At 70.2% G+C, this 47,997-nt stretch carries 45 protein-coding genes and 1 riboswitch; of the genes, 28 read left to right on the top strand and 17 right to left on the bottom strand.

Annotated features, from left to right (window positions below; translation table 11 throughout):
* Positions 1–606: 606 nt before the first annotated feature.
* A complete protein-coding gene (locus HOV91_RS24675) occupies positions 607–1,200 on the bottom strand; it encodes a TetR/AcrR family transcriptional regulator (RefSeq protein WP_174187780.1) in 594 nt (197 codons plus the stop codon).
* Between the two features lie 180 nt (positions 1,201–1,380).
* On the opposite strand from HOV91_RS24675, the gene HOV91_RS24670 reads away from it, so the two are divergent.
* The 7 genes from HOV91_RS24670 (at position 1,381) to HOV91_RS24640 (ending at position 14,598) form a co-directional block, all read left to right on the top strand.
* Positions 1,381–2,286 (top strand): ParB/RepB/Spo0J family partition protein, encoded by a 906-nt coding sequence (locus HOV91_RS24670; protein WP_217441103.1) that lies wholly within the window; start codon positions 1,381–1,383, stop codon positions 2,284–2,286.
* A gap of 50 nt (positions 2,287–2,336) precedes the next feature.
* Positions 2,337–4,553: an MMPL family transporter gene (locus HOV91_RS24665; protein WP_174187778.1), complete on the top strand. Its 2,217-nt coding sequence runs from the start codon at positions 2,337–2,339 to the stop codon at positions 4,551–4,553.
* A 15-nt stretch (positions 4,554–4,568) separates the two neighbouring features.
* Positions 4,569–5,714, top strand: a complete 1,146-nt coding sequence (locus tag HOV91_RS24660; protein WP_174187777.1) for an LLM class flavin-dependent oxidoreductase — start codon at positions 4,569–4,571, stop codon at positions 5,712–5,714.
* 128 nt (positions 5,715–5,842) lie between these two features.
* Positions 5,843–12,124 (top strand): type I polyketide synthase, encoded by a 6,282-nt coding sequence (locus tag HOV91_RS24655; protein ID WP_174187776.1) that lies wholly within the window; start codon positions 5,843–5,845, stop codon positions 12,122–12,124.
* 11 nt (positions 12,125–12,135) lie between these two features.
* On the top strand, positions 12,136–13,098 hold the full coding sequence (locus HOV91_RS24650) for an AvrD family protein (protein WP_174187775.1): 963 nt from the start codon (positions 12,136–12,138) through the stop codon (positions 13,096–13,098).
* Between the two features lie 36 nt (positions 13,099–13,134).
* Positions 13,135–13,911: an ATP/GTP-binding protein gene (locus HOV91_RS24645; RefSeq protein WP_174187774.1), complete on the top strand. Its 777-nt coding sequence runs from the start codon at positions 13,135–13,137 to the stop codon at positions 13,909–13,911.
* Positions 13,912–13,920: 9 nt separating this feature from the next.
* Entirely contained in the window at positions 13,921–14,598 is a 678-nt protein-coding gene (locus HOV91_RS24640; protein ID WP_174187773.1) for a class I SAM-dependent methyltransferase, read from the top strand.
* A gap of 13 nt (positions 14,599–14,611) precedes the next feature.
* Here the strand turns inward: HOV91_RS24640 and HOV91_RS24635 are convergent, their stop codons facing one another.
* A complete protein-coding gene (locus HOV91_RS24635; protein ID WP_174187772.1) occupies positions 14,612–17,167 on the bottom strand; it encodes an ATP-binding protein in 2,556 nt (851 codons plus the stop codon).
* 123 nt (positions 17,168–17,290) lie between these two features.
* On the opposite strand from HOV91_RS24635, the gene HOV91_RS24630 reads away from it, so the two are divergent.
* Entirely contained in the window at positions 17,291–18,493 is a 1,203-nt protein-coding gene (locus HOV91_RS24630; RefSeq protein ID WP_174187771.1) for a styrene monooxygenase/indole monooxygenase family protein, read from the top strand.
* Positions 18,494–18,509: 16 nt separating this feature from the next.
* Here HOV91_RS24630 and HOV91_RS24625 read toward each other — a convergent pair whose 3' ends face one another.
* Complete coding sequence (locus HOV91_RS24625; RefSeq protein WP_174187770.1) at positions 18,510–19,760, bottom strand: cytochrome P450 family protein; 1,251 nt, start codon at positions 19,758–19,760, stop codon at positions 18,510–18,512.
* Positions 19,761–20,278: 518 nt separating this feature from the next.
* Between HOV91_RS24625 and HOV91_RS24620 the strand changes: the two genes are divergently transcribed.
* The 5 genes from HOV91_RS24620 (at position 20,279) to HOV91_RS24600 (ending at position 24,259) form a co-directional block, all read left to right on the top strand.
* Positions 20,279–20,674 carry a hypothetical protein gene (locus HOV91_RS24620; protein ID WP_174187769.1) on the top strand — a complete coding sequence of 132 codons (396 nt, stop codon included), beginning with the start codon at positions 20,279–20,281 and terminating at the stop codon, positions 20,672–20,674.
* A gap of 71 nt (positions 20,675–20,745) precedes the next feature.
* A riboswitch (TPP riboswitch) is annotated at positions 20,746–20,860 on the top strand.
* Positions 20,857–22,224: a purine-cytosine permease family protein gene (locus HOV91_RS24615; protein ID WP_174187768.1), complete on the top strand. Its 1,368-nt coding sequence runs from the start codon at positions 20,857–20,859 to the stop codon at positions 22,222–22,224. (Overlaps the previous riboswitch by 4 nt.)
* Positions 22,225–22,245: 21 nt before the next feature.
* Positions 22,246–23,079: a DUF72 domain-containing protein gene (locus tag HOV91_RS24610; protein ID WP_174187767.1), complete on the top strand. Its 834-nt coding sequence runs from the start codon at positions 22,246–22,248 to the stop codon at positions 23,077–23,079.
* Between the two features lie 19 nt (positions 23,080–23,098).
* Entirely contained in the window at positions 23,099–23,587 is a 489-nt protein-coding gene (locus HOV91_RS24605) for an SLOG cluster 4 domain-containing protein (RefSeq protein WP_174187766.1), read from the top strand.
* A gap of 156 nt (positions 23,588–23,743) precedes the next feature.
* Complete coding sequence (locus HOV91_RS24600) at positions 23,744–24,259, top strand: hypothetical protein (protein WP_174187765.1); 516 nt, start codon at positions 23,744–23,746, stop codon at positions 24,257–24,259.
* A 119-nt stretch (positions 24,260–24,378) separates the two neighbouring features.
* Here HOV91_RS24600 and HOV91_RS24595 read toward each other — a convergent pair whose 3' ends face one another.
* The 6 genes from HOV91_RS24595 to HOV91_RS24570 form a co-directional block, all read right to left on the bottom strand.
* Positions 24,379–24,702, bottom strand: coding sequence for a ribbon-helix-helix domain-containing protein (locus HOV91_RS24595; protein ID WP_174187764.1), 324 nt, complete (start codon positions 24,700–24,702; stop codon positions 24,379–24,381).
* Positions 24,695–24,973, bottom strand: coding sequence for a hypothetical protein (locus tag HOV91_RS24590; RefSeq protein WP_043692499.1), 279 nt, complete (start codon positions 24,971–24,973; stop codon positions 24,695–24,697). Before HOV91_RS24590 ends, HOV91_RS24595 begins: the two co-directional genes overlap by 8 nt.
* A gap of 34 nt (positions 24,974–25,007) precedes the next feature.
* The gene (locus HOV91_RS24585; RefSeq protein ID WP_174187763.1) at positions 25,008–26,708 is read right to left on the bottom strand and encodes a DUF4153 domain-containing protein; all 1,701 of its coding nucleotides are present in this window, start codon (positions 26,706–26,708) and stop codon (positions 25,008–25,010) included.
* Between the two features lie 75 nt (positions 26,709–26,783).
* Entirely contained in the window at positions 26,784–27,716 is a 933-nt protein-coding gene (locus HOV91_RS24580) for a HAMP domain-containing sensor histidine kinase (protein ID WP_246350698.1), read from the bottom strand.
* 170 nt (positions 27,717–27,886) lie between these two features.
* Entirely contained in the window at positions 27,887–28,582 is a 696-nt protein-coding gene (locus HOV91_RS24575; protein ID WP_174187761.1) for a response regulator, read from the bottom strand.
* 233 nt (positions 28,583–28,815) lie between these two features.
* The gene (locus HOV91_RS24570) at positions 28,816–29,952 is read right to left on the bottom strand and encodes a lipase family protein (RefSeq protein ID WP_217441102.1); all 1,137 of its coding nucleotides are present in this window, start codon (positions 29,950–29,952) and stop codon (positions 28,816–28,818) included.
* A 186-nt stretch (positions 29,953–30,138) separates the two neighbouring features.
* Between HOV91_RS24570 and HOV91_RS24565 the strand changes: the two genes are divergently transcribed.
* From HOV91_RS24565 to HOV91_RS24545, 5 genes are all read left to right on the top strand, one after another.
* On the top strand, positions 30,139–30,852 hold the full coding sequence (locus HOV91_RS24565) for an endonuclease/exonuclease/phosphatase family protein (protein ID WP_174187760.1): 714 nt from the start codon (positions 30,139–30,141) through the stop codon (positions 30,850–30,852).
* Positions 30,752–31,258, top strand: coding sequence for a formylglycine-generating enzyme family protein (locus HOV91_RS24560; RefSeq protein ID WP_312884755.1), 507 nt, complete (start codon positions 30,752–30,754; stop codon positions 31,256–31,258). The genes HOV91_RS24565 and HOV91_RS24560 overlap by 101 nt, the downstream gene beginning before the upstream one ends.
* 9 nt (positions 31,259–31,267) lie before the next feature.
* A complete protein-coding gene (locus tag HOV91_RS24555) occupies positions 31,268–31,795 on the top strand; it encodes a hypothetical protein (RefSeq protein WP_174187759.1) in 528 nt (175 codons plus the stop codon).
* Positions 31,796–32,109: 314 nt separating this feature from the next.
* A complete protein-coding gene (locus HOV91_RS24550) occupies positions 32,110–32,661 on the top strand; it encodes a copper chaperone PCu(A)C (protein WP_174187758.1) in 552 nt (183 codons plus the stop codon).
* Entirely contained in the window at positions 32,654–33,865 is a 1,212-nt protein-coding gene (locus tag HOV91_RS24545; RefSeq protein WP_174187757.1) for a Dyp-type peroxidase, read from the top strand. The genes HOV91_RS24550 and HOV91_RS24545 overlap by 8 nt, the downstream gene beginning before the upstream one ends.
* Positions 33,866–33,908: 43 nt before the next feature.
* On the opposite strand, the gene HOV91_RS24540 is transcribed toward HOV91_RS24545, so the two are convergent.
* Positions 33,909–34,214, bottom strand: a complete 306-nt coding sequence (locus HOV91_RS24540; RefSeq protein ID WP_174187782.1) for a hypothetical protein — start codon at positions 34,212–34,214, stop codon at positions 33,909–33,911.
* Positions 34,215–34,418: 204 nt separating this feature from the next.
* On the opposite strand from HOV91_RS24540, the gene HOV91_RS24535 reads away from it, so the two are divergent.
* Both HOV91_RS24535 and HOV91_RS24530 read left to right on the top strand, forming a co-directional pair.
* Entirely contained in the window at positions 34,419–35,105 is a 687-nt protein-coding gene (locus HOV91_RS24535; RefSeq protein ID WP_174187756.1) for a HEAT repeat domain-containing protein, read from the top strand.
* On the top strand, positions 35,099–36,127 hold the full coding sequence (locus tag HOV91_RS24530) for a MerR family transcriptional regulator (RefSeq protein ID WP_174187755.1): 1,029 nt from the start codon (positions 35,099–35,101) through the stop codon (positions 36,125–36,127). Before HOV91_RS24535 ends, HOV91_RS24530 begins: the two co-directional genes overlap by 7 nt.
* Before the next feature lie 109 nt (positions 36,128–36,236).
* On the opposite strand, the gene HOV91_RS24525 is transcribed toward HOV91_RS24530, so the two are convergent.
* From HOV91_RS24525 to HOV91_RS24515, 3 genes are read right to left on the bottom strand one after another with little or no spacing between them, the layout of a single operon-like run.
* Positions 36,237–37,028, bottom strand: a complete 792-nt coding sequence (locus HOV91_RS24525; protein ID WP_174187754.1) for an SAM-dependent methyltransferase — start codon at positions 37,026–37,028, stop codon at positions 36,237–36,239.
* Between the two features lie 48 nt (positions 37,029–37,076).
* Entirely contained in the window at positions 37,077–37,427 is a 351-nt protein-coding gene (locus HOV91_RS24520; protein ID WP_174187753.1) for a DoxX family protein, read from the bottom strand.
* Positions 37,424–38,299, bottom strand: a complete 876-nt coding sequence (locus tag HOV91_RS24515) for a hypothetical protein (RefSeq protein ID WP_174187752.1) — start codon at positions 38,297–38,299, stop codon at positions 37,424–37,426. Before HOV91_RS24515 ends, HOV91_RS24520 begins: the two co-directional genes overlap by 4 nt.
* 91 nt (positions 38,300–38,390) lie before the next feature.
* On the opposite strand from HOV91_RS24515, the gene HOV91_RS24510 reads away from it, so the two are divergent.
* Entirely contained in the window at positions 38,391–39,059 is a 669-nt protein-coding gene (locus HOV91_RS24510; protein WP_174187751.1) for a TetR/AcrR family transcriptional regulator, read from the top strand.
* A gap of 101 nt (positions 39,060–39,160) precedes the next feature.
* Here the strand turns inward: HOV91_RS24510 and HOV91_RS24505 are convergent, their stop codons facing one another.
* The 4 genes from HOV91_RS24505 to HOV91_RS24490 form a co-directional block, all read right to left on the bottom strand.
* Positions 39,161–39,955, bottom strand: coding sequence for a PAS and ANTAR domain-containing protein (locus tag HOV91_RS24505; RefSeq protein WP_174187750.1), 795 nt, complete (start codon positions 39,953–39,955; stop codon positions 39,161–39,163).
* Between the two features lie 317 nt (positions 39,956–40,272).
* A complete protein-coding gene (locus HOV91_RS24500) occupies positions 40,273–40,533 on the bottom strand; it encodes a hypothetical protein (RefSeq protein WP_174187749.1) in 261 nt (86 codons plus the stop codon).
* A 34-nt stretch (positions 40,534–40,567) separates the two neighbouring features.
* Entirely contained in the window at positions 40,568–40,990 is a 423-nt protein-coding gene (locus HOV91_RS24495) for an Hsp20/alpha crystallin family protein (protein WP_174187748.1), read from the bottom strand.
* 126 nt (positions 40,991–41,116) lie between these two features.
* Positions 41,117–41,773, bottom strand: a complete 657-nt coding sequence (locus HOV91_RS24490; RefSeq protein WP_174187747.1) for a hypothetical protein — start codon at positions 41,771–41,773, stop codon at positions 41,117–41,119.
* 122 nt (positions 41,774–41,895) lie between these two features.
* On the opposite strand from HOV91_RS24490, the gene HOV91_RS24485 reads away from it, so the two are divergent.
* The 7 genes from HOV91_RS24485 to HOV91_RS24455 all read left to right on the top strand — a co-directional run bounded on the left by HOV91_RS24485 (position 41,896) and on the right by HOV91_RS24455 (position 47,876).
* Positions 41,896–42,924, top strand: a complete 1,029-nt coding sequence (locus tag HOV91_RS24485) for a GlxA family transcriptional regulator (protein WP_174187746.1) — start codon at positions 41,896–41,898, stop codon at positions 42,922–42,924.
* A gap of 111 nt (positions 42,925–43,035) precedes the next feature.
* Complete coding sequence (locus HOV91_RS40855) at positions 43,036–44,088, top strand: HD domain-containing protein (protein WP_174187745.1); 1,053 nt, start codon at positions 43,036–43,038, stop codon at positions 44,086–44,088.
* A 75-nt stretch (positions 44,089–44,163) separates the two neighbouring features.
* Positions 44,164–44,895: a DJ-1/PfpI family protein gene (locus tag HOV91_RS24475; protein WP_312884754.1), complete on the top strand. Its 732-nt coding sequence runs from the start codon at positions 44,164–44,166 to the stop codon at positions 44,893–44,895.
* Positions 44,892–46,205 (top strand): Dyp-type peroxidase, encoded by a 1,314-nt coding sequence (locus HOV91_RS24470; protein WP_174187744.1) that lies wholly within the window; start codon positions 44,892–44,894, stop codon positions 46,203–46,205. The genes HOV91_RS24475 and HOV91_RS24470 overlap by 4 nt, the downstream gene beginning before the upstream one ends.
* Before the next feature lie 39 nt (positions 46,206–46,244).
* On the top strand, positions 46,245–46,853 hold the full coding sequence (locus tag HOV91_RS24465) for a DJ-1/PfpI family protein (RefSeq protein WP_174187743.1): 609 nt from the start codon (positions 46,245–46,247) through the stop codon (positions 46,851–46,853).
* Between the two features lie 278 nt (positions 46,854–47,131).
* Positions 47,132–47,398, top strand: a complete 267-nt coding sequence (locus HOV91_RS24460) for a hypothetical protein (protein WP_174187741.1) — start codon at positions 47,132–47,134, stop codon at positions 47,396–47,398.
* Between the two features lie 76 nt (positions 47,399–47,474).
* On the top strand, positions 47,475–47,876 hold the full coding sequence (locus HOV91_RS24455; protein WP_174187742.1) for an HAD domain-containing protein: 402 nt from the start codon (positions 47,475–47,477) through the stop codon (positions 47,874–47,876).
* The last annotated feature ends 121 nt before the right edge of the window (positions 47,877–47,997 follow it).

The raw sequence follows: 47,997 nt of genomic DNA, 5'->3' as shown, positions 1-47,997 counted from the left end.
AGACCCGCGACTGTCCAGCAGCGCTGCTCGCGTTCTCGGCACCAACGGCACCCCCGTTCGAGGACGCCGCCAACACCTCCGGGGCCTGCGGCGCCCCCGCCCCCACCGGGGAATGCACCCCCGAACCACTCACCACCGCACCAGCAACAACCAAGGCCGAGACCGTTATCGGAGCAGATACACGCATTCGGCCACACCCAATCCTCGACGTCGTCCGCGTCTCGGCGCGGATGAACCGCACAGGACAACGGAGTCCTTCTTGCCTGGCCGCGTCCACGACCAAGGCCCGCTCCGCACAGCGGGGCGAACCGTCAATAACAAACAGTACCCAAGACCACGTACATCACGGGTGATATCGTGGAAATTGGCAGTAACTTAGCGCCCTGCGGACCGGCTCTCAATCCAGAGTACCGGCCCGCCCCACCGCACGCCCGTGTCCGTTTCCGCCCCTACCGCCACCGGCCACCGCTCGCGAAGACGTTGGCGCACCGCGCATGCCGGCCGAAGTGGCATCATCCGAGCTACTTCCCAGCGAAGCAGAGCGGGACCGACGACGCCAGAACCACGCCTCGTCGCGCGGACGCACTTTCGGACGCTGGGCGGTGCCTAACTCCCCCCGTCCACGCCCTCGGGCGACTCTCCGGCAAGCGGTCCGGCGAGGTTGGCGGTCAGCATCCGCACGGCGGCCACACGCAGATCCGGACGGGGACGGCGAGACGTCAACTCCGCCAGGCAGATCTCGCCGACCATCGCGACCTTCATCCGCGAGGCGGCATCGGGATCGGGCCACCCGGCCGCAACCATGTCCGGCCGCCCCACCGCGATGAACATCTCGTGGCGGCGGCGGATCTCCTCGCGCAGGTCCGGATCGGTGCGCGCCTGGACCATGAATGCCTCGGTGCCGCGGGCGTCGAGACAGGCGTCCAGGAACGCGTCGAGGCTGGGGGCGATCCGTTCCACGCCCGGCGGGATGCCGGCCAGCGCCGTGGCCACCGACTGCGACAGCGCGTCGAAGAAGCGGCGGTGCAGCGCGATGACGTAGCTGCGGCGGTTGACGAAGTGGTGATAGAAGGTGCCCTTGGCCATCCCGGCTTCCTCGACCACCGCGTTGATCGAAAGCCGGTGCAGCCCCTCGCGTTCCGCCACCACGGTGCCCGCGATGAGCAGTGCCGTGCGACCGGGGTCGGCAATGACTGTCATGCTTTCGAATTCTCCCCACTCTTTCTGGAAAGCCTAGTGCCGGGCACCGGCCGCACCTACGCTGTGACCGATCGGTCGGTCGTAGCCTAGCCGGGTTCCGGATGGACCGGCGGGGTCATCGAGGACCGATCTGATTCCGGGCGTCCCTGGGGGTTCGAAATGTCCGCTGAGTGTAAATCGGTGAGCGGTGAAGTGGTGCCGCTGGCGTCGAACGCGCACTATTTCGTATCGATCGACGAACTGTTGCCCGCGGATTCACCGCGGTCGAACGGTGAGGATCGCAGGCATATCGCGCGGCTGGCCGAAAGCGATAGCGAATTGCCGCCGATTCTGGTGCACCGCAGCACGATGCGCGTCATCGACGGAATGCACCGATTGCGCGCCGCGCAATGGCTCGGGCACGAGCGGATCGCCGTCGTGTTCTTCGACGGAACGCAGGCCGAGGCTTTTCTGCGCGGTGTCGAACTGAATACCACGCACGGACTGCCGTTGACGCTGTCGGACCGCAAAGCGGCGGCCGAGCGGATCATCGAGACGATGCCCCAATTGTCCGACCGCGCCATCGCGTCCACCACGGGGCTGTCCGCGCGCACGGTGGCCACTCTGCGTAAACGTTCGAGTGCGGAAGTTCCGCAGTCGAACGTCCGCGTCGGCGCCGACGGCAGGCGCAGGCCGATGGATCGCGCGCAGCGCAGGCGCCGGGTCGCCGAGCTGCTTGCGGCCTCGCCGGATATGCCGCTGCGCGCGCTGGCCGCGGCCGCCGAGGTGTCCATCAGCACGGCGCACGCGATCCGCAAGCGGCTGCGCGAGACGGGATCACCCGAGTGCGACAGTGCCGCGGAGCAGCCCGAGGGCAGCGCGCTGCTGCTCCAGCAGCTCACCCGCGACCCCGCCATGCGGCACAGCCAGCAGGGCCGTGACCTGCTGCGCTGGCTGCACACGCACTCGATGCAACGCGAGGTGTGGACCGCGTTGGTCGCCACGGTTCCGCCGCATTGCATTCCAGCCGTCGCCGAACTCGCCAGCCGCAACGCCAAGGAGTGGCGCGCACTGGCCAGCTACATCGATTCCGGCGCCGTCGAATAGCGCCGAGCCGTCACTTCGCACGGCCCGAGTTCGAGAAAAGGTCACTCATCATGCTCGTCGGTCTCGCACGCCTGGCCACCCGGCGTCCACGAACCATCCTCTACGGTGCGCTGCTCATCGGGATCATTTGCGTCGCGCTGGGCTGGTCGGCGCCCGCCCACCTGAAGTCGGGCGGCTATCTCCCGTCCGACACCGAATCCGCCGAGGTCGCCGCGTTTCTGCACCGCGACTTCCCCGGTGCGGCACCGAATCTCGTGCTGCTGGTCACCGCGCCGGACGGACTCGACAGTCCGGCGGCGCGCACGGCGGGCGAGCGCCTGACCGCGGATCTGCGCGGGCGCGGTGAGATCGACGCGGTCCAGTCCTACTGGGAACTCGCGCCGGATCTGCGGCAGGCCCTGCGCGGGAACGACGGCCGCAGCGGCCTGGTTCTGGCGCATGTCGCCGGTGACGACACCGACGCGCCGAAGCGGGCGGGCGCGATCGCCGAACAGGTCAGCGGTGACTTCGACGGTGTCACCGTGCGGGCGGGCGGCCAGGCGGCGGCCGTCGACGAAATGAGCCGCCGTATCGTCATCGACCTGTTGGTCACCGAGGCGATCGCGGTGCCGCTGACCGGGCTGGCCCTGATCCTGGTCTTCGGCAGTGTGACGGCCGCGCTGATCCCGCTGGCCGTCGGCGTTTTCAACATCTTCGCGACGCTGCCCATCCTGCGGTTGCTCGCCGAGGTCGGTGACGTATCGATCTTCGCGCTGAACATGATGAGCGCGCTGGGATTCGCGGTCGCGATCGATTCGAGCCTGTTCATGGTCAGCAGGTTCCGCGAAGAACTCGCCGGGGGCAGCGACACCGCTGCCGCGGTCTCCCGCACCGCGCAGACCGCGGGGCGCACCGTCCTGTTCTCCGGTGTGGTCATCGCGCTGTCGCTGTCGACGCTGCTGGTCTTCCCGCTGTATTTCCTGCGTTCGCTGGCCTACGCCGGACTGGCCGTGCTCGGGGCTGCGGTGTTCACCACGCTGCTGCTGGTGCCCGCGGCGCTCGCCCTGCTCGGCCCTCGGGTGGACGCGCTCGACGTGCGCGTTCCGCTGCGCCGCTGGTTGCGCCGACCGCCACCGCGGCCGGTCGAGGTCACCGAGACGCGGTGGTACCGCACGGTGCGGCTGGTCATGCGCCGCCCGGTGCCTGCGGCGCTGGCCGTGATCGCGCTGCTGCTTGTGCTGGGCTCACCGTTCCTGTCCGTCCGCTTCGGAGCCCCCGACGACCGGGTCATCAGCGGCGGCGCCAGCCACGCGGTGGGTGACGCGTTGCGCACCGGCTTCCGAGAGAACGCCATGGCCGGGGTGCTCGTGGCCATGCCCGGATACCGCGGCGGCGACGCCGAGATCGCCGCCTACGCCGAGCGGTTGTCGCGCATCGAGGGTGTGACCTCGGTGCTGTCGGCGGCGGGCGTCTACATCGGGGGTCTGAAGATCGCCGCCGCGCCACCCGGCATGCGCGACGACGCGGGCACCTACGTGCGCCTCGGCACGCGCCTGGACCCGTACTCCCCTGCCGCGATCGAGCAGCTCGAGGCGGTGCGCGCCGTTCCGGCGCCCGGTCGGGCGCTACTCGGCGGCGCGGCGGCGGAGAGCGTCGACGCGCTGGACGCGCTCGCCGCCAAAGTCCCTCTGGCCGTTGCCGTGATCGTGGTATCGACCCTGGTGGTGCTGTTCTTCTTCACCGGTAGCGTGCTGCTTCCGATCAAAGCGCTACTGCTCAACACGCTTTCGCTGGCCGCGACCTTCGGCGCCATGGTCTGGGTCTTCCAGGAGGGGCACCTGGCGGGCCTGCTCGGCTTCACCCCCACCGGCTACCTCGCGCCGACCATGCCGATTCTGATGTTCTGCATCGCCTTCGGCGTCTCGATGGACTACGAGGTGTTCCTGCTGTCCCGCATTCGGGAGGAGTGGCTCGCCTCCGGCGACAACACGCGCGCCGTGGCCGCCGGCGTCGCCCGCACCGCACGCATCTTCACCGCGGCCGCCGGTCTGATGGCGATCGCTTTCGCGGGCATGGTGACCTCGCAGGTGTCGTTCATCCAGCTGTTCGGCCTCGGCCTGACCCTGGCCGTGCTCACCGATGCGACCTTGATCCGCGGCGTGCTCGCGCCCGCGCTGATGCGGCTGCTCGGGCCGGCCAACTGGTGGGCGCCGCGCCGGCTCGCCCGCCTGCACGAACGTATCGACATTCCCGAGACCAGCGCCGCTCTCGAACCCGTACCCAAGTAGCGCGAGAGGAACGACATGGCGAATTTCCGCACCGGCGTGATGGATTCCGGTGTCTACACCCGGTTCGCACCGGACCTGCAATTTCGCGGCAGCCGCTCGGTGGCGATGGCGGGCGGAGCGGATTCGCTCTGGGTGACCGATCATCTGCCCTCGATCCTGCCCGCCTCGATCTGGACGCCCCGCCACATCGGCATCACCCGGCTCGCGCCGCACGCCGACGGCATCTACGAACCGTGGACCGCGCTGGGCTACCTGGCCGCGCGGAACCGCTTGGCCCGGCTGCGGCTCGGCGTCGGGGTCACCGATGCCGGCCGCCGCAATCCGGCGGTGACCGCACAGGCCGCGGCCACCCTGCACCAGTTGAGCAGGGGCCGGGCCATCCTCGGCATCGGCACCGGCATCCGGGACAACAACGAGCCCTACGGCGTGGACTGGACCGCACCGGTCGGCCGGTTCGAGGAGGCGCTGGCGACCATCAGGGCACTGTGGGATTCCCGTGGTCGCCTCGTGACCAGGGACTCGCCACACTTCCCACTGCGGAACGCGGTCTTCGACGTGCCGCCCTATCGGGGTTCCCGCCCGGAGATCTGGGTGGCTGCGGGCGGGCCGCGCATGCTGCGCGCCGCCGGGCGATACGCCGACGTGTGGTTCCCGGGCTTCGCGCAGCGCCCGCACGAGTACCGCCACCGGCTCGAGCAGGTGCGCGCCGCGGCCTCGGACGCGGGCCGCGACCCCTTGGCGGTCGCGCCCGCCGCCGTGTTCAGCGTGCTCACCGCCGCGCGGCCCGCGCAGGTGGACGCTCTCGTGGCGAGTGTGGGCGCCCGGGCGCTGACCCTGTGCGCGCCCGGAGAGATGTGGACCAGGCACGGCGCGACCCACCCGCTGGGCGCGGACTTCACCGGGCTGCAGGACTACCTGCCGCAGACGCTCGACGAGCGCACCGTGCTGGAGCACATCGAGAAGGTCCCGGCCTCGCTGGTTCGGGAATTCTGTTTGGCGGGCACCCCCGACGAGATCGTCGAGCAGGTCGCGCAATGGCGCGACCACGGTTTGCGCTACGCCGTGCTCATGAATCTCAGCGCGATTCATCCGCGCATCGACCACGGGATGTTCTCGAACGCGCCATTGGTGGCGACTTTACGGAAATTGAAACGGCTTTGACGCAAGGCAATTGACGGCTCGGTGGCGTGCGCCATAGCATGACCATTCGAGCGAAGAAGCTCGTCAGATATTTGTGCTGCTGCGGTCGGGGGGCTTCAGCAATCCCGCATTTCAGGCCAGGAGAAACAATGGTCGACATTGCAATAGTGGGTATCGGCTGCCGTTTTCCAGGCGGCGTATTCGATCCGGAGAGTTACTGGAATTTCCTGCTCGATAAAGGAGACGGGATCGTCGATATCCCGCCGGACCGCTGGAGTATCGAAAAGTACTACGACCCGGATCCGGACGCGCCGGGGCGTATGTACACCCGGCGGGGCGGGTTCCTCACCCAGCCGCTGTGGGACTTCGACGCCGACTTCTTCGGCATCGCCCAGAAGGAGGCCGCCATCCTCGACCCCCAGCAGCGGCTGCTGCTGGAGGTGACCTGGGAGGCGCTCGACGACGCGGGCATGGCGGGCCGGGTCTCCGGCCACCGCGTCGGCGTCTACGTCGGCGGGTTCATCCTCGACAACGTGCTCGGACGCAGCGGCCCGCTGGTGCGCCAGGCGATCACCAACCACACCGCGATGAGCGCCTCGCACACGTTGTTGTCCAACCGCATCTCGTACCTGCTCGACCTGCACGGCCCCAGCCTCACCGTGGACACCGCTTGCTCGTCCTCGCTGGTTGCCACCCATCTCGCGGTGCAGGCCATCGCCAACGGGGAATGCGAGATCGCGCTGGCCGGCGGGGCGAACGCGATGCTGCAACCGGAGACGTTCATCTCCATGTGCAAAGGCCGGTTCCTGTCCTTCGACGGGCGCTGCAAGACCTTCGACGCCGCAGCCGACGGGTACGGCCGGGCCGAGGGCGCGGGCGCGGTGCTGCTCAAGCCGCTGGAGGTGGCCCAGCGCGACGGCGACCGCGTCTACGCCGTCATCCGCGCCACCGGCGTGAACCAGGACGGCCGCACCATCGCCATCCCGGTGCCCAATCCCGTGGCGCAGGAGCAACTCGCGCGCCAGGTGCGCGCCGACGCGGGCGTCGCCGCGCACGAGGTGAGTTACCTGGAGGCGCACGGCACCGGCACCGCGGTCGGCGATCCGATCGAGATGTCGGCGCTGGGCGCGGTGTACGGCGCGGTCGACGGCCGCGGCGAACCGGTGCCGGTCGGCTCGGTGAAGAACAATTTCGGGCACACCGAGGCCGCGGCCGGGATCGCGAGCCTGATCAAGGCCGCGCTCACCCTGCACCACCGCACGGTGGCGCCGCAATTCGAGCTGACCACACCGAATCCGGAGATCGCGTTCGACGAGCTACGACTACGGGTCCCGCTGCACCCTGAGCCGCTGGCGGCGGCGCCGGGCAAGGGCGTGGTCGCGGTCAACGGCTTCGGCTACGGGGGCACCAACGCCCACGCCATCCTCATCGAAGCGCCACCGCGGGCCCCCCGGACCGACGACGAGCGCCCGGTGCCGCGAGTGCTGCCGATCTCCGGGCGCCACGAGACCGCGGTCCGGACGCTGGCGGGCGAACTCGCGCACGCGTTGGACCGGTATCCCGCCGACGCGGTGACCGCGGCCGCCTGGACCAGGCGCGCCCACCACCCCCTGCGGGCCGGTTTCGCCTACGACGACGCCGAGGACCTGCGCACCCAGCTGCGGGCCTTCGCCTCTGGTGAGGGGCGCGCCCCGTCCCGGATCATCGGGGACGGCGCGGTGGAGCCGGTGTTCGTCTTCAGCGGAATGGGGCCGCAGTGGTGGGGGATGGGCCGTGAACTGCTCACCACCGACAGCACCTTCGCCAGGGTCGCCAGGGAGATCGACCGCGAGTTCGTCGCCATCGCGGGCTGGTCGATCCTGGCGGAGATGCTCGCCGACGAGGCCGGTTCCCGGATCGTGCGCACCGCGTTCGCTCAGCCGGCCAACTTCCTGCTGCAGGCCGCGCTGACCGCCGAACTGGCCGAGTACGGCGTATACCCGGCGGTGGTGGTCGGCCACAGCGTCGGCGAGGTCACCGCCGCGTACGTGTCCGGCGCGCTGTCGCTGCGCGACGCGCTCACCGTCAGCTATCACCGCGCCCGGCTGCAGGCGACCACCGCGGGCACCGGCGGCATGCTCGCCCTCGGCATGTCCGAGGACCAGGCGCGCGAGTTGCTCGCCCGCACCGACAGCATCTCGATCGCCGCGGTGAACAGCCCCGGCGCGGTCACCCTCGCGGGCGACAGCGCGGACCTCGAACTGCTGCGCGACACCCTCTCGGCCACCGGCACGTTCGCGCGCAGCCTGCGGGTCGAGGTGCCGTACCACAGCCATCTGATGGACCCGATCCTCGACGACCTGCGCGGCGCCCTGGCCGAACTCGCGCCGCGGGACGCGAAACTCACCACCTACTCCACGGTGACCGCCGCCGAGATCGCGGGCACGGACTGGGACGCGGACTACTGGTGCCGCAACGTGCGGGAGCCGGTCCGCTTCGCCGACGCCATCGGCGCGCTGGTCGACGCCGGGCACCGGGTCTTCCTCGAGGTGGGGCCGCATCCGGTGCTCAGCGGTAACATCCGCGAGCTGCTGATCCATCGCGGGGTGATCGGCGCCGCGGTGAGCACGCTCTCGCGGGATCTGCGCGACCGCAACAACGTGCTGCGCGCCGTCGCGGACCTGTATGTCGCAGGCTCGCTGGACGGTTCGTCCGTGCCGGGACGTCCGGACTCGATCGTGGAGCACCTGGATCTGCCCGCCTACCCGTGGCAGCGCAAACGGGTCTGGCACGACGAGCCGGTCACCCTGCTCGATCGCCTCGGCGCCCCGGACAGCTACGCGCTGCTCGGCGACCCCACCACGGCGGCGAACTCGGAATGGGAGGTGCAGCTGTCGGTTTCGCGGCTGCCCTGGTTGCGCGACCACGTCGTGGCGGGGCATGTCGTGCTGCCCGGCGCGGCTTACCTCGACGCCGCGCTCAGCGCCGCCGTCGAGCGCACCGGGCGCACGAGCGTGGGCCTCGAGTCGGTGGAGTTCGTCGCGCCGCTGGTGATCGACGAGCACGACGTCCCGGTGCTGCGGGTGAGCGTCGAGGAGTCGACCAAACGCTTCCGGATCCACTCCCGCTCGGCTACCGCCGCCACCTGGACGCTCAACGCGCACGGCAGGCTCATCGAAGCCGACTTCACCGCCACCGTGGTCGACCTCGGCGCCCCGGAGCACGCCGCCGCCGTCGCGGGCGCGGACCTGTATCGCGGCTTGGCCACTCGCGGACTGGACTACGGGCCCGCCTTCCAGCGCATCGTCTCGGCCGTCGTCGGCGCGGACGCGGTGGTCGCCTCGCTCGCACCGGTCGAGGAAGCCGCCCCGGCCCGGCACCTGGCCCACCCGGCACTGGTCGACGCCGCGCTGCAGTGCGTCGCCGCCCTGGCCGCGGAATCGGACCCCGACGTGGCCATCGTGCCCGCCGCCATCGCCGGGGTGCGCAGGTTCAGCGCGCTGCCGGAGCGTCCGCGGGTGGTGGTGACCCGGCGCGGCGTGGATCCGCTGCGCGCCGACATCGCGATCGTCGGGGAACACGGCGAGGTGGCCATGCGGCTGCTGGGTGTCGAGTTCCGTCCGGTCAGCGCGGCGGTGGATGTCACCCATCAGCTCGAACGCGTCTTCTATCAGCCCATCTGGGAGAGGGTCGAGGCGCAGGTCGGCGAGCGTCCCGCCGCGGACGAGGTGGTGGTCGCCGTCGCCGTCGGCGCCGACGCGGCCGACCGCGCGGCGGCACTGCTCGGCGATCGTGACGGCGTCACCGTCGTGCTCGACGATCCCGACGACAGCGGCAACGACGAGCGTCTGCGGCTGGCGCTGCGCGCACCGGAGGACGGCCCGATCGCCGAACGGATCCGGGTGATCGGCGTTTTCGGCGAGGCGTTCGACGGGGCGCGCAACGTCTACTGGCTCGCACGCGTGGCGAACGCGGTCGAGCACCTGCTCGCCGACGCACCGCAGGTCCGCGTCCACGGCGTCGTCGTCACCGAGAACGCACTGTGCACGCCCGCCGACAGCGCCGCGCGGGTATCGCACGGCGCGCTGGTCGGTGCGCGGCGCGCCCTGCTCAACGAACAGCCGGCCGTCCGCTGGCGGCTGGTCGACGCCGACGCGCGCGCTGGAACGTCACTCGCCGCGCTCGTCTTCGCCGACGACGTGCTCGACGAGGTCGGCGTGCGCGGCGCCGACCACTGGGCGGTGCGCCTGGAACGGAACTTCGCCCGCCACCTCGCCGAGCGCAACCGTGCCACTCCGCTGCCGGACCCGGACGCCTCGTTCGTGGTGGAGATTCCCAAGTCCCGGTTGCTGTCGGATCTGGCGCTGCGCGAGGCCGATCGGGTGGCGCCCGGCCCCGGCGAGGTCGAGGTCCGGATGGAGACGGCCGGGCTCAACTACAAGGACGCGATGAAGGTCATCGGCGTGCTCACCGAGAAGGAGCTCGCGGGCACCTATTTCGGCACGACGGTCGGCATGGAGGGCTCCGGCGTCGTCGTGCGCGTCGGGTCCGGCGTCACCGACGTAGCGGTCGGCGATCGGATGATGGTGTGCGCCCGCGACATTCTGCGCAGATACGTCACCATGCCCGTCGACGCGGGCGCGACGCTGCCGCACCGGCTGCTGCCCGGTGAGGTCTACGACCCGCTCACCTGCGGGTCCGGCCTGCCGTTCCTGACCGCGGAGTTCGGGCTGCGGACGCTGGCGCGGCTGCGGCCGGAGGAGACCGTGCTCGTGCACGGCGCGGCGGGCGGCATGGGCATGGCCGCGGTGCAGGTCGCGCTGGACATCGGCGCCACGGTGATCGCCACGGCGGGCACGCCGGAGCGGCGTGCGGAGGTGCGCGGGCTCGGTGCGCGGCACGTGCTGAATTCGCGCTCGGCCGACTTCGTCGACCAGATCGCCGAGCTCACCGGCGGACGCGGCGTCGACGTCGTCTACAGTTCGGCCCCCGGTGAGATCCTGCGGCAGAACTTCCGGGTCGCCGCGGAGTTCGGCCGCATCGTCGACATCGGCAAGGCGGACATCTACACCGGCGGGGTCATCGATCTGGGCCCCTTCGACCGCAACCTCACGTTCTTCTCCGTCGACATGGACCGGGCACTGGCCCACGACCCCGAACTGCTGCGCACGCCGATGCGGGCCAGCCACGCGGCGTTGCGCGCGGGCACCTACCGGTACCTGCCGTACACGGCCTACCCGGTGTCGGAGCTGGCCGCGGCTTTCGAATCCGTCGCGCGGTCCGACCAGATCGGCCGGGTCGTGCTCGATCTGCGCGAACACCAGCCGATGGTCCGCCCGAAGCTCGCCGGCCCGCGCATCGACCCGGACGGTTGCTATCTGGTGACCGGTGGCTTCGGCGGCTTCGGCCTGGCCACCGCCCGCTGGCTGGTCGCCGAGGGGGCGCGCAAGCTGGTCCTGGTCGGACGCGGCGGCGCGTCGACTCCCCGGGCACAGGCGCAGGTCGCGGCGTTCACGGCGGCGGGCGTCGAGGTGATCGAGGAACGGGTGGACATCGCCGACTACGCCGCGACGGCCGCCCTCGTCGGCCGCATCCGGTCGGTCGCGCCGCTGCGCGGCATCTTCCACGCGGCGGGCGTGGTGAACAACCTGCCGATCCCACAGATCACGCCCGAATCGCTCGACGAGCTGTTCGCCAAAGTTCTTGGAGCGCAGCACCTGGACCGCGCGGTGGACGCGGCGGGGATCGAGCTGGACATGTTCGTGCTGTACTCCTCGATCAGCGCGCTGGGCTGCATCACACCGCAGATCGGGTATGCCGCCGCCAACGCCGCGCTGGACGCCCTCGCCGCCGACCGGCGCGCCCGCGGCGCCGCCGCGCTCGCGGTGAACTGGGGTTTCATGAGCGGCGGCGGCATGGCCGACAAGTCCGAGGCGCTGGTGGACTACGTGCGGTCGATCGGCTTCCTGCCCATCGACATGGATCGCGCGACCGCGCTGCTGCGGGAGTGCCTGGCCCTGGACACCGCTCAGGTCGCGGTGGCCGATATCGACTGGACGGTGTGGTCGCGGGTGGCGCGCCCGTCCACCGACACCCACCGTTTCCGCGAGTTGCTCGCCGACATCGGGGTCGGCGGCGACGCCGGCGGCACGCTGCGCGCCGAAATCCTCACCCTGCCCACCGAACAGCGCGCCGACTTCGTGGCCCAGCGTCTCGCCGATCAGCTCGCGGTGGTGCTCGGCGTGGACACCGGCACCATCAACATCGACGAGCCGGTCACCGATCTCGGCATGGACTCGCTCATGGCGATGGAATTCGGCGCACGCACCGAGAAGGAACTCGACGTCAAGATCTCCGCGCTCGAACTCAGCAGGGGCCTGTCGCTGCGCGGCATCGGCGCCAAGGTGGTCGGGCAGTTCGCCGAGGCCGCCGACGCGCAGGCCGCGGCATGAAAGGAACCGACATGTCCACCGAGCTGATCGCCTACGCCGATATCGACGCCGTCCTGGGCCACCGGGACGGGCGGTTCTTCGGCGAGGGATACAAGCGGATCACCCACCGCGTCTTCGACATCGCCCTGGACCGCGACGCGCAGGACCGTCCGCGGCTGACGGCGACGGCGGGGGTGGACTATCCCCTGGACTGGTCGCGCAAGAGCACCCGGGTGCTGGTCCCGCACGTGAGCAGTATCGACTGCGCGATCTTCGGCTACCGGCTGCTCGAGGTGATCCTGCGCGAGTGCTACGGGTTGACCGACAGCGAGATCCGCTCGTGCTGGGTGCCTTTCGTCCAGTTCAGCAGCGGGACCATCGCGACGGAGTCGCTGGCGGAGTTCTCCGTCAGCGCCACGGTCGTCGCGGTGGAAGGCAAGACGATCAGCATCACCGGAGCGCTGGGCGGCGGGATGAGCCTGGAGGCCACCGTGGCGCTGCCGGTGACGCCGCCGGCGGGGCGGGCCGAACGACGCATCGTGCGCGAGACCGGGCGCGGATACTTCCACAGCGGGGTCTACACCCGCGCCCAGTACCTGAGCAATGTCGTCGTCTCCGACGGCCACAGCCGCGCCCGCGCCGATTTCGCTCTCGCGGAACCGGATCCGGCGGGGCCCTGGCACGGAGTGGCCGACGCCTACCAACCCTCCGTCACGCTGGTCGACGCGACGGTGATCCTGGCGCAGCTGTCCCAGGTCGTGCTCTACGAGCTGGACAACATCGCCAGGAAGGACAGCGAGACGCTGTGGATGCGCCGGATGACCGCGCGGGCATCCGCTCCCCCGGCGCCGTTCACCGCGGGCAGCGCCACCACGCACATGGTGCGCTCGATGGTCCTCGCCTTCGGCGGCGGCGACTGGCGCATCTCCAGCTGGGCATCGGACTTCGCCGGATGCGAGATCCGCTACGACCTCGCGCATCGACTGCCCGCCTAGCCACGCGCACACCCGAACGCTCAGAAAGGCACCCCCATGTCGGGAACCAACTATCGACGCATCGTCATCTCCGGCACCTACTCGACCGGAAAGACCACCACTTCCACCGCGCTGTCCCTGCTGACCGGCATTCCCCGGGTGGACGCCTCGTCCGCTCGCGAGGTGGTCACCGAGCTCTACCCGGGCATGCGTTTCCAGGATCTGAGCACCACCGAGCTGATGGCGCTCGGCTTCCGCAGACTGGAGCTGCGCATCCAAGCCGAGGCGATCCTCGACGCCCAAGGCGGATTCATAGCCGACGGCTCGGTGCTCAACGAGTGGATCTACGGCACAACGCGGCTGATCACCGGCCCCAACCCGGGATCGAGCCGATGGCACAAAGCCGTCAAGAACACCCTGACACTGCCCGGGCGGCCGTTCTACCGCCGCTACCTCAACGCCTACGGCGACATGGCCCGGCAACGGGCCCGGCAGAACTACGACATCTTCTTCCACCTTCCGGTGGAGGTGCCGATGGACCCAGACGGCCACCGGCCGGTCGACGAGCGATACCGCGCGATCTCCGATCGGCAACTGCTGCATGCGATCAGCGAGCTCGGCCAGCCGGTCGTGACGGTACGCGGCACCCCGGAACAGCGCCTGGAATCCATCGTCTCGATGCTCGACATACCCACCGTGATGGACATCGACGTCGCGGTGAAGGAGGCGATGGAGATCGTGCGCTCCAGCCGCGAGCGCGTCCAGGAAACGATCATCGCCCAGCAACAGCCGCCCACCCTCGGCCGCAAGATCAAGTTCGCAACCCGCGTTTAGGAGCACGCCATGACCGTCCTGCTGGACAAGACCAAGCGCTACAACCCGATCGACTCGTGGTTCTACGACAACTTCATCTCCGACGCCGTGCGGGAGATGACCCCGACACTGTTCGACGACATCGTCGCCCAGCTCGACGACCACGCGCAGGTGCTCGATGTCGGTTGCGGCGGTGGGCAACTCGCGGTCGGGCTGGCCACCGTGGGCACGACGCTTCGGCTGACCGGGATCGATCTCTCGCCGCAACAGGTGCGCCGGGCGCGCAAGCGCGGCGCGGCGCTGGGCAGCCGCATCCAGTTCCGCGAGGGATCGGCGATGGACCTGCCGTTCCCTGACGCCGCCTACGACGCGGTGATCAGCTCCGGTTCGATCAAGCACTGGCCGAATCAGCGCAAAGGCCTCGCGGAGATGATCCGGGTGCTGCGGCCCGGTGGCCTGCTGCTGGTGATCGAGGCCGACCGCGGCTGCACCTTCGAGGACGCCCGATCCTTCGTCGACCGCTGGAAGCTGCCGCAGCCGATGGCGCGGGTCTGCCTGCCGTTCTTCCGCACCTATATCGCCGGCTACGGCATCGACTTGGAGGACGGCCGCGAACTGGTCGCCGATCTCCCGGTCACCGACGCGACGGTGCGCCGTATCGAGGGTGAGCCGGGCATCCAGATCACCGCACGTAAACGAGCCGAGTGAGCACCGATCACCCTCATGGACGCCGCGCGCGCTGCGGTTTGCGCGCGGCTTCCGCGGTCACCTGGGCCTGCCGCTCGGCGGGTACGAGGGGGCGGATGTCCTCGCGCGAGCTGATCATCAGCTTCTGCAGAATGGCCGCCACCTGCGCGTCGACGGTCTTGTACGAGCTGCCGCGCCGGGCGGCGATGGCGGTGTTGGTCCAGCCCGCGGCCGCGAGCACGGCCACGTCCTGTTCGGCCGCCGACAGATCCGGCCAGCGCGAGGGGCGGCTGCGCCGGACCGGGTGCGCGAGGGGCAGTCGGTCCAGCGACAGCTCCCCCAGTGCCAGCTGCGCCACCTCGCCGAGTTCCGGGCGCAGCAGCGCGCCCTCTCGCCGCGCCTCCGCGAAGGCGTTCTCGCCCAGCACCGCTCTGGCGGCCGCCGCGGCGATGTCGGTCTCGGTGGCGAACGGGCCGAGGTTGGCGATGTCCACGCCGAGCCGGTCGCGCAGCGTGGCCCCGCCGCCGAGCAGCCGTGCGATGTCGCGCGCCCAACCCGTCACGGCATCGGTGCGCTCCTCGTCCGCGTCGCGGATCAGGCGCGCCAGCGTCCAGGCGCGGATGTGGACCGCCCACACGACGCCCCATTGATCGCGCATCGCGAGCTGCGTCGTCAGCGACATCCGCGTCACGGCCGCCGCCGCACCCGGATCGCCGTGCTTGGTCAGCGCGATCGCCCACACCAGCTCGGCCCACGACGCCGCCCACCGCGCCCCGGAGCGCTCCGCGTGGTCCAGGTGCCGCCGGGCGCTCTCCAGCGCCTGCGCGGGCGTGCCGAGGAAGGCGGCGGCCAGGGCCTCGAACAGCTCGGCCATCGCGGCGGGCCCGTGTTGTCCGTCGCCGGCGAATCGCGCCCGCGCGCGGGCCAAGACGTCGATCGCGCGCACGTCGCGGTAGACCAGCATCAACTCGGCGCCCCTGGCGAACTCGACCGGGGCGGGCAGATCGATCGCACGGTCGGACTGCTCGCGCCACCCCGAGCGGACCGTGGCGTCCGGCACGCACAGCGCGACACACTCGTCGAGCATCCGCTCGGCGTCGCGGTGCACACCCTGGCACAGGCTGATCCAGGCGATCAGCGACATCGCCGTGACCTTCAGCGGCACCGGCTGCGGGTCGAGGTCCCGGCCCGCGGCCAGCGTGCGCTCGGCCCACCGGCGCGGTTCGCGCAGCGAGCCGGTGAAGAACGGGCTGCGCAGCGCGATCAGCCCGACGGCGATCTCCAACCCGACCACGGCTTCTTCGGGCGTGGCGAGGCTGCCCGCCATGGCACACAGCAGGTTGTCCCAGGCGGCGCGCGCCCAATCGAGCAGCTCCTGCTCGGCCGGGCCGAACCATTCGGCCCCGGCCGCGACTACCTTGTCGCGGTAATAGCGGCGGTGTCTGCGTTCCAGCCTGGCGCGTTCGCCGTCGTGTTCGCCCAAGCGCTGCTGGGCGAACACGCGGAAACTCTCCAGCAGCGAGTAGCGCACCGTGGTCGCGGTCAGGTGGACCGAGACCAGTGATTGGTCCGCCAGTCGCTCGAGCAGGCCCTCGATCTCGGCGCGGGCCAGACCGTCCGGGCCGCTGGGGTCGTCGTCGGCGCAGACCGCCTCGATCGCCTCCAGCTCGGCGCCGACATCCAGCACCGGCGCGTCCGCGCTCTCGTGATCGACGTCGTATCCGGCCGCGAACACCGACAGGCGGTCGAACAGCAGCCGCTCCTTGTCCCCACACAGGTCGTAGGACCAGGCGATGACGTCGCGGATGCCCTGGTGCCGCGCGTCGGCGCCCACCCGGGGTCCCGGCGACCAGCGCAGCCGCCGGTCGCCGACCTCGCCGCTGAGATCGCGCAAGATCATCGCCAGCGGCTGGCGCACCAGACGTGCGGCAGCCAGCCGAATATAGAGCGGATGGTTGTGCACGCGCCGGCAGATCGCCGCGGCCGACGCGGCCTCGTCGTCGCCGATGGCGTGCCCGGTCAGGCCCGCGCGAGCCCGGAACAGGGTCAGGGCCTGCTGTTCGGACAGCGCGGGCACCGCCACCAGCTGCTCGTCGACCCAGCCGATCGCCTCGCGGCTGGTGGCCAGCACAGTGAGCCCGGGCGCGGCGTCGAGCAGGTCGGCGATCACCCGGCCCACACCGTCGAGCACGTGCTCGCAGTTGTCCATCACCAGGATCGTCTGCAGGGTGCGTCCGACCGCGTCGCGGCGGCGCAGCGTGTCGAGCACCGCCTCCCACGCCGACCTGCCGGAGAAGTCGGCGTCGATCAGGGAGCGAGCGATCTGCTCCTCGACCGCCGCCGCGTCGGCGTCCCGGGACAGCAGCGCCAGGCGCACCCAGTGCACGGGCACGCGCCGGGCCTTGTGGAACCGGTGCACGGCTTCGGTCGCCAGCCGGGTCTTGCCGATGCCGCCCGCGCCGATCAGCGTGACCAGCCGGGCGCCGCCCAGCAGCGCCATCCCGATCTTCTCCAGCTCCCGTTCACGCCCCACGAAATCGCTGGCGGCCGCTGGCGGCAGCCCCCGGCCCGACGCACGTCCTACCGACACAAGGGCAGCGTAGTCGGACCACGATCCGTAGGCCCGCGGGTCTCTACCGATGCGCCGAACCCACCTATGCGCCCACTATTTCGCTATCGCGGCAGTCGATCTCACGACCGAAAGGACACCACGGTGGGACAGATTTTGGTACTCGGCGCGGGCGAATGCGGATTGCCGCTCGCCCATCGCCTGCTGCGCGGCGGCCGTCCCGTCACGCTGGTGACCGATCGCGACGCCGAGGCGATCCTGGCGGGCACGGTCACCAGCACCCAGGTCAAGTTCGCGCCGACGCTCGACCTCGAGGCCGACCTCGGCCTGGGTTTCTGGCGCTCGCTCGCGCCGAACATCGAGGGGATCCGGTTCACCATGGTCGTCGACGGTGCGGCGGTGCTCACCTGGACCGGACGACTCAGCCGCCCCGCGCAGAGCGTCGATCAGCGGACGGTGTTCGCGCGCTGGCTCGGCGAGTACCTGGCCGAGGGTGGCGACCTGCGCGTCGCGACGCCGTCGGTGCCGGAACTCGATCGCGCCGCCGCCGGCTACGAGTTGACCGTGGTGACCCGCGCCGGTCGCGAGCTCGCCGACTGCTTCGAGCCCGATCCGGCCTGGCCCGCGCCCGCCGCGCCCCTGCGTCGGCTCGCCGTGCTGTACCTGGACGGTGTCGAGCCGGACCCGGAACGCCTCGGCTCCTACACCGCGCTGCCCGAGCACGGCGAAGTGATCTCCTATCCCGGCCTGACGGGGCGGCCGGGGCAGGAACGCCGCTGCGAGATGCTTCTGTTCGAGGCGCGGCCGGGCGGCGCGCTGGACGTCTTCGACCAGCACGGGACACCGGCGCAACGCTGGTCGCGGGCCCGGCAGCTGCTCGCGGCACACCTGCCCGCCGAGATCGCCGACCGGTTCCGGCACGCCGAACCGACCGATGCCGGGGCCACGCTGGTGGGTGCGGTGGCTCCGGCCATGCGCAGGCCGGTGGGCATCCTGCCGTCGGGCAGGCCGGTGCTCGGCGCGGGCGATGTGCTGTGCCGGATGGACCCGGGCGGCGCACAGGGCGCCAACAACGCCGTGCACTGCGCGGTCCGCTACGGCGAGGCGATCCTGCACGATCCGGACGGTCCCTACGACCGTGCCTGGATGGAGTGGGCGGCCGCGCCGTGGCTCACGGCCGTCGCACACCCTGCCGCGCGGTGGACGGCGACGGTGCTCGATCCGCCCCCGGCGATGCGGGAGATGATGCTGGCCGCCCAGCACGACACCACACTGGCCGACGCCTTCGCCGACACCTTCGCGCGACCGGCCAACCTCGCTCGATTCGCCGCGGGCGTGCCGTCTTGATCGATCCCCTGCGGGTTCAGGGCTGCCAGGGCGGGGTTTCCGGGAAGACCACCGGCAGTTCGGCCAGGGCGCGGTGAAAGGGCCCCGGCCGCCAGCTCAATTCGTGCAACGGCACGGCGGGCCGCAGCTCCGGGAGCGCGTCGAGCAACTGGTCGACCGCGTCCTGAGCGATCAGATATGCCGGGCTGCGGGCGGGACAGGCGTGCGGTCCGGCGCCCCAGGCCAGATGCGACCGGTTGCCGCTGTGGTTGTGCCCGCTGATCGCCGGATCGTTGTTGCAGGCCGCGAAGCTGATGACGACCGGCTGGTGGGCGGGCAACCACACGTCATCGATCAGGATCGGCTGACGCGGATAGGTGACCGAGAAGTTCGCCATCGGCGGGTCGGTGAACAACACCTCGTCCAGCGCGTCACGGGTGGACAGACTGCCGCCCAAGACGTCGCCGCCGAACCGGTCGTCGGTGAGGATCAGCAGCAGGGTGTTGATGATCAGGTTCTGCAATGGTTCGATGCCCGCGCCGTAGAGCACGACGAGCTGGTGGATCATCTCCGCGTCGTCCAAGTCCGCGGGATGGCGCAGCAGCCGGGTGGTGATGTCCTCGCCGGGCTGGGCGCGCTTGAGTTCGAGCAACCGCGACAGCGCGCTGGCGAGCATCCGATTGCCTTCTTCGGCGTCCACGCCGTCGAACACGGCGGCCGTCGCGGCGGCGACCTCCTGCCCGATCTCCGTCGGGCAGCCCAGCATGGCGTTGACCGCGGCGAAGGCGAGCGGGAACGCGTACTGCGAGACCAGATCCGCGCTGCCGGACGCGCAGAAGGCGTTGATCAGCGGGACCGCGATCTCTTCCACCGCGTCGTGCAAGCCGTGCAGGTCGACGGCGTCGATGCTCGCGGTGTTGGCCTGGCGGTAGCGCGCGTGTTCGGCGCCCGTGCTGCGCAAGGCGTTGGGCCGCCAGCTCAACACCGGCAGCACCGGGCAGTCGGCCGGGACGTTCGCCTGCCAGGTGCGCGGATCGGCGGGAAAATGCTCGGGATCGTGCATGATTCGCACGGCGGTGCGATAGCTGAGCACCAACGTGGCCGGCACGCCCGGCGCCAGCTCGACCGGCGCCATCGAACCGTAGCGGGCGCGCATCTCCCGATAGGCGCGATGCGGATCGGCCGCGAACTCCAGGGAGTGCAGCGACACCCGCTCGGTGGCAGTGGCGGTGGCGATGGGCGAACCGTGATGGTGCGCGGTCTGATCGAGGTCTCGGTGCGTGGTCAACGCGTGACTCCCACAGTAGAAGCGTCTTCGGCGAGTGCGCTCGGGCGAGTTCGACGCGCACCGTCGCGACGCCGCTGTCGGACGGTCCGTGCGGGTGCTCCGATGCGACGCCTCGGCGCGCCCGCGAGCGGATCGACAAACAGGATGGTCGGGTAGGTAGGTCGCGGACATCGGTAGCAGCGTGCGACCTGCGGCGATGCGCCTCTGTCCGTCGGCGCGGCAACCGGATTCGAGACGCACGGGCAGCGATCTCGTACCGTCACCGGCGTGACGATCACCGCTGGGTGAGCGTCCTCCGCGGTGACCCCGACCGTGCCGGCACGCGGCGAACACCGAAATCTTCGACGGCGCTGCGATATCCGCTACGAGCGGCGCGGCGGGACGACAGATCCGGTGGGAGAACCATGGGCCGCCGCGCGCTCGCATGCGCGGGAACACAAGGACTTCGGCGTGCGATGGCCTGGTGTATAACTTCCATCGGCCCGGTCGACTCCACCGACAAGCGATAGCGAGACACGATGCACGGTTACCTCAACCAGGTGTCCCAGAGCACGACGCCCTCCGGCTATCCGACGCGCGAGCCCGAGACACGCGCGGTCGAGCCGCCCCGTAGCGCGGATCTCGTGCTCAGCGCACTGCTGTGGTTGCTGCCCGCGACGCTGGCGGCCATGTCGGCGGTCCTCGCGCCGTGGTTTCTGATGGCGGGCGGGATCTGCGATTCCAAGCCGGAGTGCCGGGTCGACACCAGTGCGGGCGTCTGGATCATGGTCGGCGGCGGGATCTTGGGATTCGCTGTCGGCGCGTTGCTGTCGGGGATGGCGGCCCGGCAGGGACGGGCCTTGTTCCCTGGTGCGCTGATCGGCGCCGTTCTCGTCGTGCTCGCCTGGTTCGCCGCTTCCTTCCTCATGGGCTGACCCGCGGCGCTGCGCCGCCGCGTCCGGCCGTCCCGCTCCGAAAACTGGTGCGGATGTACTATTCGCCGGAATCACCCCACCGCGGGAGCTCGGGCACGGCCGGGCTGAGAGGGCGGACCGCGCGCTTCGCCGACCGCATGAACCTGTCCGGGTAATGCCGGCGTAGGGAGAGCGTTTCCGTCATGTCGTCGTCGACCCGTGCCACCGCGGGGCAGGAAGCCCCGCTGACCCTCGAGCAGCCCGCACCCAAGGTGCTCTCGTTCTGGGATCAGAGCGCGTTCTGGGCCAATCTGGGCGTCAGCCTCTTCGCGTTCTCGGGCGCGTACACGGTGCTCGCGCCCAACGCCGAGGGCGCCGCGCAGATCTCGATCGCCGCAGGCATTCTGGCGACCGTCCTCGGCACGGTGGTGGGCGGACTGATGCTCGGCGCGGCGGCGCTGACCGGCGCGCGCACCGGGCAACCCGCGATGGTCCTGCTGCGCGGGCTGTTCGGCGCGAAACTCAGCTACCTGCACACCGTGCTCAACATCGCGCAATTGCTCGGCTGGGGAACCTTCGAGCTGATCGTCATCGGCGACGCCGCCGAAGAACTGTTCGGCGGGGGCCCGCACTGGCTCTACGTGATAGCCGCGGGTGTGCTGACGACGGTGCTCACGATCTGGCCGCTGGGGTCGGTCCGGCTGCTGCGCCGGTTCGTGACCGCCGGTGTCGTGCTCGCCCTGGTCTGGTTCTATGTGCAGTTCTTCCGCGCCGGTCTGCCCGATCTGCGGGCGAACCCGGGACCCAGCGGCGGCGGGCCGTTCGGCGTCGACTGGAACCTTTTCTGGATCGCGACCGATGCCGCCTTGGCCGTCTCGATCTCGTGGGTGCCGGTCGCGGCCGATTACACGCGCCATGCACGCACCGGCCGCTCGGCATTCGGCGCGGCCAGTGGCGCCTACGCGCTCACCCAGGTGATCGCCTACGTTCTCGGCCTGTTCGCGCTGGCGCTCGCAACCGGCGCGGAGGGCCCGTACGCTGCGTTCTTGCAGGTGAGTCTCGGCGCGGTGTTCTTCTTCGTCTTCGTGCTGCGCGAGGCGGACCAATCGTTCGCCAACGTCTACTCCACCGCCGTGTCGATCCAGAATCTCGCGCCGCGCGTGGACCGCCGGGTGCTGTCCATCGGCCTCGGCGCCCTGATCACGGTGCTGGCTCTGTGGCTGGACATGGCCAACTACTTCGGATTCCTCGGGCTCATCGGCTCGGTGTTCGTTCCCCTGCTCGGGGTGCTGGTCGCCGACTTCTTCCTGCGTAGCGGCGGCGACTGGAACACCGCGAGCGACGCGCCGGCCCGGTGGGGAATGGTCGCAGCGTGGCTCACCGGATTCGTGGTGTACCAACTGGTCAACCCCGGCGACGCCGGTGTCTGGACCGAGTTCTGGGAGCAGTTCCGGCAGGCTGCGCACTTCACCGGGCAGGCGTGGATGAGCGCATCGCTGTTGTCGTTCCTGGCGGCGCTGTCGACGGCCTGGGTGGTGGGGCGGATCGCGGCCAGGACCGCGCCGGCGTAACCGATTTGCCACCATGGAGGGATGGGGCAGATTCGGATCGGCACCTCGGGATGGGTGTACCCGCCTTGGCGCGGGACCTTCTATCCGCAGGGCCTGACGCACAAGCGCGAGCTGACCTATCTGTCGGAGCGGCTCGACAGCGTCGAGATCAACGGCTCGTTCTATTCGCTGCAGCGTCCGTCCAGCTATCAAAGGTGGGCGGAGCAGACCCCGGACGATTTCGTGTTCGCGGTGAAGGGCAGCCGGTTCATTACGCACATGAAGCGGCTGCGCGACGGTGACGAGCCGCTGGCCAACTTCCTCGCGTCCGGCGTGCTGGCGCTCGGCCCCAAACTGGGACCGATTCTCTGGCAACTGCCCCCGACCTTCCGATTCGACGCGGACGTGCTGGACGCCTTCTTCGCCCGGCTCCCCCGCAGCACCGAGGCGGCGGCCGAGATCGCGCGGCGGCACGATCACCGGGTCGACTCCCCGTACACCAGCACAGACGCCGACCGGCCGATTCGGTACGCCCTCGAGATTCGGCACGAGAGCTTCGTGACCCCGGCGTGCACCGAATTGCTCACCCGCCACAACGTGGCATTGGTGGTCGCCGACGCGGCGGGCAAATATCCGCTGCTGGAGGAGGTCACCGCCGATTTCGTCTACATCCGGTTGCACGGTCACGACGAGCTCTACGTCAGCGGATACACCGACGATGGCTTGGACATGTGGGCCGAGAAGATCCGCTCGTGGGCCGGATCGGGCGACGTGTACACCTATTTCGACAACGACGCGAAGGTGCGGGCGCCGCGCGATGCCATAGCGTTGCGGGAGCGCTTGGATCCGGTCGTGTCACCACGGCCCGCGGGGTGACGACAGAGAGGTGGCGCCGGTGCGGCAGGTCGCGGTCTGCGGGCCGAGGGAGTGCACGGAACAGGAAGCGCAGTGGGCGCGCGCGGTCGGCGGACTCCTGGCGCGCGCGGGCGTGACCGTGCTCTGCGGTGGCGGCGACGGCGTGATGGCCGCGGTCGCCGCCGGTACCGCCGAGGCCGGTGGGCTCGTGATCGGCGTACGCCCGGACACCGACCGCGGCGCGGTGTGTCCCGGGTTGTCGGCGGTGCTGTTCACGAATATGGGTGAGGCGCGCAACGCGATCCTCGTCGAGTCGGCGGACGCGGTGATCGCCATCGGCGGCTCGTGGGGCACGCTGTCGGAGGTGGCGCTCGCGCGGCGGCGCGGCGGGATTCCGGTTGTCTCGTTGGGCGGTTGGGAAATTCGCGACGCGAACGGAAATCCCGTAGCGGCGACCATGGTCGCGGCCGACCCGGCCGACGCGGTGCGCCGGGCACTGGACGGGATCCCGCCGGCCGATCCGACCTGAGATCATCGGTCGAGGAGGGGCAGCCTCTCGACCTGAACCGCGCAACGGCGCGCCATTGTCACTAGGAGGCACCACTCGATGACCACCGCCGAACACAGCGACGAACCGCGCGGGCAAGGCGAACTCAGCGCTCGGACCGCATCCCCGTGGTGGCGCGTGTCGATCGCGGTGATCACGCTATTGGTGAGCGTGTGTTGCCTAGTGATGTTGTGGTTGCTGATGTCGGACGCCGCGTTTCCGTATCTCGTGCTCGCAGGCTGGGCACTGGTGCTGCTAAGCGCTCTGTGGCTGGTGATCGGGCTGTTCGGTGCGATCCGCTACCGGCGCTTCCGGCGGCTGCTCATCGCGCCCGGCGCTGTCGCACTGACCTGTGCGCTGACGTGGGCCGGCCTTCCGGAGGACCTCGGATGGCGGGTTTCCACCGGCAGTCTCGAACGCCTCGCAGCCGATTGCGAAACCTCCGCCCACGGCCGATACGGCGTCTACACCATCACCCGGGTGGTGAAACGCGATGACGGCTGCCTGCTCTACACCGACGGAGGCCTCATCGATCCCGTCGGATTCGCCTATTTCCCTCACGGCGCACCCAGCCAGGGCCCACCTCGCCACGACGGCGACGTCGGCTACACGCCCCTCGAAGGCAGCTGGTACCGGTTCGTAGAACGGTTCTGATCAGGCTGAACCTCATCGAGTCCCTGGGTGCCCGCGCCGGCTGTCGCGGCGCGCTCAAGGAGTTCGCCGTCCGACTCGATCCTGAACCGCGACGACCGGTGATCCGTCGCGGCCGCGGGCTAGGCCGACTGACGCAGGGGGTGCAGAGCCGCCAGCGCCCGCAGGGCGTCGGCGCGCGAGATGGGCTGGTCGTTCTCCAGGGCGGCCAGCTCCAGTTCGATCCAGTCCCGGATGAGCGCCGACATGGTCACGTTGCGCTGCTCGGCGGCCCTCTTCACCCGCTGGTGCAGCTCGAATGGGATGCGCAGCGACGTGGTGACGGTGACCGTGTCCTCGGCGCGCAGCGGCGGGGGCAGCTCGACCGGGTCCACGGGCGCGTCGGTGTATTCGAGACCGGACAGGAAGTCCTGGACGTCCTTCGGATTCGTCGGATAGTCAGTCATCGGCGTGCTCCCAACGCTCGAGTTCGGCCACCTGGGCCTCGGTCATCTCGACCGCGCCCAGGATGTCCCACTGCCAGCCCTCGGTGCGGCGGACAGCGACGATGAGTGGCCGGCCTGTCTCGGTCCGGCCCCACACCGTCAGGACCGCGAGTTCGTTCCGGCCACGCGCCTGCCGAGGCCATCGGCGGGCGCCCATGAGCACCTGCAGCACTTCGCGGGGATCGATCCCCACCAGCGACAACAGTGCCCACTCCGGCCAGTTATAACCCACGAACAGCGATAATACAAGTGTATTGCACCGGAGCTCACCTCGCTCGCGACCGCGAGAGATTCCAGCTCTGCCAGCTGTCCTCGTCGAGGTCGGCGCGCAGCCGGGCGCGGAGATCCGTGCGCAGCGGCTCGGGAAGGCGCTCGATCGCGGGCAGGATGTCCGGCGAGAGAGTGAGCAGGTACTCGGTGTCCAGCGATTTGCCTTGCTGCCAGCGATCGATGTTCTCCTCGGCGATCAATCGCTCCGGGTCGAGGACGGCGAGGACGAGCAGCGTCGCCATCGCGGTGCCCAGCACGGCGCGCGGCAACCACGCCCGGCGCAGCCGCGCGACCGCGACCAAGACCAGGATGTAGACCACGCCCAGCCACAATTCGCAGGCTTCCACCAGCAGACGCAGCACCGTGAAGCCGTAGGCCTGCTGGTAGGTCCACATCCGGCCCAGGGCCGAGGCGACGATGACCAGGGCGAGCAGGCTCACGGCCGAGAGCAGCCCGCGCAGCCACCACCGGTCGGCGGCGGTGTCCTGGGCGGCCCAGCGCAGCACGATCAGCAGCACGGCCAGGGTCAGCACGGTGACGGCCGACAGTTGCCAGAACCCGGTGCGGGCGTACTCGGCGTAGGTCAGACCCGAGGTCTGCTGGACGTAGTCGTCGCCACCGAAGAGAACGACGAACTGTGTCGCGACGAACGCCGCGAAGAGGATCGCGAGCGCACCGACCGGCAGCGCCCATTCCGTGCGGCGCAAGCTCCGCCCGCCCGCTGCCCCGGTGGCGGGCGGCGGCGGGCCCGCGAGCACGAACATCGCGCCGAGCGCACCGAGGGCGACCACGACGAACAGGACGATCCACCGCACCACCGACGGGATGTCCACATCCGGCGTCACGGTCTCGAGCAGCGCCGCGAACATCGCGTCGGCACTGCCGAGCAGCGGGACGAACACCGCGAGCAGCGCGAGGGTCACCGCAACCGACAATCCGAGCCGCCCCGCACGGGGAACGTTGCCCTCGCGCACCCGAGCGGTGCCCGCGTACGCCCACGGCACGGCGGCCACCGCCTCCAACCCGACCGCCAGGGTGTCGTAGAGGATCCCGTTCGCCGACCGGCGTCCGACCACCGCCAGCGAACCGGCGACGCATGCCGCCACGACGCACAACGCGAAGAGCCAGCCCGCGGCGCGCACGGCCCCCACCGCCAGCAGGGCGAGGGCGACCGTCGCCCACCACCAGCGGCCGGCGTTGCGCAGGTAACTCGCCTTGGCGCGTTCGAGCACCGGTTCGGCTTTATCGGACGCTTCTGCCGTCGCGCTCGTCACGCCTTTGCGGGCATTGCGGTCGACGAGAAAGACCGCCGAAGCGGTGATCACCGTGGCGAGGACCCAGCCGACGCCGGGCCGGTCCCAGTGGATCAGGATCGCCGCGGCGAGTCCGGAGACGAGCGCGGCGACCGCCACGCCCGGAGGGCACGCGACACGGTGCCACTTGGGCGGCCGCGCGATCACGGCCACGCCCGAGGACGGTGTGCCGGGACCGCCGTCCCGAGCCGGCGAGCCCGGCGCGGCGGTCCCCGCTGCCTGCTGCTCGCGACCCGGCGGCGGCACGTCCGATGGCGGAGCGGGTGGCGTGGCGGTCGCCTCGCTGGAATCGGCCGCGGATAGCGGGGATTCGGTGCTCGCGGTAAAGGTCGCGACTGTCGGCGCGGGTGCGGCGGTCGACTCGGTTTCGGGTTCTGGAGGCATGCTTCGTCCCTTCGATAGGCGTGCGGAATGGCCCCGGGGTCCGTCTTGGCGGTCCGGGTCAGGTGGCAGGGCAGGTCAGCGTCCGGGCAGGACCACCCGGATGCGGGAGCCGGGGTCGGCGACGGCGATGGTGCCGCCGTGCAGGTCGACCACCCAGCGAGAGATGGCGAGGCCGAGCCCGGTGCCGCCACCCGAGGTGCGGCCGCCCCGGGTGAACCGGTCGAATACCCGGGCGCGTTCGGCGGGCGGGATGCCGGGGCCGTCGTCCGCTACGTCGATCACGACCTGCCCCGGCGACGCGCGCACGGCGAGGCGGACTTCCCCGCCCGCCGGCCCGTGCCGAGCGGCGTTGTCGAGCAGGTTGAGCAGCACCTGATGCAGACGTGCGCGGTCGGCGTACACGCGCGCCGCGCCGGGCAGCACGTCGGTGCGAAAGCGCACACCGCGCCCGAGCGCGGCGGTCATGACCTCCGCTTCGGCGACGACGGCGGCCAGCAGCGGCGCGATCGGCAGATCCTCGCGGTCGAGCCGCAAAGCGCCCGCTTCGATGCTGGAGAGGTCGAGCAATTCCGAGACCAGCAGCGTCAGCCGTTCGGTCTGTGCCAGCGCGGTGCTCAGCGTCGCCGGGTCGGGTTGGGAGACGCCGTCGACCAGGTTCTCCAGCACCGCGTGCAAAGCGGTGATGGGCGTCCGCAATTCGTGCGAGACGTTCGCGATGAGGTCACGGCGCTGCTGATCCGCCGCGGCCAGGTCGGCGGCCATCTGGTTGAACGCTTCGGCCAGTTGCCCCACCTCGTCGCGGGAGCTCGCCCGCACCCGCAGGGTGTAGTCGCCTTGGGCCATTCGCTTGGCCGCCGCGGTCATCTCGCGCAGCGGCCTGGTGATGCCGTGCGCCAGGAATTGGGAGGTCACCAGCGCGATCACGACGGCGGTGATGGTGGTGCGCGGCGGCAGCCAGCCGATCTTGAAGCGGAAGAACCCGAACGCCACCCCGCCGGAACACAGCATGAGGATCGCCAGCTTCAGCTTGATCGACTTCACCGGGTCCAGCGGCCGCGGCAACAGCTCGGCCGCGCGGTCGCCCACCCGGCGCACCCGGCTCCACCTGGCGCGAACGGTGGCGTCGGGCAGGTTCGAGCCGATTCGTTCCGCCTCCGGCGCGCGGCCCGGCTCGGCGCTCATCGGGCCTCCAGGGCGTATCCCACACCGCGCACGGTGCGGATCAGGTCGGCGCCGAGCTTGCGGCGCAACGCTTTCACGTGGCTGTCGACCGCGCGGGTGCCTGCCGCGTCCGACCAGTCCCAGACGTCCTCGAGCAGACGCTCGCGCGCGAGCACCATGCGCGGGCGGCGAGCCAGCCGGGTGAGCAGGTCGAATTCCAGTGGCGTGAGCCGCGCCTCGACGTCCGCGCGCCAGACCCGGCGCTGGTCCACATCGATGCGCAGGTCGCCCACCAGGATCGTCGCGCCATCGCGGTCGGCCGCCCGATCCATCCGGCGCAGCAGTGCGTGCACCCGGGCGGCGAGCACGCGCAGCGAGAACGGTTTGGTCAGATAGTCGTCCGCGCCGACGCCCAAGCCGACGAGCTGGTCGGTTTCGTCGGCGCGCGCGGTCAGCATGAGTACCGGTACCGGACGGCGCGCCTGGATGCGCCTGCACACTTCCAGCCCGTCGAACCCCGGCAGCATGACGTCGAGTACCACCAGGTCCGGCTCGACGGCCTCGGCGGCGGCGACGGCCGAGGGACCGTCGTGCGCCAGGTCGACGGTGAACCCCTCCGCCCGCAGGCGCGCCGCGACGGATTCGGCGATGGTCAGCTCGTCGTCCACCACCAGGATCCGCCGTGCGGCCTGCGCCGGTGCGCTGTGTTCCATGCCCCGAACCCTAGCCACCGGCTGTGGAGAGATCCGGCCTCGAATGTGGAGATTTCGTGTGCATCGGCGGATCCGCGGGCGGGGCGTTTCACGGCCGCAACCACGGACGCTTGTCGATGCGTTCGATGTCGGTGTCGGTGATGCGGATCTTGCGCGCCATGCCGCCCTCCGGATCCGGAATGCGCCTCGATCGCGAGCCCGCGGTCGCACGCGCCTGAGTGCCGGGCCCGAGGTCAGGCGAACAGGCGCGCGACGAACGGGATGCTGTCGGCCAAGGAAGCGGCCATCGTGGCGCTGTGATCCTTCCCCGGATACACGTGGACTTCAGGGCGGACGCCGTGCGATGCCATGTCCGCCACCAACTTCGCGGTCAACGGGGCGGGCACGTCGGTGTCGTTCGTGCCCTGACCGATGAACAGCGGGCGGTCGTAGCCGGTGAGGGGAACGTCCATCACCGGGCGGGCGGTGGCCACGAAATCCCCGTCGGCGAGCGGACGGGAGAACAGCCGGTTGACCGGGATGCCCCGCGCCCGGTCGGCCAACGGCTGGAAGCACAGCGCCTCCGCGGCGGTCGCCAGTCGCTTGCCCTCGGGGCTGAGGTAGCTGTCCAGGTCGAAGCCGGGCCGCGCCGCTTTCAGTCCGTTCATCACGTACGCGAGGTAGGCGGTGAGATGCGCGTTGTCGATCGCAGGCACGCCGGGCCCGAGGAACGCAGCGGCGTCGACGACGTTCGAGGCCGGACCGGTGGCGACGGCGCCGCGGTAATCGAGTTCGGGGGCGTAGCGCGTGGCCAGCGACGCGGTGAACACCGCGGCGCCGCCGCCTTGGGACTGGCCGATCGCGACCCACTTCGACGACAGCGAACCGTCGACCGCACGGGCCGCGCGCACCATGTCGATCGCCGCGTGCGCCTCCGCCCGCCCATCCAGGTACGCGTGCGGACCGGGGGTGCCCAGACCGATGTAGTCGGTGGCCACGACGGCGTAACCCTGACGCAGCCAGGTCGTCAGGTAATCCAGATCGCGTTTGCTGCGGCCCGCGGTCGAAGGAGCGCACTCGTCGGCGAGGCCGACCGTTCCGTGTTCCCAGGACAGCACCGGCCAGCCGCCACTGGGCGGTGTGCCCGCGGGAACGAACACCGCGCCGCTGGACAGCGCGGGCTGGTCGTCGGAGGTGCGGGTCCAGTAGGTCAGGCGGCGGGCCGTGCCCGTGCCCTCGATCCAGAGTTGTCCTGGCAGCGCCGCATCGGTCGCCACCGTGCCCGGCGCCGCGCCCGCCGACGCCGGGTCGGCCACCGCCGAACCGGCCGACGGCCCCGCCAAGAGCAGTGCCGCGACGGCCACGCTGATTCCCGCACGTCGCACCGACATGGGCGCCACCTCTCGTTCTCGACTCGCCGTCTCGACGAGACACTGTAACCCGGCATTTTCCGTCGAAACGCGCGGTCTCGATGCTGCTGTCGCGTCGCTTCGGCAGGGCGTCGGCATCCAAGGCGCGGGCAGAGCGCTCGGCCCGCGCCGTAATCTGTTCCACCCGGGTCGCCTACGATCGCGAAGGTGATCACGGTGGCCACTTGGAACGTCCTGCATCGCGTCCACGCCGAGAACTGGTACGAGGACGTCGCGACTCGCTGGCCGGACGAGGGCGCCCGGATCGCCGAGATCACCGCGCGGGTGGCCGAACGCACCGAACGGATCATCGCGTTACAGGAGGTCAGCGGTGATCAACTGGCCAGCCTGCGAATGGCGCTGCCGGACCGGACGATCCACGCGATGCGGTATCAGCGGCTGCCCACGCCGCGGCGCATGCCCAGTTCCCTGCTCGACGGCGGGGAGTACCTCGTGGTGCTGACCGCAGAGCCGAGCCGGGAACTCGCGGCCGAATCCTTCGCCCACGATCACGGCAAAGGCGCGCTGGTCATCGACGCGGGCGGGCTGACGGTGATCGCCACCCATGTGACCGGCGACCGGCGGCGCGCCGAGCAGCTGTCCCGCCTGGCCGAACTCGCCTCGGAAGCACCGGCGAACGCCGCGGTGCTGCTCGGTGACTTCAACACCGACCGCGCCTCGGTGGCCGCCGGACTCGGTGCCGACTTCGCCGTCGCCGAGTACGCCGACGGCGCGGCGCCGACCCGCCCGCGCTCCTCGGGCGCGAAATCCCAGCACATCGATCACGTGGTCGTGCACGGCGCGAGCGTCACCGCGGCGTCGGTGGACGACGTCGGCGGGGTGTCCGACCACAACCTCGTCCACGCGACCGTCACGGTGTGAGCGGAACGCCGGTCCGCCTTACCGCCTTCCCACCGAAGCGGAATGGGAATACGCCTGTCGTGCGGGCAGTTCGGCCGTTCGTTACGGCGAGTGGGACGAGATCGCCTGGTACCGGGCCAATTCCGGATCGGCCGTACACGAGGTCGCGACCAGAGCGCCGAACGCGTGGGGTCTGTACGACACGATCGGCAACGTCTCGGAATGGTGCTGGGACGTTTACGATCCCGCGGTCTACGGCCCCTACCGGGTGTTCCGCGGTGGTGGCGCGTTCGACTTGCCGCGCAGTTGCCGCGCCTCGTGCCGCCGTAAGAGCCACCCGACCTTTCGCATCGACGACCTCGGCTTCCGGGTCGCCCGCGCGCCGCCGACGCGACGACATAGTGTTCGCGGCTACGACAGGCGGTAGTATGAGTCGGTGCGAGATCCGACGGTGATGGCGGCGCGGCTGCGCGGCGCGTTCGTCGGTTCCGCGGCCGGGGCGGTGAGCATCGCCGCGCACGCACTCGGCGGGGGCGGCATGTCTCCGGGCGCCTCGCCGCTCGCCACACTGATGGCCGTCTGCGCGGCGGTGGGCGTATTCGTCGGCGCGCGACCGCACCGGCACGGGTTCATCGAGGTCATGGCGACGCTGGCGATCGCACAGGCCGTCGCGCACCTCGCAGCCACGCTGTCGACCGCCCACCACCACGACGCGGGCGCGACAACGGTCATGCTCGGCACCCACCTAGCGGCTGTTCCGCTCGGCGCGCTGCTCATTCACGCCGCCGAACTGGCTGTGCTGCGCGCGGCCTCCGAGATGCGGCGGACGGTGCGCGTCCTCGCCGACGGCCCGAGTGCACCGGTCGATATCAGCTCACTCGCGTCGGGGCGTGCGCTCCCCCGGCCACGGCGCCTGCTGCTCAGTTCCGGCTCCGGCCTGCGCGGCCCACCACCTCTTCGCTGACTCCTGCACATTGCAGGCGGACATCCCGGTCATCGACGCCGAACGTCCGATGCGCCGAGCGCGACGGAGTCCGGGTCGCTCACCGATCCCGGGCGGTTCGCCGCGGCCTTCGGCAGCGTCGGTAGTCGGCACTTCGGTCCGCACGCCGCAACGCGAACGATTCGCCGCGAGATCCACTGCGCGGCTTGTTTCGACGCATCCGCGGTCGGCGATCCCGATCCGGCCGACAGCTCGGTGACGCGCGCGCAGCGCCGCTTTGCCCGGTTCAGCTGGTCCGCCTTGCGCCACATCACATCTCACCTTTCGGAGTTCTCATGCCTACTCTCACTCGGCAACGCACCACTCGCCTCCTGCCCGGCGCGATCGCCGCCGCGGCGGCGCTTCTCCTGACCGCATGCTCGTCGGCCGACGCGACGCAGGCCGCCCCCACGGCCGCCACGGTGTCCATTTCCGATCAGTGGGTCAAAGCCGCCGACAGCGGGATGTCGGCCGCCTTCGGCGACCTGACCAACAACGGCGACGCCCCGCGCACCATCGTCTCGGCCACCAGTCCCGCCTCCGAGCGGATCGAACTGCACGAGGTGGTCACCGACGCGAACGGGACGAAGGCGATGCGGCCCAAAAACGGCGGCTTCGTCATCCCGGCGCACGGGCGCACGCGGCTGCGGCCCGGCGGCGACCACATCATGTTCATGGGCCTGCTCGGACCGCTGCGCACCGGCTCGGAGACGTCGGTCACGCTGACCTTCGACGACGGCTCGACCACCACATTCACCGCCCAGGTGCGCGACTTCTCCGGCAATCAGGAGAATTACGTGCCCGATCACCCGGGCGGCCAGCCCCATACCGGCGCGCACGGTGGCTGAGCGGAACGAACCGCGACCCGCACGGATCAACCGGCGGCGTCTGCTGGGCGGCGGCGCCGTCGCGGCAGGCGCCGCCGGGCTCGGGCTCGGCGCGGCTGCCCGCACCGGGCGGCGGGAATCCGATCCGGCGCCGGGAGACGCGACGGTGCCGTTCTACGGGCCGCACCAATCCGGCATCGAGACCGTCCCGCAGGCACACGCGGCGTTCGTAGCCTTCGATCTGCATCCGGGCGCTCGCCGCGACGACCTGGTCGGACTGCTGAAGATCTGGACCGGCGACGCCGCCCGCCTCACTCAGGGCCGGCCCGCGCTGGCGGACACCGAAGCCGAACTCGCGCTGCGCCCGGCGCGGCTCACGGTCACGGTGGGTTTCGGACCCGCGGTGTTCCCGGCGGCCGGGCTCGACCACCGCAGGCCGCCGTGGCTGCGGCCGTTGCCGCCGTTCGCCATCGACCGGCTGGAACCGGCCTGGACCGGCGGTGACCTGCTCTTGCAGGTCTGCGCCGACGAGGTGACCACGGTGTCGCACGCGGTTCGGGTGCTGTGCCGCAGCGTGTCCTCGCTGGTCACGGTGCGCTGGGTGCAGCGCGGATTCCGGGACGGCACGCCGGGCGCGACACCGCGCAATCTGATGGGTCAGGTCGACGGCACGGTGAACCTGGCGCCCGGCACGCCGGAGTTCGCCCGGCTGGTGTGGGACGACGGGGCGGCCCAGCCGTGGCTGGGCGGCGGCACCTCGTGCGTGCTGCGGCGCATCGCGATGACACTGGACACCTGGGACGAAATCGATCGCGAGGAAAGGGAACTCACCATCGGCCGCACCATCGCCAACGGTGCGCCGCTGACCGGCGCCGACGAGTTCGACGAGCCCGACTTCGCGGCGGTGGACGCGCACGGGATACCGATCATCCCACCCTCGTCACACATCGCACGCGCTCATCACACCCATGACGGCGAGCGCTTCCTGCGACGTGGCTACAACTACGACGACGCGCCCGCCCCCGGCCGGATCTCCAACTCGGGCTTGCTGTTCGCCGCCTATCAGCGCGACGTGGACACCCAATTCGTTCCGGTGCAACGCCGACTCGCGGAGTTCGACGCGCTCAATGTCTGGACGACGCCGATCGGTTCGGCGGTTTTCGTGATCCCGCCCGGGGTTCCGGCGCCGGGCGGTTACCTCGGGCAATCGCTGTTCGAGGCGTGACCGGTGTTCGGCGCCGGCGAGCACACCCGCCGGCGCCGACACGTCAGGTCCACAGCACGGCTACGAAAACGTTGACGATCGCCAGCACGCCCGCGGCGTGGGTCAGCCACGGCACCGGGTTGCCGCGCTTCGCCCGCCCGCGCCCGATCTCGGCGAACGCGGCCACTGCCACCGAGACGACCAGCTTCACTGCGATCTTGGCCATGTTCGGGTTCGCGCCGATGGAGTCGAGCGATTCGGCCATGCCGACCAGGATCACCCCGGTGACGAGCTGCAACCGCGCACCCCAGACCATGACCTCCGAGACGCGAGGCTGCCCAGCGGCATAGCCACCCACCACCGCGGCCATGCCGAGCAGGTGCGTGACGACTACGACGTTGTAGACGACTTCCGACACGTTCACGTTGCAAACTCCCCGTGGTTCGAGCGACAGTTCACTGTACTGACCAGATGATCATCGGGCCTGCCACGGTCCGCCTACCTCGACGGGAGGGCCGAGTCGCCGGTGCGCTTGACATTGTCACTGTGTGAAGGCTTTCACTGGCTGTCGGAGGTGGTCCCCATCAACTCGACAAGCAGGAATCCACAGCACATCCGACCGCTCGACGCGTTGGCGGCGGCCGACTCGTCGACGCGGCTCAAGGCGGCTCTGGCGATCGGCACGCATCCCGAGCCCGGTTTCGTCGACGCGCTGATAGAACGGTGCGCGATCGAGCCGGACTTCTTCGTGCGCGACATGCTCACGTGGGCGCTGACCCGTCTCCCGTCGGAGATCACAGTTCCCAGATTGCGCGCGGAACTCCGTTCCGAACGCGCCCAGGCTCGCAGCCAGGCGCTGCACACGCTGTCCAAGATCGGGGACAGCGAGGCATGGCCCGCGATCACGCGGGCATTGCTGCACGACGCCGACGACGAGGTCGCGCGCAGTGCGTGGCGCGCCGCTGTCGTTCTCGTGCCCGACGGCGAGAAGGAAGAGCTGGCCGCGCAGCTGGCCACCCAATTCGGCCGCGGTGACCGGGAGCTACGACTGAGTCTGAGCCGTGCCCTGGTCGCGCTCGGCGACGTGATCGAGCCGGTTCTCCGCACGGCGATGGCGAGTCACGACCCGGCGGTGCGTGCGCACGCCGCCGCCACGCGGCGGCTGCTGCGCGACCCGGACGCCGGATTCGACCTCGCCGTCGAGCAGGCCAGAAGGGTCGTCGCGCTCGGTCCGGACCGGGAGGAGACGACGGCGTGCTGATCGGTGAGGTGGCGCGCCGCTCGGGGGTGAGCGCCCGGATGCTCCGGCACTACGACTCGCTCGGGCTGGTCCGACCGACCGGCCGCACCGTGGGCGGCTACCGGGAATACTCCCCCGAGGACATCCGGCGGATCTTCCATGTGGAAGGGCTGCGGTCCCTCGGCCTGTCACTGAGCCAGATCGGACATGTTCTCGACGGTCCGGAATTCACCCCGTCCGCGCTGGTCGGCGACCTCATCCGAAAGACAGAAGAACGGCTGAACCGGGAGCGCGAACTCCTCGAGCGGCTGCGCACGGTCGATGCGGCCGAGCCCTCCGGCTGGCGAGGCGTCCTGCGCATCGTCGAGCTCCTGCACGGACTCGGTTCACCGAGCGCCGCCCGGCGGCAGCAGGCCGTCCTGGCCCCGGCCGAGGACGTGTCGGTGCCCGCCGAGCTGTTGGCCGAGGCGGTGCTCACCGAATCCGATCCGAACGTCGCGGGGGCCCTGCGGTGGGCCCTCGCACGGGCCGGCGGTGACGGTGTGGCGAGCGTGGCGTCCGGCATGGCCTCGGAGGATGTCGACGTCCGGCGGCGCGCGGTCCTGGCGCTCGCCGAGCTGCCGGGCGACGCGGCGACCGCGGTACTCACCGGCGCGCTCGAGGACGCGGACGCGACGGTCCGTAGACATGCCGCTCTCGCCCTGGGCGCGCGCGGCGTGACCCAGGCTGTGCCCGAACTCGTCGGCACGGTGGTCGAGGGTCCGAACGATGTCGAGGCGGCCGAACTCCTGGGAACGTTGGCGCGGGAGGCGAAGTGGGCAGACCGCATCATGCGAGCGCTGGTCGGCGAACTCGCCGCGCACACCGCCGACTCGGCGGTTCGGATACGACTGACCCAGGCACTCGCCGAGATGCCGGGAACCATCGCGCTGGATACCCTGCGGCACCTGGCCCACGACGATGACCGCGCCGTGGCCCTCATCGCCTCGGCCCTGGCGGAAACGCTCCGAGAACGGGCCGACGACGAACTCCCGCAACCCTAGACCACGCCACAGCCGTGTTGGTCATGTCCTCAGCGTTCCGCGCGATCGAGGGTGGCGACCTCGCGTGCGGTCAGCGGAGGCTTTCTCCCTCGGCGCGGGTGGGCGTGGGTCAGTGCTCACGCAGGAGCGGCTGGGGCTGGTAGGTGGTGTCGACCGTGGTGATGTGTGGGTCGAGGGGGCGGTCGAGGCGACGGGCGACCACGCGGACGTAGCCGAGGTAGTCGCCTCGGTCCTGTTCGAGGGCCTGGATCTCGGTGGTGTTGTCCGGTGCGACCTCGTGCTGCCAGTCGAGCCAGCGCTGCCATCCGTCGGACATGGTGTCGGCGCGCTCGACCTCGAGCACCCCGCTGCGCTGCCAGTGGCGCCGCCACCACGCGGCCGAGTGCAGGCAGGCCATGCTCGGTTCCCACCAGGACCGCAGGTGTTCGGGTATCGGGCCGTCGATTTCGCGGGTCAGCCCGGCGCCCGCGATGGCGATGGTGGCGCCGGGGCGCACGAACGATGCCAGGTAGTTGGCGTAGAGGTCGTCGGTGCCGTAGTAGACGAAGGAGTCGATGCCGACGATCGCGTCGAAGAATTCGGCGGCGAACGGCAGCGCGCGGGCATCCGCGCGGATGGGGTACACCGAATCCGCGACTCCGGCGTCGCGGAACCGCGCCGCCCGTTCGTCGGGGCCGAACCAGAGATCGGTGGCCCAGACCTCGACGCCGAATTCGCGGTGCAGGAACACCGACGACGCGCCGCGGCCACAGCCGAGATCGAGCACGCGCATGCCGGGTGCCAAGTCGACGGCTTCGGTGAGCCATTCGGTGAGCCACAGCGAGTTCGCGCCACCGCTGACGCCGGCGCGGATCCAGTCGGGGTGGTAGGCGTTGGTCCGGGGAAAGTTGTCGTTGATCAAGAGGGTTCCTTGTCGGGGGGGTAGTTGACGAGATCGAGCCGAGAGCAGTCACGGCCCGACTCCGGCCAGGAGCACCGCGGCCGCGGTGGAGAGCGCGAGGAAGACGGCCGGTGCGGCGATATCACGCTGGTGTGCGCGCAGATGCATGCCGATCGCCGCGACGAAATAGGCAACGAGACCCAGCGCGGCCGCCACGGACACCGGCCACCACAGCAGGCCGCAGGCGAGACCGACGGCGGCGGCGAGTTTCACCACACCGAGCATCCACACATGCTGCACGGGAAAGCCGACGGCGGCGGCAGTGTCGACGATCTTCGGGTGACGGACAAGGGTCGCCACAGCCGACCCCGCCACGGCAAGGGCCAGGCAGCCCGCCACGAGTACTGCTGCGATGGTCATTTCCACTCCTGAGTAACGCGGGAACGAGGTGCGGCGGCCGCGAGGATCGCGGCGCCGAGAGCGTAGGGAACCAGGGTCGCCATGAACGGGATGCTGGTGACGAAGGCGATGGTGGCCGGTACCGCGTCGGCGGCGTGGGGCAGGGCGACCGCCGCGCCGACGCTGACCGACAGCGTGGCGGCCAGGACGCAGGCCGTCACGGTGAGGACAGTTCCGAGGCGGCGCGGCACCGCCGATTCCCCGGTCGCCAGCCAGGCCAGTACGGCCGCGGCGGCATACGCGGAGACGACGTAGGCGATCTGGACCAGGTCCAGCCAGACCAGGATGTAGCCGACGAAGTCGACCGGCCCGGTTGTGCCGCGCAGATACCGCGCGGCCGACCAGTGCGTCGCCTCCACCGCCAGCTGTTGTTCCTCGGCGCCGGTGAGCACGATCGCCAAGCGCGCCAGCAGGTTCAGCACGAACCCACCGGTCCCGAGCCCGAAGACGGCGACCGCGGGGACCGCGACTCGCAGCCGAGGCGATCGGCGAAATCGCAGGAGCAATCCGACCGCGCCGACCAGCACCGCGATCGACGTCCCGAGCAGCACCGCAGTGTTCACCACCAGCAGCGACGGCCGGCTCGCTGTGGGTTCTCCGGTGAAACCCGCGACCGCGAACAGCGCGACCCCGGCCGCCACCCACGTCACCGCCGGTGACCACCGTGGCGTGCCCGCACGCCGGATCGCCACCGCGGCGAGCGCGACGTAGATCCCGGCCGACACCGCGAATACCGGGGTGGTCAGCAGGGCCTTGACCAGCGCAAGCGCCAAGCCGGCCGGCCACAGCGCGAGCAGGGCGTAGCCGCGCGGCCGGGTAGACGGGTCGCTCATCGTCTCCTCATTTCATAAGACATGCTGTCTGGCGAAAAGCATGACTTTTCGTCGGACACCTTGTCAACTGAAATATGGGAGGATGAGCCGCATGACCAAGCGCAAGTACGACCAGGCCGCGCGCGCGGAAGCCGCGGTCCGGACGCGGCGCCGCATCCTCGACGCCGTCGCCGACCAGCTCCGCGCGGCGCCGACCGAGCCGCTGAGCCTGGACAAGGTCGCCAAGGCCGCCGGGGTGTCCAGGTCGACGATCTACGTCGACTTCGGTTCCCGCGCCGGACTTTTCGACGCGTTCGTCGCGGATCTGTCCAGCCGCACCGGCTTGCCGGAGCTCACCGCGGCTGTCGGCGCGGACGACGTGCGCGCGCACCTGCGGGGCGCGATCGCCGCCGCGAGTCGCATGAAGGCCCGCGACCTCGAGATCTATCGCGTGCTGCACGCCATGGACCGTCTCGATCCGGCATCGGCCGCCGAAGCGGTGCGGGCGATGGAGGAGGATCGCCGAGGCGGCGTCGCTCATCTGGCGCAGCGGCTCGCCGCGGCGAACGAACTGCGCGAGGACGTCTCGGTGGCGTGGGCGACCGACGTGTTGTGGGCGCTGACCAGCTTCGAAAGTCTCGACCTGCTCGTCACCGGTCGCGGCTTGGACGTCGAAGAAGCGATCGAACGGCTGACCACGACCGCCGAGCGGACGCTGTGCCGCACCGGGAAGTCTCCCGAGGACGGGCGCCCAGCACACGGCACGAGGTCGTCACGGTGACGCCCCGCCGGGCGGTTCGACAGCGTCAGGGACCGTCCCAGCGCGGCCGGGCGTGTCCGCGCCGACGGTAGAGCATGCGCCCGTTCCCGAATCTCGGGCAGCTATATCGAATCCGGTCGTTCGTGGACGGTCAGCAACAGATGATCGAACTGGGTACGCTGCCGGACCGGGCCGCCGCCGGAAGCGACTACGGCGGCGACGAGTTTGGCTGCCAGATCCCGCAGTTTGGTGTTGGTTTCCTGGGAGCGCCACTGCAACACCCCGAAGGCCTGCTCGGCGTCGACGCCGTAGACGAACATCAGGATGCCCTTGGCCTGCTCGATGACCTCGCGCGCGGCCACCACCTCCGGCAGCGTCTCCTTCAGCACTTCCTGCCGGTTCTCGTTCAGCCGGCCGGTCAGATCGACGTAATAGCCGGTGGTTCCCACGGTCGCACCGGTCGAGTCGTGCAACCGATCGCCTACGACCAGCACGTGATGCACCCGGCCGGCCAGATCGATGATGCGGTGACGACTGCAGAACGGCTCACCGGTCCGCACCGCCGTGGCCAGCGTTTCCGCTACCGTAGCCCGGTCATCCGGATGCTTGTGCGCCAGCAGCAGTTCGGTGGTCGGTTCCACCGTGCCCGGTGCGTACCCGTGCAACCGTGTGACCTGATCCGACCACTCCCACCGCTGGTCGGCGAACCAGAATCGGAAGCTCCCGATGGTCTCCAGCCCCGGACGGGCGCGGCCGTCACTCTTCGCGCGGCTTCCGTTGCCGGGTTCCTCCACAGCCCTCTTCGCCACCCGATCATCCGCTGCCGCACCGGCGAGCAGGTTCCGTGCGCCTGTCGATTGCTGGGGGGTTTTCGGGTCGGCCCCGTTGGAGTCGCTGCCAGCCGGGAGCGTGGTCATGGCGCTTCCTCCTCGAACGTGATCATGTGTGGTCTCCGGCGAAAGAGCCGGGTGAGCCCGGCCGGGCGTACCGGCCGAGCCCACCCGTCGGAGGAAGAGTTCGACAGACTGTTTCGGATGAGCCCCGCGCGAGGCGGGCACGGCGCCTGCCTGCTCGGCCACTACCGGTGGCTGCGCACGGCGACCGCACGGTCCCGATGACCGGGGCGGTCTACTCGGTGCTCACGGTGCAGGCTCGCGAACCGGCGCGTCCCGCCCTCCGCGCGGAACGGTCTTCTGTTGTGGATACGGGCATCACCTCCCTCGCACTGGTGCGACTACCGGCAGCGTGCGGGCGGTGGGCTGCGCTGGGTAGCCGACACCGGTCGTGGGCGCCGTCCCCGCAACCGGGGAGGCTGCCCCGGTGGCGGACCACTTCGGTGGCGCGGTTCGCCGGGACGTTGCCGCCAGCGCGCCCTCGCTTCGCACAGGATGTCGTCGACCTCGGCGAACAGCTCCTCGAGATCGGGATCCAGCGCGAGCAGCCGGGCATCCAGCCACGACAACTCGGGCGAGCCGACACCGGATGCGGCGGTCATCACAGACCTCCTGCTGGCAGCGCCGCCGGGCGGCTCAGGCGTTGATCGCCTGGCGCTCGTGGTCGTGGCGGGCGACCTCGATCTTGCGGGGCTTGGCCTTCTCCGCGACCGGGACGATCAACCGCAGCACCCCGTCGCGGTAGTCGGCGCGGATCTGGTCGGTATCGAGGTTCTCACCCAGGAACAGCTGGCGGCTGAACACGCCGCGGGCGCGTTCCGCGGCGATCATCGACCGCCCTTGGTCCAGCTCCGGCCGCGAGGCCCGCACCGTGACCACATTGCGTTCGACGTCCAGATCCAGCGAGTCCGGGTCGATTCCGGGTAGGTCCAATTCCACGAAGAACTCGTCCCCGTCTCGCCAAGCGTCCATCGGCATCACCGCAGGACGGGCCGCCGTCCCGAACACCTGCTGCGTCAGACGATCCAGACCAACGAACGGATCGGTACGCATCAGCATGGTCGCCACCTCCGGTTCACTCCTTTTCCTGTCCTCAGCAACCAAGGTAATCTTTGTCATCTGACACAGATATTATTTAGCACTCTACACAGGTGAGTGCAAGTGGATGAGGCAGCAAATTTTGGGTTAGGCGCGAGCACCCGTCCCGGACTCCGCCCCGCCGCCCGTCGAGACCTCGCGCTTCCTCCGCATCTCGGCGCTGGTGAGCGCGGCGAGCATCACGGCTTCGCCGATATTGCCCAGCGGGGGAACGGCCATGGCCGCCGCGGACGCGAGCAGGAGCAGCCCGGTGCCGAGCAACGGAAACACGCGCCCTTCCCTGCGCCACAGCACGATTCCGGCCGCCAGCAGCACCGCCGTCGCGACGAGCGCGGGCACCGGTGGCGCCGGGGATTCGGCCCCGTAGCGAAGGGTGTCGGCGAACAGGCGGGGAACGAGTCGCAGGTGCGGGAGTTCCGCGAGCACGCCCCACGCGACCAGCGCCGCGGTGAGTAACAGCGCCGACCGGCGCCACCGCGGGCTCGTTCCGGTTCGGTCAGCCGCCCAGAACACCAGCAGCGGGGTCAGCAGTGCGTGGCCGACGAACCGGCCGAGACTCAGGGCATGCAGCAACGACCCCTCCCCCAGCATCGCTCCGAGGCCGACGACCGCCGAGTCATAAGCCACGCCGATACCCACCAGGCCGAGCAGCCAGATACGGGCGGTGCGGGCGGTACGAGACCACAGCAGGAAAACGCAGGTCAGCTGGAAACAGGCGGTCAGTAACAGGACGGCGGACACCATAACGATCTGGAGAGTACCCGGGGTTCTCGCGGGTCCTCCTACACATCGCCCGCCCTCCCGCCGACCGGATGATCACGCGGGTGACGGGTGGCTGCAATACCGCTATGGACTAAATTCTGGCCATGGCGATCGTGGCAGTCTTGGCACCGGAGAACGCGCTGGGTTTCGAAGTGATGTTGCCGGGCTTGGTGTTCGGCGCCGCCAATACGGTGAGCGGGAAACAGCACTACGACATCAGGGTCGTGACGATCGGCGGTACCGCCGCCATCGCCCCCGTGCACGGTGCGGTGCGATTGCAGACGGACTGGGGGCTCGGCACTGTGGCCGACGCGGACACCGTCGTCGTGCCCGGGCAGGCCGGTTTCTTCTGCGAACCCGACGCCCGCGTTCGCGACGCACTGCGGGGCGCGGCCGAGCGCGGCGCGCGGTTGGCTTCCGTCTGTGTCGGCGCGTTCACCCTCGCCGCGACCGGAGTACTCGACGGGCACCGGGCGACGACCCATTGGGAGTACGCCACCGAGCTGGCGCGCCGGTATCCCCTCGTCGAGGTCGACGCTTCGGTGCTGTTCATCGACAACGGTGCGGTGCTCACCTCGGCCGGGGCGACAGCGGGGCTCGATCTGTGCCTGCACATGGTTCGCCGGGATCTCGGTGCCAAAGTGGCCGCCGACACCGCCCGCCGCATCGTGATGCCGCCGCAGCGGGACGGCGGACAAGCGCAATTCATCGCCTACACCGACCCGGAGAGCCCGGATACCTCGCTGCAACCGGTCCTCGACTGGATGCAAGCCAACCTGCATCGTCCGCTCACCCTCGAGGATATCGCCGCGCACGGCGCCATCAGCGTGCGCAGCTTGAACCGCCGCTTCCGCGCGGAGATCGGGACCACGCCCGTGCAGTGGTTGCTCCGCGCCCGGGTGCACCGCGCGCAGCAGTTGCTCGAAACCACCGACCTGTCCATCGACCGTATCGCCGAGGAGGCCGGTTTCGGGGCGGCCACCACCCTGCGCTACCACTTCGCCCGCCTGACACGGACGTCTCCGCAGGCCTACCGCAACAGCTTTCACCATTCCGGCCAGGCCGTGCGGTCCGTCGATCGCCATCGCCGAGCACCGGTGGCGGCCGAGCGGATGGCCGAGTCGCCGCACTGAACCGCGATAGCCAGGATGTGGCCAGATTTTGGCAATAGATGGCTATCCGGCCACTGGGCGGCCGCTACTTCCGAGCACACACTGAGTGCGCACATTTCGGAAGGGAACACGATGACCGCTCGAGAAGCCGATCCGACCCAGTTCGGATTGCCCACTTCGGAACTCGCCGTCGCCGCGGACGCGTTGGTAGCCGAGGTATCGCCGCCGCTGGTCTACCACCACTGCGTGCGCGCCTATCTGTACGCGCGCGAATTGGCTGCTGCCGACGGGTTGCGGGCCGGTGCGGATTACGACGACGAGCTGCTCTATCTCAGCTGCCTCCTGCACGATCTCGGGGCGACGGAGTACGCCAACGGCGACCAGCGTTTCGAGATCGACGGTGCCGACGCGGCCGCGGAGTTCCTCAGGAGCAGAGGCGTCGACGAGCAGCGAGTGCGGACCGTGTGGAACGCTATCGCCCTGCACACCAGCGACGGCATCGCGCATCGTTTCGGGACGGTCGAGGCCCTGATGCAGATGGGCACCGGAGCCGACATCGCCGGGCTGCGGCGCGAATCGCTGCCGGACGGCTTCGCCGATCGCGTGCATGCGGTGTGGCCGCGCCACGACCTCGGATACGCCTTCGGCGAGATGCTGGCCCGGCAGGTGCGCGACAACCCGGCCAAGGGAAGCTGGTTCAGCTTCCCGGGTCAGCTCTGCCAGCTCTATTACCCGACGCACGCGCCGACCACCTGGTTCGACGCCGTCGAGGACGCGGGATGGAACGACCGTCCGGTGGCGATCGGCTCGCTTCGTGTCGCAGCCGCGCAGCCCACCGAGCTTTCCTCGCTGTTCGCCCGGTACTTCAACGCCGGTGACCTCGACGCGTTGATGTCGCTGTACGAGCCGGCGGCACTGCTGTTCCCGACTCCCGGTGAGCGGCGATCCGGCACCGCGGCGATCCGGAGTTCACTCGGGGCGATGATCGATTCCGGGGCGAAGATCCAGTTGCAGACCCGCCGCGTGCACACGGTGGGGGAGCTGGCGCTGATCTCCAACGATGCCACCGTCTCGGGCACGACGCCGGGCGGTGAACCGGTGATCTCCACTTCTACCGAGATCGCCCGGCGTGGCAGCGACGGGTCCTGGCGGTATGTGCTCGACGATCCGTACTTCTCGGTGTGAGCCGGTCGAGCGCGCGCACCGGAATCGGTGTTCGCTCAGAGCGTTCGAGGTCGCGCTGATGCACGGTGAGCGCGAGTGCACGTGAATCGGCGCGTGGTGCTGCGAGCGGGACTCGGTACCGCCACCGGTGCGGCGACGGTAGCGAGTCCGTTCGCGCCGATTCCGCGATCCCGCGCCGGGAGCGGTCCCGGACGGTGGCGGGTGCAGCTCCTGGTGTTCGACGGTGTCGACGACATGGACATCTTCGCGCCGTTGGAAGTGTTCGGCTGCGCGAAGCATTTCGACCCCCGCGCCGACGTGGAACTGGTGACGGCGGCGAGTCCAGGTGCGGTCGTGCTCATGTCCGGCACCAGGATCGAGGTCCCGGCCGGGTGGGCTCCGGAACGTGCCGACGTCATCGTGGTGCCCGGCGGTGGTTACGGCCTGCCGCCGGGCTCTCCCGGCGTCCCGAGCGAGATCGCGCGCGGTCGGCTCCCCCGGCTGCTGGCCTCGGCCCGGCGCGATGGTCTCACCCTGGCGTCGGTGTGTGCGGGCGCGATGTTGTTGTCGGCGGCGGGAATCACGCGCGGCAGGCCGTGTATCACGCACCACCGGTTGATCGAGCGACTGGAGCAGGAAGGCGGCGTGGTCACCAGGGCGCGGGTCGTGGACGACGGCGATCTGGTCACGGCCGGCGGTGTCACCTCGGGACTGGATCTAGCCCTGTGGTTGGTGCAGCGGGAATTGGGTTCGGATATCGCCGTCGGGGTCGAAGAGATCCTGGAGTACGAGCGGCGGGGAACAGTGTGGAGACGAGAGAGGGCATGAGCACATCTTCTGCGGGCCGCGAGGACACCGGTTCGCCGCGCGTCACCCGGCGTGGCCTGTTCGGCGCGGGTTTGGCGACGGCGGGAGCCGCGGCGGTCGGTGTCGTCGCAGGCCGCGCGGCCACACCCGGCACCAGCCCGGGAGCGGGCCTGGAACCGTTCTACGGGCCACACCAGGCAGGAATAGCGACTCCCGCGCAATCGCACGCGCTGTTCTTGTCGGTCGATATCTTGCGACCCGACCGTGCGGTACTGCGTGAACTCCTGGCCGGGTGGACCGCGACCGCCGCCGCCCTGGCGGCCGGCGCACCGCTTCCGGAACAACCGGGCACACCACCGGGGTTCAGCGCGCACACCGACTTCGCGAGCGGACTGGCTCCGGCTCGCCTGACCGTCACCTTCGGTCTGGGGCCATCGGTGTTCGACGAGCGGTTCGGCCTCGCCGCGCGGCGTCCCGAACACCTGCGACCGCTACCCGGATTCGCCGGTGACGTCCTGAATCCGGCGTGGTGCGACGGCGACGTGCTGGCGCAGATCTGCGCCGACGACGCCCAGATCGTCAGCCACACGTTCCGCACCTTGCGGGCACGGATGCCGGGACTGGCGCGCATGCGCTGGACCCAGCAGGGCTTCCTGAGCAGGCCCGCCGACGGCGGCACCACACGAAATATGTTCGGCCACAAGGACGGCACCGCCAACCCACGCGCGGACACCACCGAGTGCGATCGAACGGTCCGGGTTCGTTCCGCGGACGAACCCGGCTGGTTCCAGGGCGGCAGCTACCTGGTGTTCCGCAAGATCCGGATGAAGACCGCCGAATGGGACCAGCTGCCGCGCGCCGAGCAGGACCGCGTCATCGGCCGCCGCCGCGGTGACGGAGCGCCCCTGGGCGGCACCGCCGAATCCGACCCGCTTGACCTCGACCGTCGCGGCCGGGACGGCGAACTCGCGATTCCGGCCGGCGCCCACGTGCGCCTGGTCCATGGCATTCCGATGCTGCGCCGGGGCTACAACTACGACTACGGCACCCTGATCGCGAACGCGGGCGGCCCGGGCTCCACCGCGGAGACCCCGCACACCCACCTGCCCGGGACGCCCGAACATACCCACGGCGGCCACAACCGGCTCGACGCGGGCCTGCTGTTCGCCGCCTACATGAACCACCCACCCGAACAGTTCATCCGAGCACAACATGCCCTCGCAGGCGGAGACCGACTGAACCCGCTCATCGAGCACACCGGCAGCGCGTTCTTCGCCGTACCGCCCGGCGCGATCCCGGACGAGCCGATCGCGGCGGCGTTGCTCGATTGAGCACTGCCGCTTCCCCCGAGACCGACAGGAGGCAACTCGATGACCACATACGGAATTCTGATTTTCGACGATGCCGAGGAACTCGACTTCGCAGGCCCCTGGGAGGTGTTCACCACCTCGGCGATACTGCGGGGCAATGCCGACCGCACCGTCCTGATCACCGAACGGCCCGGCCCGGTCCGATTCAGCAAAGGGCTTCGCGTGCTGCCGGACCACACGCTGGAGGACCACCCGCCGCTGGACGTACTGCTGATACCGGGCGGCCGCGGGGCACGGCAAGTGGAGCCGCACAACGCGGTGATCACCGAGTGGATCGCCGCGACGGCGGCGCGAGCCGCGTGGGTGGTGAGCGTCTGCACCGGAGCGTTCCTGCTGCACGCCGCGGGCCCGGCGCGCGGACGCCGAGTCGCCACACACTGGAAGTACGAGGAAGAACTCCAAGCGCGCGGCGACGTCACCGTCATCCGGGACGCACGATACGTCGTGGACGGCAAGGTGCTCACCAGTCAGGGTGTTTCGGCCGGCATCGACAGCGCGCTGTGGCTCGTCGGCAGGCTGCACGGGCGCGCCCACGCGCGAGCGGTGCGCCGGGAGATCCACTACGACCCCGCACCGCCCTATCTCGCCGACGAACCCGAGGTGTGGTGAGCGGCATTCACGAACCGACAGCGGCACCGCCGCAATCCACGGCTCCTCGTGGCCGGCGAAATTCCGCTGCGCACATACTGCCGGGGAGGTCGTCGCACCGATATGCTCGGTCGGTGCCGAACGATCCGCATGTGCCCGGCTTCGGGCCGCGGCCACCGAGCCCGCCGCCCGTACCGAATCAGCAACCTCCGTACCCGGACCCATTCGGGCAGCAGCCCTCGCATCAACCCCCTCAGTTCCGCGACGTTGCACCGTCAGCGTGGCCCCAGGGTCAGCCGATGGCTCCTGTCGTGCCGTCCAAGGGTTACGGATTCGCCGTGCTCGCCTTGGCTCTCGGTGTCGCGGCGTTGGTCGTTCCCTTTCTCCCGATCGACCTGTGGGAGGTTCGTCAGTACCTGGCATACGTCTTCGCGCTGCCCGGCCTCATCTTCGGCGTTCTCGGCTGCACCGGACCGCGCAGAGGCAAGGCAGTGGCGATCACCGGCTCGGTATTGTCTCTTCTGGCGCTGGGGATCTGGACCATATCGGCTGCCGTTCAGCTGTGATCGACGCGTGCGGCGGCTCGCCGCCCTGGTCTCGCACGGCAGGTTCGGGGACGGTCAGCTACCCAGAATTGTCCGCATGACCGGTGGTTCGAATCGCCCCATACTGTTCCTGGACGTCGATGGAACCCTGCTTCCCCACGACACTGCCGCTTCGCAGGCAAGTGAGAGGGACTGGTCCGCATGGCAGCAGCCGACGAATCCGATCTTGTCCCGGCTGACCCGAAGCCTCGGCGACCGCCTGCTGGCGCTGGGCTGCGACCTGATGTGGGCCACCGGCTGGGGCGAGGACGCCAACCGCGTGCTCGCCCCCATCCTCGGTCTGCCCCGGCTGCCGGTGGTGGCATTGCCCGAGTATCCCAGCGGCGACTACTTCGAGGACGAGTTGCATTGGAAGACCAGGGCCCTGGTCGGCCTGGCCGCCGGGCGCTCGTTCATCTGGGTCGACGACGAGATCAGGCAGCAGGATTGCGCTAAATAGGCGGAATTGCATCCAACGCAACAATTGGTTACATGCGAGACCGTGATATTACCTGGTCAGGGCGGTGATCGGTGGAGCGAGTCGGTGATGTCCGGACTCTCCCAACTGCGCCTGGACACGC

The organism is Nocardia barduliensis, from assembly GCF_013315795.1.
In the GTDB taxonomy this organism is placed as follows: Bacteria; Actinomycetota; Actinomycetes; order Mycobacteriales; family Mycobacteriaceae; genus Nocardia; species Nocardia barduliensis.
This window is presented reverse-complemented; position numbering and strand designations above follow the sequence as displayed.

Excerpts from the sequence above, each read along its gene's own strand:
- HOV91_RS24675 (WP_174187780.1), bottom strand. The coding sequence starts at position 1,200 with ATGACAGTCATTGCCGACCCCGGTCGCACGGCACTGCTCATCGCGGGC.
- HOV91_RS24665 (WP_174187778.1), top strand. The coding sequence starts at position 2,337 with ATGCTCGTCGGTCTCGCACGCCTGGCCACCCGGCGTCCACGAACCATC.
- HOV91_RS24660 (WP_174187777.1), top strand. The coding sequence starts at position 4,569 with ATGGCGAATTTCCGCACCGGCGTGATGGATTCCGGTGTCTACACCCGG.
- HOV91_RS24655 (WP_174187776.1), top strand. The coding sequence starts at position 5,843 with ATGGTCGACATTGCAATAGTGGGTATCGGCTGCCGTTTTCCAGGCGGC.
- HOV91_RS24650 (WP_174187775.1), top strand. The coding sequence starts at position 12,136 with ATGTCCACCGAGCTGATCGCCTACGCCGATATCGACGCCGTCCTGGGC.
- HOV91_RS24645 (WP_174187774.1), top strand. The coding sequence starts at position 13,135 with ATGTCGGGAACCAACTATCGACGCATCGTCATCTCCGGCACCTACTCG.
- HOV91_RS24640 (WP_174187773.1), top strand. The coding sequence starts at position 13,921 with ATGACCGTCCTGCTGGACAAGACCAAGCGCTACAACCCGATCGACTCG.
- HOV91_RS24620 (WP_174187769.1), top strand. The coding sequence starts at position 20,279 with ATGCACGGTTACCTCAACCAGGTGTCCCAGAGCACGACGCCCTCCGGC.
- HOV91_RS24615 (WP_174187768.1), top strand. The coding sequence starts at position 20,857 with ATGTCGTCGTCGACCCGTGCCACCGCGGGGCAGGAAGCCCCGCTGACC.
- HOV91_RS24610 (WP_174187767.1), top strand. The coding sequence starts at position 22,246 with ATGGGGCAGATTCGGATCGGCACCTCGGGATGGGTGTACCCGCCTTGG.
- HOV91_RS24595 (WP_174187764.1), bottom strand. The coding sequence starts at position 24,702 with ATGACTGACTATCCGACGAATCCGAAGGACGTCCAGGACTTCCTGTCC.
- HOV91_RS24585 (WP_174187763.1), bottom strand. The coding sequence starts at position 26,708 with ATGCCTCCAGAACCCGAAACCGAGTCGACCGCCGCACCCGCGCCGACA.
- HOV91_RS24580 (WP_246350698.1), bottom strand. The coding sequence starts at position 27,716 with ATGCTGTGTTCCGGCGGGGTGGCGTTCGGGTTCTTCCGCTTCAAGATC.
- HOV91_RS24575 (WP_174187761.1), bottom strand. The coding sequence starts at position 28,582 with ATGGAACACAGCGCACCGGCGCAGGCCGCACGGCGGATCCTGGTGGTG.
- HOV91_RS24570 (WP_217441102.1), bottom strand. The coding sequence starts at position 29,952 with ATGTCGGTGCGACGTGCGGGAATCAGCGTGGCCGTCGCGGCACTGCTC.
- HOV91_RS24550 (WP_174187758.1), top strand. The coding sequence starts at position 32,110 with ATGCCTACTCTCACTCGGCAACGCACCACTCGCCTCCTGCCCGGCGCG.
- HOV91_RS24540 (WP_174187782.1), bottom strand. The coding sequence starts at position 34,214 with ATGGCCGCGGTGGTGGGTGGCTATGCCGCTGGGCAGCCTCGCGTCTCG.
- HOV91_RS24520 (WP_174187753.1), bottom strand. The coding sequence starts at position 37,427 with ATGACCATCGCAGCAGTACTCGTGGCGGGCTGCCTGGCCCTTGCCGTG.
- HOV91_RS24515 (WP_174187752.1), bottom strand. The coding sequence starts at position 38,299 with ATGAGCGACCCGTCTACCCGGCCGCGCGGCTACGCCCTGCTCGCGCTG.
- HOV91_RS24510 (WP_174187751.1), top strand. The coding sequence starts at position 38,391 with ATGACCAAGCGCAAGTACGACCAGGCCGCGCGCGCGGAAGCCGCGGTC.
- HOV91_RS24505 (WP_174187750.1), bottom strand. The coding sequence starts at position 39,955 with ATGACCACGCTCCCGGCTGGCAGCGACTCCAACGGGGCCGACCCGAAA.
- HOV91_RS24500 (WP_174187749.1), bottom strand. The coding sequence starts at position 40,533 with ATGACCGCCGCATCCGGTGTCGGCTCGCCCGAGTTGTCGTGGCTGGAT.
- HOV91_RS24495 (WP_174187748.1), bottom strand. The coding sequence starts at position 40,990 with ATGCTGATGCGTACCGATCCGTTCGTTGGTCTGGATCGTCTGACGCAG.
- HOV91_RS24490 (WP_174187747.1), bottom strand. The coding sequence starts at position 41,773 with ATGGTGTCCGCCGTCCTGTTACTGACCGCCTGTTTCCAGCTGACCTGC.
- HOV91_RS24485 (WP_174187746.1), top strand. The coding sequence starts at position 41,896 with ATGGCGATCGTGGCAGTCTTGGCACCGGAGAACGCGCTGGGTTTCGAA.
- HOV91_RS40855 (WP_174187745.1), top strand. The coding sequence starts at position 43,036 with ATGACCGCTCGAGAAGCCGATCCGACCCAGTTCGGATTGCCCACTTCG.
- HOV91_RS24470 (WP_174187744.1), top strand. The coding sequence starts at position 44,892 with ATGAGCACATCTTCTGCGGGCCGCGAGGACACCGGTTCGCCGCGCGTC.
- HOV91_RS24465 (WP_174187743.1), top strand. The coding sequence starts at position 46,245 with ATGACCACATACGGAATTCTGATTTTCGACGATGCCGAGGAACTCGAC.
- HOV91_RS24460 (WP_174187741.1), top strand. The coding sequence starts at position 47,132 with ATGGCTCCTGTCGTGCCGTCCAAGGGTTACGGATTCGCCGTGCTCGCC.
- HOV91_RS24455 (WP_174187742.1), top strand. The coding sequence starts at position 47,475 with ATGACCGGTGGTTCGAATCGCCCCATACTGTTCCTGGACGTCGATGGA.